The organism is Corynebacterium sp. HMSC074C04 (assembly GCF_001838295.1).
Lineage (GTDB): Bacteria > Actinomycetota > Actinomycetes > Mycobacteriales > Mycobacteriaceae > Corynebacterium > Corynebacterium amycolatum.
Map to the genome: position 1 here is coordinate 949,933 of NZ_KV836272.1, position 41,136 is coordinate 991,068.

Sequence of the window (41,136 nt, forward strand, 5' to 3'; positions counted from 1 at the left end):
GCAATGCGTGTCTGTGTCTCTCTCTTAAAAGGGTTGGGTCGAAATACCACAAAATTACGAAACATCGCCGAAATGTGAGGTGTCTGTGCAGGACACAGCGTTATCGGGTGTTTCGTATTTTTGTTCTTTTCGTTTGCGGAAATCACGAAACCGCAGGTAGAGCGTTTCGTAATTTTTTCGTATTTTGATCGGCAAATTACGAAACGACACCAAAACTACGAAACGAGCACACTACAGACGTGTCACAGGTCACAAAAAGGCGCGCCCCTTGCGTGTCACCGTGACGCCACGCAACAGCTGCCCCACCACAACACCTCAGCCGTGCCACGTGGCGTGTAGAAACGTGCTCGGTTCGATTCGTAAAGATTAGGTCGCAGGCTATTGTGCGCGACACATAAGTTCCGTACGATGGCCCCCAGACCGTATGTGGCGTTTTAATTCGTTTCTGGTCTAGCCAGCCGCATACGGGGGATAACCCCGAGGATAATTCATAAAGAGATAGCCTCTCGACCGTGATAGGCGCGGTTCCTCCGACGAGATAGACCGGTCGGCAACGGCATTGCCAACCACAAAAGCGGTCAGGTAGGGAGTAAGCGCTCCCATAAAGCGATGGGACGGCAGACCACCGTTCTAGCGAGTCGAGCACGGCACTCCAAGCCGCCTGAATAGCAAGCCGGTAAAGCACCCCGCTCCGGGACAGATCAATCTGCCCAGGAGCGTTTTTCTATGTCCGAAAAGGACACGACTACCGCCGTCGCGCCACGCTTTTACACGCTGCAGGAACTCGCCGATCTCGGCGTCGGCTCCGAGTCCACGTTGCGAAAAGCTATTAAAGAGGGCCGTCTTTCATTCCACCGTTTCGGCACCGCCTATCGGATTCGCCAAGACGATCTCGACGCCTACCTCGCGGCCGCACGCCGCCCTGCCCCGCAGCTATTCGGCGGCTTCGTCGATGCCGTCGTGGATGCAGCTCCCCAACTGACTGATGAGCAGCGCCAGCAGCTCGTCACGGTGCTGGGTGGTGCGAAGCACTAATGCGGACACACCCACCTACGACGAGATCCCGCCGCTTAGCTCAGCTAGTCAGGCTGGGTCTTGGACTGAGTGCGAGGGCTGATCGGTGATGACCTCGAAACTGCACACACGCGCTCCACCGTCGTACCCCGAGCTCAAACAGAAAATTCACTCAACCAAGGAGAACAAACCATGTCTTTCAGAGACGATTACGCAGCCGCGCTCCGCGATGAGCAGCGAGCAAAAGATTCCGTGAACGAGGCGCGCCGTGCGCACAAAGCAGCAAAGGAGCGTCTTGCGCAGTTGCGCAAGTACGCCAAAGAGTTCGAGGTGAAACTCGACGACGACAAGCCCGCCGGGACCGAAGATGACGGCGATACGCCTAAGAACGGTGACGGCAATAAGCCTGAGAGCACCGAGGACAGTAAGCCGAAGCGGCATCTAGAAGTTGTACCCGACTAACCCTTTAGCCGTACACGCAATCACCTCATGCGTGTACGGCCACGCGGCGTGACGACGTACAGCCGTCACGCTTGATGTCGCCACACACCCCGCTCGCAAGGGCGGGGTTTTCGCGTGTGTGCGGGTGTCTGCGGCACCGCTGCACGGGTGTCAGCGGCGAAGCGGCAAGTGCAACAAAAGCAACGCCGGGGTGGAGAAAACAAAGGGGTCGAAGACCACTTTTTCACCCCGTGAGCTGCAGCGATGCAGCGTTTGCAGAAAAAAGGGGCCGATTTCGGCCCTAAAGTGCAAAACCAGTATAAGGGGGTCCGACGCCTGGCATGCGGTCTTAAAGTGTGCATCCATGCAGGTCATGGTGCGAAAAAACGCCGCACTAAGACCGACGTCAAGGGCGTCGGGGCGAAAAAGTGCAAACCCAGTATAAGGGGGTGCGACGCCGCCCTTTTTCAGCGATTGGCGTTTGCGCTGCACAGCAGTGCAAATGACACACTCGGAGACCGGCATACAAAAGTGTGCCGGTGAGAGGCATGTTCGTGAGTGCAACGAACGAAATGTAGCAGTGGCGAAGCGGGGCGCCAGCGCCGCGAAGGCCACTGCCCTGCTGCGTGACCAAGGAGATCGCCACAGCGATCTTCGCAGGTCACGCAGCGTTTCTCGAAAAGGCGAAGCGGAAAAAGCCGACCGAATAGGGAGGGTTTTTCCGCGAGCCATTGCCCGCTGCAGGCGCCCCCTCAAGACCTCAGTTCTCCGAGCTTGCGAGGTGGCTAGACTGAGGTCTTTAGGGGGCTAAAGAACTTGAGTTTTTTGGGGTAGAATCGTTTGGGACGGCGTAGCTAAGGGACCCGAACGATTCTTAGGGGTCCCCAAGAAACTCAAGTTCGTCATGTGGGCGCGTACATGGAGGGGTCGAAGACAGAGGCTCCGTGTACGCGCGCACATCTACAGGAGGTACGCGATATGTCGAAGACATCGACTGCGAAAGTTGGACGCGCTGCGTTCAACCTGAAACACCTCCGCCGCGACCGCTGCGGCGGAGATACGACACGGGGAGACCGCAAGCGTCTCCTCCGCGAATGCATGAGGGAACTCGATCAGAGAGACCTCATGCACCAGGCCGCGATGAATTCAAACATTGTCGTGGCTGACGCTCATCTGAACGTACCGTTCGTGAACAACGGTGACGGTACATTCAGACGCGCAACGTCCGTGGAGGAAGTCCTGCAGTACCAGGACGCCCGGATGGACGGTGTGCGCGTGCAGAAGAACAGTTTTGAAACGTCATTGTTCGTCGTGCATCTGCCGAAGTCGATGTGTGTGGAGGTCCCCGACTTCTACGCCAGTGAGGTGGACGGCCGTGAGGTGAAGCGAGCACGGCTGGTAGCGCGCGACTACGACGAGGCGAAGCAGTACCTCGAAGAGTCAATGCGTTGGCTCGCCGAGAACTTCATCCCCGGCGGCATCGATGCAGTGGCCGGTGGGGATATGAACTTTGATGAGTCCACGCCTCACATCCAGTTCCAGGCTGACACCCTCTCCCCTGACCCGAAAGACCCTGACAAGCTCCGCTGCCGCCCCGGCATCGCGTACAACACTGACACCTCAGTGCGGTACAAGTCTGGCCCCAAGAAGGGCAAGCAGATTAGCGGAAACCAGAAGTTCATCGACGCGCAGCGCGGACTCCGCGAGCACATGTACGCGCTGGGTTATCCGGTAGAGCTAGATGTGTCTGAACGGCACGACGAGTCACTGAGTCCTGACCGTTACGCGGAGCAACAAGACCGCGAGCGCGACCTTGCCAACCGCGAGGGCGAGGTGGAGGTCAAGAAGCGCTCCGTACAGCGTGACATGGACCCGATTGACCGTGATCTCAAGCAGGCCGCAGAGGAACTTAAGCAGGCCAAGGCGGACCGTGAAGCAGCGCAAGGCGTGCTGGAGAACGCTGAACAGCAGGCGCGTGTCGTGGCCGAGCGTGTACTCAGCGAAGAACGTGAGAAGGCCGAGCAAGAGGCCGAAAAGATCCGCAGTGAAGCACGCAAGGAAGCGGAGCGAGACGCGGAGAGAGTTCGTAGTACGGCACGTGAAGAGGCCGAACGTGACGCAGAGGCCAAGCTCAAGCGTGCAGAGCAGGATGTAGAGAGCATCCGCAGTGAAGCACGCAAGGAAGCAGAGCGTGAGGCTGAGGGTATCCGTGAAACAGCACGCAGCGAGGCTACGCAGGACGCTGAAAACATCCGCAGCGCGGCACGAGATGATGCGAAACGTGAGCGTGAACAGCTGGCTAGTGAACGTGCAGCGCTGAACAGTGAGCGTGAAGCCCTTGACACGGAGAAACGTGCTTTCACCGAAAGTCTCGAAGCACGCCGCGCAGCTGCTGAAGAGGAGGCCGCCATCATCATCGAGGAGGCAACTGAGTCTCTGCAAGAGATTTCACACGTGGACCGCGATTTCTTGCACGTCGAGCTTGATAACAACCCTGAGATGAAGCAGCGGTATCTGATTGCTGTTGAACAGCGTATCCAGCAGGAGCGAGTGGCCGCCCGCCGCCGTGCGCAGGAGCGCGTCAACAAACGCCGACAACAGCAACAGCAGCGCGACCGTGATGGTGGCATGGAGCTGTAAGGCCACTGCCCTACTCCAGCGCCTCTGTATGGCCTTGTAGCGGTCCTGCAGGGTGTCGCCGGGGTTGGTGCCCAGAGGCGGCGCTAAAACCGCTCTAATTCAGCGAAAATCGAAGAATTAGAGCAGTGTTTTTTGTGTCGCGTTAATTCTGCAGTGCAGTGAAATGGCGTGTGTAGTTGTACGTCTGTTGCGCTGTTGATTGTGTAGTAAAAGTGCGTGGCTACAGTGCTGTTAAGCGGACAGTAGATAAGCACGTAGGAAGAGCAGTAAAAGTGTTTACATAATGCACTGCAGAGTTACAGCGTCATTTAACTGCGCAGTAAATGTGTCAATGAAATGACACGTCATTAAATGTGTCATTTAAGTGGTCGATGTAGTGACACACCACTTAACTGCGCATTAAACGTGCCAATTAAGTTACACACCACCACAGAGTGCAGCGAAGTGGGTGATCTGGTGGTGAGTAAATACGTCAGTGCAGTAGGCAGTGAAATGGCCTGTACGGGGTTCAATGAAAGAGCACGTGTAGTGGTGCGTGTATTGCACTGTGAAATGACGGTACTGTGTAGGCAGTGCTTGAGCCTCTCTGCCAGGGTGTTGCTGTCCGACACCCTCGACACCCTCGGCGTTTGAGGTGCTGCCACTCTCCCCTAGCGCGTCGCATGCACAGTGTGGTAGCGTGTCAGTGTTGGTAATTGTTATTCACGTCCGTATCTGTCATTACCGGCCTGAACAACCGGTAGGGCCGTGAACTCGAATACCAACCCTCCATGAGAAGAGGGAATATAACAGCAGATAAGCCCTGGTAGATGTTTCTATCAGGGCTTATTTGTATGTACGGGCGCAATAATTATTGTGAATTGTTATTTCCACGGGTAATGTAATTCTTGGCTGTGAATTGTTATTCACGATTTCAAGGTGAATGACGTTTTCCTGCACGCAGTGCCGGGACAGCTACGTTTTATCCACTTCTTTTCTTGGAGGTTTCGCCATGTCTATGGCACAAACACGTAATAAGTTCTCTCGTAAGACCATTGGAATCGCTATCGCTAGTGCTGTAGCAATGGGCGGCATTTCTATCCCGCAGGCTGGTGCTGTAACCGGTATTGACGGTATCGGTTACATCGCAACCGCACCCAAGGCGGATGAGCAAGGCAACCCAATTCTCGATGAAAACGGACTTCAAATCCCTGATATGGAATATCCCGGTATTGAGTACATGGGTGGGCCTACAACTGGATTCGCAATGCCCACATGGGGCGGCATTTACGGCGGTACCTACAACAACGTCAATGTAATTGATAACGGTAAATCCGCTAAGACTTCCGGCTTTGGTTACGAAAAGACTTTGACGTCCAAAGAAAGCCCCGGACATTTCGTATATGACACCACACGCACTTATGGCGACGCTATTGATCTCGCAGATCTTAAGCTCGGTGACATCGCAAATCACTTCGGTGAGGACGAACTTAAAGAAAAGCTGTCTACTCCAACACTGAAGACCATGGCAGTCATGGGCGCTATCGCTAAGGACGTTCATACCAACGGAACCATCTCCCCAGAGGTACGCACCAAATTCGCAGAATTTGGTTACACCGGTGACTTCTTCCATAATGCGCTAATTGCTATTAATGAGGCTGACGGTGACATTCACTATTATCAAACCGGTGCTGCCAACGAAGAAGAGATGGCAAAGCGATACATCAATGGCGGAGGAGGAACTCAGCGAACCTCCGCTGATTTTCTCCTTGATGTTATGGCGGGCTATCTCTCGCAAAATACCCTTGGCACCAGCAACGACGGAGATCTTACCTTTAATGATCTTATGAACAGGCTCGCCCAAGGAAACCCGTGGTCGGATAACGAATATCTCGGTGAAGAAACGAATGACGTTCTTGCTGCTATCTTGAACATGGCTGCTGCACTCCCTGAGTCTACATTCCGTAAACCAGGTAACTTCCTTGTTCACCCTGTGAAGTGGGATTCTCTTGACGATGATTTCAAAGATCATGGGTTCTTCTCACCACTGATCGACATCAACAACCCGAACATGCCAAAGGTTGAGGATCTGCACCGTACCAAGGACATTTACGTCGATAGTGTCAAGAGGCTGGACAATGGGAATATCGAAGTCACCCGTAACGACGGTGAAAAGTGGGTCATCGACCTGTCTGACCTCAGCAAGGCCAAGAAGGACATCGAGGGCCTTGCGGCTAAGGACGAGGCAACCCAGAAGGAACTCGACAAGATCAAGGAAGAGATCACCAAGCTGGAGAACTCCACTATCAAGGAGGTCGTCAAGAACGGCGACGGTACCTACACGCTCATCCGTGTTGATGGCACTAAGGTGCCAGGCAACATCGACACCACCGACGGTTCTGTCACTGACGTCAAGACCGATGGCAAGGGCAACCTGATCGTCACCATCGATGGTAAGGACAAGACCGTGCCGTTGAAGCAGGTCAAGGTTGTAGAGGAAAACGCAGGTACCCCGAACCACACGGTGACGATCACCACCCCGGACGGTAAGTCTGTGACCTTCAACGTCTTCGACACCTATGTCACCGACATTAAGTGGAACGAAGAGAAGGGTCTTTACGAGATCTACCGCTCGGACGTGGATGGCGGTAAGACCGTCTGGAAGACCATTGACCTTTCTGACCTGCGTAACCGCATCGACGCGCTCGAAAAGAAGGATTCGCCGTCTCGTGACGAGTACAACACGCTAGTTAAGGAAGTGCGTGAGAACCGCGAACTGATCGAGAAGCTCAAGGAGCAGATCAAGAACCAGAACGCTGCTGACCAGGAGAAGATCACCTCTATCCTGGAGAAGATCACTCAGATCGAGAAGCAGCTGACTGACATGCAGGCGGATCTTGATGACATCAAGGCGCGTCTGACCAAGGTCGAGGGCCGTACTGACGACATCACCAAGTGTGTCGCCGGAGCCGGCATGGCTGGTATTCCGGCTCTGCTTAGCATCCCGCTCATGGTGATGACTCAGCTCAACATCCCGGGTATTAAGGACCTCAACACCCAGATCCAGAAGCAGATCGGCATCTACAACCCTGAGCTGGCACGCCAGTGGGAGCGTAACGGTGGTGTGCTGCAGGCCGGTGCTGTCCTGGCAGGTCTGGCTGGCATGATCGGTGGTATTGCTTACCTCGCTAAGCAGTGTGATCCGATGATGCAGTCTGATGCAGCGAAGGAGACTGACCTTGGCAAGCTCAGCTCTAAGCTGGAGAAGAAGGATCTCGGCTCTTCCAAGAAGGACACGGGTGCAACTCGGCCGTCTGAGCAGCCCGGTGAGCAGGACGCCCCTGCTGCGGATGCTCCCGCAGACGCTGATGCTGAAGCTCCTGCTGAAGGTGCTGTAGAGGGCGCTGCAGAGGCTGCAGAGCAAGTCACAGCGCCGTCTGAGGACCTCGTGGCTGCGCAGTAGTCACTGATCTCGTCAGAGCATAAAACACCCTGTAGCAGGCTGCTACAGGGTGTTTTCGCGTTGTTGCAGTTCTTATCTCCGGTACTGCTCAAGGCTGTCCTGTACGACCTCAAGTTTCGGCCAGAGCTGTAATCCCAGCGCTATCTCACAGGCTGCTAGGTGCTCAGCGCGCGGCCACTGCTCACCGGTGACGATTTTGCGCAGTGTCACGTAGTTAACTCCGGTCAGCGAATCCAGCTGTCGCCAGGACAGGCCCCGGGCTTCACGCTCAGCGCTTAAGCGCGCAACAGCCAGCCTCACGCTCTCCACGTGGGGTGCTTGTGTGATACGCGCTGTATCCGCTGCCTTACGTTCAGGCCAGTGTGGGTAATACTCCAGCGGCAGCACGGTCACGGGACGTGCCATGTAACTATTTCCTTTATGTGTAGGTACTGCGTTCTCAGTCTAGTAGAGGCGAAAAAATAACCCCGTAGCGTACTGCTACGGGGTGTTGTTGTTAGAACGGAACTTCTTCAGTGTCGTTGGTAGCAGCGTTGTCACGGCGTGCTGCACGTGCTGCAGACTCCTTCTTGGAGTCAATCAGCTGCACCGTGTCGATCCGCGCCACCAACGGGTACTGCTTGTTCCCGTCCTTGTCGGTGTAAACGTCCGTCTTCAGCGAGTACGAGACTGCAACGCGATCACCAGCGTTGATGCAACCGAAGACACCGAGGTTCTTAGCATTCTGAACGTAGCCGGTGAGTTCTACGATCTCGCTTTCCACCTTGCCGGTGGACTTGTTCTTGAAGGTGTTACGGGCGTAGACGTTCAGTTTCACCGTTGCACCGCCGTTAGCGTGCTCGAATACCTTCGGCTCGCGTGCTGCGTTGCCAACGATGGTGCCGGAGTTGAAGGGGTTAGACATGATGATTTCTCCTTTTGAGTGAGTGTGAATTGTCTTTCAATTGTGTGTTTGAGCAGCGGCTTTGCTGCTGCTGAGAAAAGTGCTGTTACAGCACTGCCCAGGGCAGTACTCGCCCTTCTGCTTCCAAGTCGCGTAGCTCTTGGGTTGCACCAGGATCAGCGTCTTCGCCGTCGATGCCGTCGGACATGAGATAGAGCAGCTCCAGGTCTTCGTTGGTGTAGTGGTACATGAGTGCCTCCTTGTGGATCGGATATTCAATCCGTTCTTTGAGACAGCTCTGCTGTCTAGACACTGCTCCCCCTGCTCGGTGGTGATACATTTCTTTCCTGTTCACGGCACTGATAGAAAAAGAAACCCCGCTGCAGCGATGCTGCAACGGGGCGAAATTCTTTAAGCGTCGAACAAGAGGTAGTGTGCCTTCGACGCGCCTTGACGCACGCTCGTGATGAGCTTGCTGCCCAGGCCGAGGCTGATGGATCTGTCCACCAGGTTCGAAAAGTTTTCTGTCTCGTTCAGCTCAGTGGCCTTGTGTGCCGCCACTCCTGCCAGGCCAGTCTGCCCTGTGGCTTGTGCGAGAACAGCGACGGTCGCGGTTACTTGTGAGCGCATCTTGAGCCAGTTTTGCGGCACGGTTCGCATAAGACGTTCTGCGAACACCAGGCCCTGCTCCGGCTCGTCCAGCAGCGCGCCAAGCAGCGGATCACGCAGCATGGGTGTTGTAAAGCACCGCAGCGCAGCACGGATGGCCTGTGTGTCGGTGGGGTCAGAAACACCCTTTGCAGCCTTCTCGTATTCATGCTGCAGATCGTCACGGAGGAAATGAATCTCGTTCTCGTACCCCTCGACGTCGGCGATGATGTTTCGGTATACAGCGTCGTCGATACCGTGAGCTGTGCTGTCCAAACGCTCTTCTAGCTCTGCGCGAGACAGCGCTGGAAGCTGCCCAGTGTCCAACACCATCTGCTGCAGCGCAGCAGAGCCGGCGACCTCGCTGACAACCCCGGTGCGCGGTGCTGACAGGCTTAGCTGCTGGTACACCGTCCACCAGCCCGTCCCAGAAGTAAGCTCTGGGACCTGCACGATCGCAAGCACGGTCGGTAGTGGCGAGTCCTCGCTGAGCAGGAACCCAGCCAGGTCATCTGCTGCTGACGGATCACTGTTGACCACATATGCGATGACAGCGTCAGCGTTGACGCGGCCAGACCATGCAGCGAACTGCTGTTGGTTGGCGGTTAGCGTCTCAACAGCGTCATCGAGATCGAGCCGGGCAAGAGGGCCTAGGTGCAGACCAGGGGTGTCGTCATTGCGGTCGAAGAATGCGAGCACCAGCGAGTCCTGCGGATAAAAGCCCAGGATGCCAGGGATGTTGGCGAGGATCTCGCCGTGGGATGTAAGAGTTTGAGAGTAGGCGGACATGTGAGCACTCCTTATGCCAAATACGGATGTGTGAGTTCATATCCGTATTTGGCCCCGGCTGTGCCGGGCAGTGCTATTACCGCGCCCTGCAGCACCCCCACGTACTCAGTGCGTCGCTAGTGCTGCTAGGTGCTCGGCTTGCAGGGTGCGAGCGCTAGCGACGCAGGTAGTACTAGGTCTCGGCTGTTATGCGTCAGCCTCAAGGCGCTCGATGGCACGGTAGATCGTTGGCCGGGAGACGTTGAACGTGCGGGCCACGGCGCTCACTGATTTTCCGCCGTCGATGAGTTCCTTGGCTACCTCTGCTTGCTCGTTACTGAGCTTCGGCTTCGGTCCAGCGACACGGCCCTGTGCTCGGGCGTGTGCCACACCTTCACGGGTGCGCTGGATCAGTAGGTCGCGCTCCCACTCAGCGAGTGAGGCCATGACGTTGATGACCACTTTGTCAGCAGGCCGTGAGGTGTCGAGCGCTGGCTCTAGCACTTTGACGTTAATATCACGTTCCGCGAGGTCAGCAATGGTATTGACCGTCTCAGCGAGGCTGCGACCAAGACGGTCGAGCCTGGTCACAACCAACGTGTCGTCGGGACGCATGTACGCCAGCGCGTCATCAAGGCCGGGGCGCTGCCACTTCGTGCCCGAGATGGTGTCGGTGTAGATATGATCCGGGTCGCAGCCAGCGTCGATGAGCGCCTCACGCTGGGTGTCCAACGACTGCCCCTGTTTAGAGGTCGAAACGCGAGCGTAGCCGATGAGCATCTAGATCGCCTCCTACACCTCAGACTGCGGTAGCAGCTGTTCTAGAACATCAAGGTCAGAGGCCTTCTGTTTCAGCAATGCCTTCATGACGGATTCCATGTAAGCCCAGTCTGGGGCGCCGGTTGCGTCTACAGGAAGCTTGATCTTCGCAGCCTTCATGTCTGCAAGCTTCCATTTGTCTACGTAGGCGTAGTTCGACCCAACTTTTTCGATGATGGGGGCAAGGAACAAGAGAGTTTCCGGCGAGACCGTGTTTAAGGGATACAGCACGTTTACATCGTCGGTAGCCCAGAAATCATTGGGTTGATAAAAGGTCGTGCCAACAGGCCCGTTGTAACAGACGGTCAGCACGCCGCCCGGATGGAGATGTTCGTCATTACCGATGTAGTGGGTGATGCCGTTGTTGAACTGAGAAGCACCCACGTAGGGAGTGTTACCAGGTGTCCGGTCGGTAGACCTTAACCGTGACCCCTTAACGACATTGAACAATTGGTCGATACGGAAATCAGCCCACTTTTCAATATCAACCGCCCTCAACTGCAATGTGCTTAGTGAAATCACCCGTTCCAGCTGGGTTTCTTGGTGCTGAAGCAAGTCCTTTATATAGCGCTCCATGAAATCCCAATCAGGAGCACCTTGCGCTGTTGCCGGCAGTGGAATCGAAATCTCGTTCTGCATTTGCAAGACTTTGACCTTGTTTACATAGGTAAACTGTTTGACAATTTTCTCAATGACAGCAGCGATAAAAAGCCCACAGCCATCGGAAAGCGACACGGATTTGTCAAGCAGTTCCAATCCCATAACCGTCTCGCCAACGAAAACCTCATTCGGGTGATAGAAGGTCGCACCGACACTGCCAGAATAAGCGACAGTGAGAATATCCGAATGGGTTTCATAGTTCGACCCAGGAGGGAACGAAACATGGTCGGAGATACCATTGTTGAGAGCCGAAGTACTGACCAAAGGAATGTCGCCTGGCAAGCGATTCTTCATAACGTATTTCTTACCGTTAAACACGCGAAACAGGTGTCCTACACGGAAATTAACCCAATCAGAGGTGTCAATGTTTTTCACTTTTCTACCTCCAGGTGAAAAGCGTCCTCGGTTTCAGTGATTTCAGCACCGTAGGTCGCTCTGATACCGAGCAGGTCCCGGGTTTCGCGAGCATCGATCCCACGTTGAAACATAATGAAGTCCATTGTCGTTCGCGCGAGATCTTCATGATTCAAAACGAAAGGTTTTTCTGGTGCCTGCCAGCTGAGACAGTCATCTGTTGAGTGCCATTGCCCAGTACCAAATCGACTTTCGTTGTGTCGTTCGATCGCATCAAGCCAGTATTCCTCAAGGTCAGGCCATTTTCCATGAACGTCGTGGCGACCCATATTTTTGACAGTAACCAGACCGTCTTCTTCGATATTGACGGCGTAGAACTGCTTGCCGTCTTGAGGAACACCTGATTCAAAAATGAAGATCGAAGTAGTCACACCGATACCGAAGAAGAGATTCTCAGGCAGCTTCACAACCTTGAGCAGACGGTGATTACGGAGAATCCGGTTCATCTGCCCCTTCGAGGTCTTCTCTAGCTTCTTATCCGGGAGAATGAACCCACAAAGCACGCCACGATCGACACTGTTCAGCACGTTTTCGACGATCTTCATGCATCCGAACTTGTTCTCATACGGAGGGTTCATCAAGACCTTGGTAGCGCCAGTGGCCTTCATCCAATCGCTAGCGCTGTCGGTACGCGCATCCATGTGTGCGAGATTCGTCTTACCGTCCTTGTGGATGAGCATGTTTGCACAGGCCAGAGCGAAGATCTCACGGTCAAATTCCATACCGTAAAGCTGTTCCTGCTTAATCTTCCTCGCCTTGCGAGTCTTTACGCCACCAGCTTCGCGGATCATGTTACTCATGGACTTCACCAAGAACGAGCCGGAGCCTGCACACGCGTCGAGCACGCGATCATCCTTGTTTACGTTGAGCAGGCGGTACATAAAGCCAGTGACATGGTCCGGCGTGAACACCTGGCCTGATTCAGACTTCTTCTTGTAACGGTTGAACTCGTTGAAGAAGATAGCCATGACATCTTCGCCGTCCCACGCGGAAGAGTTAATGAGGCCGGAGATCTCAGTAACCCAGTCGATGAAGTCGCCGATCAGGTTTGTCAGACGCGCCACGGCTCGGGGGTCGTCGTCATCCGTGGATACATTCATCTTGATTTCCGAGTACACGTCGGAAAGCAGCTGAAGCTTGGCGTTCTGTTCACGATCAGAGCGAATGGCCTTGTTCAAGGCGTTCAGGATACCCGTGTGGAAGTCTGAGTAATCCATACCGCGCACGAGGATCGCGTCGTAACGACGTGCAACGAGTGCACAGGCAGTGAAGATCATGCGGTGGTAGAGGTTTTTGATACCGAAGTCACCGTGCAGTGAGTTATTAATCCGCATGGTCAGCGCATAGATTCGCTCCTTGTCAATGGGGCGTTCCATGAGCTTGTCGATGTAGTAGTCCTTGGACTGCAGTTCATCAGGTACATCCAACGGCTGCCCGTTAACGTAGGCACGGGTTCGTTCGCCGTCGTAGACAATTCCGATAACAAGGTCGTAGCGAGTACGTATGACATCGCAGTACCGCTCCACCTGTTCCTTGAGCGCCGGTGAATCAATCGGCATACTGTCGCGCGCCTTGGTTTCCAACGCAATGGCAACAAGTCCACGGTCATGAGGTAAGTACCAGCCATCGGGCTTAAGAGCCGAACCTTCACCGTTGAAGCCCAAGGACTTCAGCGTCGTGATTTGCCCTACACCGGAAGTGGCGTCTTTGGAGTGCGAGGACCCAAGTTCGAGAATCTTGCCCGCGTAGTCGCGAACCTCATCTTCTGTTGTGGGGAGATATGCCATGTCGTTGTTTCCCTGTCAGTAATAAATCGGTCGAACTTGTACAGCCCCTAAGTGACGCGCTGTTATGAACACATAAAAGCAGGACAGGGGTGTACGAGATCGTTGTACGTTATAGATAGTGTAACACAACTAACCAATTAACGATACCGTACAACAAAGTTTTTCTCCCCATCGCTCGACATGCGCAGTGATGAGAGCTGTGTCATAATTCACTCGGAACGTCACGGTTGAGCGGTATCCCCCCGATACAAAGGCAGGTTCCCCCCCGATTCTGCTAGCTCCCGTGGCGTTCCCTCGTAGGTGTGCCCCGCAGACAATCACTGCCGCCAAGTGATCTTCACACGGTGCGGATCGAACTTCTTCGCCCCAGCCTTACCGGGCAAGATACGTATTTCCATGAGCAGACGGGTTAGCCTGCGTTTGTCTTCAACGGACGCACCGCTCCACCACTCAGCGAAGTCTGGGCCGTCGGCAAGTTCTACAGCAAGGGGATCGGCGTCGCGGCTTGTGGTCAGCTCGCGCATCTTCTCGTCGATAGTGGAGATTTGATCTTCGATCTTCTTCGACACGCGCGCGAATGTGGACATATCAACATCTGCAGCGATGATCGCTTCTTCGATCTGTTCGCGGCGCGCTAGTAGTGCATTCCTCTCGCCTGCCAGCTCCTGCAACTGTTCGGTGAGACCGTCATCCTCAGGTGAGAGTGCTTGCTGCAGCGCTTCTATGGCATCAGGCTGCGCCATACGCTTGAGGATGACAGCTTCGATGAGGTCGTCCACCTCAGCGCCGATGGACACGTGTTTACCACCAGGTTCGGACCGTTTGCACGTGTAGTACCGGCGCGGCTCGCCCGCCTTATTCCTTCGGCTGCGCGCATACATCGGATCACCGCAAGTGCAGGTAAGCACCGATGCTAGGAAGTAGCGTGGTGCGTTGCCGCTATGCGAGCGTCGGCGCGACGGGTCACGCAGTACTGCGTCGAGCTTCTTGCCAGTGGCCTCGTCGATGATTGCAGGCCAATTGCCCTTGCCGATGATCTGACGGTTCTTTATAAGACGCTTCCTCGTTTTGGGATCGGTGGGGTTGAACGTACTTAAGCCACGCACACGAGGGTTGAGGAGAATGTCACGCAGCGTGGGTGCCGTCATGGGTCGCCCGGTTGTAGCAGTCAGGCCTCGTGCATCAAAGATCTCGCGCACGGTCTCGCGCAAGGTCTTGCCAGCAATGACCATGGCAGCGGCATCGAGGATGGCCTGGGCTTCTTCGTCGATGACAGTTACAGCATCAGCCTCGTAACCGAACATCCGCCGCCCGCCTGTCTTTGGCCGTCCTGTACGTGCACGGTCCTCGTAGGCGGCTCGGATGCGTGCAGCACGGTCGATGGACTCCTGCTCAGCAATGAGGCCGAGAATGACAATGGTAAGCCGTGATGCTGGATCTGAGGGATCAATGTTGTACCCCCGGTTCGCTTTGACGGAGACGTTGTGCTCCTCGCACAGCTCAAAGAGCGTGAGAGTGTCTTTGGTACGGCGCGTCAACCGATCGAGTGCATACACGTAGACAATGTCAATCTCGCGGCTCTCAATAGCGTGAATCAACTTGTCGTACTCAGGTCGGTACTCACCCGAGAAGGCAGAGACGTTGTTGTCCACGTAAGTAGCGATGATCTCAGCTTCGTCAGCCTCAGCCTGCTTGGTAGCGAGGTGGATCTGCCGCTTAACACCGGCTTCTTCCTGCTTATCGAGCGAAATGCGTGCGTAAATGGCCGCACGCTGCGTTGTGGTATCTGCCATGCGGTTATCGTACCCTAAACCCCCGTTCGGAATTACCCGATCCTGTGGCACCAACGCACAGACCGTGTGGGCCCATGCCGCCCTCGGCGCTCTCCTTAAAATCCAGATAGACCGGCGCGCCGCCGTCATCAGCCCCAACGGGAATACGCAGACGAGCACTGCCAGAGCGCGGTCGGTAGCGCAGAGTTGTCGGAGGCGGATACAACCCGAGCTCCTCCATAACCGGATCTCCCGAGGTCTTAACAGAATCATCTGCGCTTGTTGGCACTTCAAAACGCGCCAAGCTCCGCCCAAGAACCTCCGCTTCTGCTGGACTCAGCTGATCAGGTACACCAATCTCCTCCCTTCCGGACGCGGTTTCCGCATGCACAGCAGTAGTGGAAACGACCAGCGCGATGCCATGGTTAACCGCGGCCTCCCACAACGTTGACTGCGCTTCCACGACGGTCAGCAGCACTACCGAGGTCTCCGACCCCGCCGCGTCAAAAATCGGTGTCAGTTCAGTGACATCGAGCTGCCCGCTCGAATCCGCCAGCACAATCAACACTGCAGCTGGCAGTGTGTCGATAGCCGTGAGTAGCTCCGTCAGCTGCGCACACGTCGCTGCCCGCAACCGCGCTGAGCCACAGGCATCAGTAACTGCGGGGTGTCCGTGGTGTGGTGTCCATTTCAGCCATTCCCACCCATCTCCCACAACTGCAATCAGGCAATCCTCCGGATGATGCAGCGCAGCGGCTTGGGCGACCATCGCTCGAGCCAGCCCCTGCGCCGCGGTATCTCCAGTGAGGGCGATAATCTCAAAGGCCGACACATCTATGGCAAAGGGCACTCCCTCAACCTGACGAGCCGATCGAATAACTTCCCGCAGTGCTACGGCGGAAACCGGATCCAGTTTCTCGGGCGCCGGAATTGCCGGCGGTGTCACAGGCGTTGCGGGCTGCTGCGTTGCCACCCCGATGCGCAGCTGCAAGAAATCCGGGTCCCCCTTTCGGCGTTCGCACGCCCGCCCCATCGCCCCCAGCTGCCACAGAGTTCCAGGCCGAGGGTGGATAAACTGCGCCGATTCACGCTGCATCCTCGCTGCTTTCGCCACCGCCCGGCGAATACTGGACAAATGCCTCTGATAGTCCTTCCGCGCCGGTGCCATGTCCTTATTTCCCGCCCCTCCCGACACCATCATGCCCACAGTGGAAAACACCATCATCAGCGGAAACATAAACGACATCGGGTTACGTCCCATCCCAGAGACAAACATCAACACCACCATGCCAACCACCGCCACGACCATGATCAACGGCATGAGTGCACGCATCAGCGGCACCGGCTGTGGCTCCGGCGCTTCCGGTGGCGCATCCGGCGCGATTGTGCCCGTCATAGGCTGCGGCCCCGCTTTTCGGGTAGCCGAAATCCCCGCCCGTGCACTAGTCACAAAAATCCCCCCGCTATGTGTCGCCCCTTGTGTTCACTCGACGGCCAATCCCCCGACCAATCGGTGTGCACATAGCTTAAAACACACTCCGGATTCTCGCAGCGCATGGCCGAGACTGTTAGCGGGGGCACGCGCAGTTACTACCCCGAGTAGCGCTCTAACGAGTTGTACGCCACTCTAGAGGGACTAAAGCATGCAGAATTCATGGGGGAAATACATGCTGGGGGAACTCATTCGCGTGCGCATTGATGCCGCACACATGCCCGAAGACGCCAACCGAGCACACGCAGACCTTGCATTACCGACCAACGTCGCAATCGCCGCACTCGTACCGGATATCCTGCAAATTTTCGATATCGACATTGCGGACTTCCCGCTGGCACAGTGGCAGCTACGGACCGCCGCCGGCACGATATTGCTTGCCGACGACACCCTGAACGATGCCGGTATTGCGCCAGGCGAACGCCTGGTTGTTATCAACGACCCAGGGCCCGTGCCCAAACCTCGGCTCTTCGATGCCGCCGATGCTATTACCGACACCACCTATACCGACGGTATCGGTACGGCTGATTTAGTTGTTGGCTGTACCGCCGCCCTCGTAGCCACAGCTTCAATTGCAGCTGCCTCACTGAGCTTGAGCAGTACCGATTCCACACTGGCCGCGGCAATCAGCTTCATCGCACTGCTGGCAGTAGCCGGTGGACTGCGCCTGGCTCTGTTGTGTAGCGCAAAACCGGCGATTGTCATGTCCCTGGAGCTGCAAGTGCTCATTCTGGGCACCGCTTCGGGGCTCTGCTTCGTTGGCCTCGACCTACACCGCATACTCACCGACTGGCCGCCGACTGCTGCGATTAGCGTCGCGCTTGCCGTCACCGGTTTGGTTTTTCTCATTTCCAACACCGACGACGGCGACAACCGCATCACTGTTACCCTGGGCGCCGCGAGTCTCAGCGCTGCAGTTACCTTCGGTATTTACGCTGCGGCTGTCGCACTTTTCCAGAACTCGGTTCAATCAGGAGCACTCACCGCTGCTAGTGCAGTCATCCTGATACTGCTGGCACCTTCCCTGGCTATCAAGGCTGCCGGTATTCGCGTACCCAAAGTCCCTGCCGCCGGAGAGAGCTTCGATGACAGCGACACTCCCGAAATATCCCACAACGCACCTAAGCGAGCGGGTTGGATTCTCGACGGCATCGTCTGCAGTGGCACCGGAAGTCTCAGCATTTTCACCCTGGTGGTACTTTTCTCCGGAGCCTATGCGAACAGGTGGTGGCCTCTGGGCATGGCTGCTGCTGTCATAGTCTTTTGTGCAATTCACTCCCGTGGCCAAGCCCGGAAAGTAGCTTCCACCTGCACTGCTTTAGCTGGTCTTGCCGTCATTGTGGCTGTCGCCTTTCAACAGTGGTTCGAAGGCAATTGGCCAGTTTCCGCTGGCCTTGTCGTCCCAATGCTTGCAGCCACCGTCTTAGCCGCATTTCCAGCGTCACGCATCTCACCTACAACGCGCCGCATAGCTGAGCTAACCGAGGCCTGCAGCATCGCCGTCATTCTGCCCATTGCGGCCATCATTGCCGAATTCCCTGAGTTCGTAAGTGGGTTCTTCCAGTGAAAAACCCACTTTTCATGAATGCCATAAAAACCCGTCTCACCGCCACGACCGCACTTTCCACGGTGCTTATCTCCACGTTGACGGCGGCCACCGCAGTAGCACCGTCGGGCATCGCACCAATAGCGGCTGCCCAGAACAGCCAGGACTGCGTGGCCACGATGCTGTCGTCGGAAAGCGCACTGCGTGAACCGACAGTGATCGAAAAAACTCTTCGGTTTCGCCAAGCATGGCAACTGACGACGGGTGCGGGGATTACGGTGGCGGTGATCGATACCGGGGTCTCACCCAATGAGCGCCTGGGCGAGGTTCTCGACGGTGGCGATTTTGTCGACGGCGACAGCGGGTTCGTAGACTGCGACGGTCACGGAACTCTAGTAGCCGGCATTATTGCAGGCCGGCCCGGTGCCGATGGTTTTGCGGGACTGGCGCCCGACGCGCACGTGTTGTCGATAAGACAAACGGCCGATGGCGAAGGCAATTTGGAGTCGCTGGCACAAGCTATCGACAGGGCCGTCGCGGAGGGCGCGAGGGTTATCAATATCTCACTCACATCGTGTGCCCCGGCAGGTGTAATGCCCCAAGGTGCAACGGATGTTGCCGAGAGCGTCGCACGTGCGGAAGTCTCAGGCGCAGTAGTGGTCGCAGCGGCAGGAAATAAGGGCGATAGTTGTCAGGCCGGATCCGTAGCGTGGCCCGCAGTCCTGCCGGAGGTAATCGCAGTATCAGCAGTACAGTTCGACGATGCTGGCCAAGCACAACCCGCGGAGTATGCAATCACGGGACAATGGGTCAATGTCTCCGCTCCCGGCGGTCCCGTACTCGGTCCCGATCCGCGCACCCCTACCGGCCTCATAGACCGCCACGTGTTCGGGTCCGGGGATAACACCCGAGCTCAGCAAATCGCCGGCACCAGTTTTGCCACGCCAGCCGTGTCGGGAACGGCTGCCCTGCTGCTGGCACGAAACCCAGAGCTTTCCCCAGCACAGGTTCGCGACATCATCCTTAATTCCGCGAGCCCAATTAGTTCCGGGCTTGGCCTTGGCCGCGGCATCATTGCACCGTATGACGCTCTGATTTGGACCACTGCGGACACCGCCGCGCAGCACGCCGCCAATCCCGCTGCCGCGCCGGCTCCACCAGATCTGCTTTCTTCGCAGGAGCGCAATGCACCGCTCCGGGCGACTGGGCTGCTCCTGATATGCGCACTGGGCCTAGGTGCCTGGCTGCTCTCGCGCCCCAGACAGCGGCCCTAGCGCCGCCTGCTTACTCAGCTCAGGGCCTCCACGCAACGCGGCCAGAACTTCCCAGTCCACTGGCCGCGTACCACCGCTGTCGGCGTTGGATGATGCATTAAACCCGAGAGCAGCCAACGTCGTGCGATCGTGCACAGCAAAGCGCATTCCCTCTGGCGAAATGACGTGTACAGCCCCATTTACGCTTACTGCGATCGAGCTGCGCTCACGACTGCGGCCATCCACGAAACCGTCGACGGCCACACCCGCCCCGTCAGCATGCGGGTAATCCACGTGCCGCCCCTCCGGAGCATGCTGCGACCACTGCACGAGAGCTTGCAGCCGTCCTGCTATCCGGCCGGCACACAACCAGCCATCAGCATCGGCAAACGTCAACGACTTTTCAGGTAGTCCCGGGACTGCTGGTGCATTCGCAACGGGTACTGCCGCCAGCTGCCCTTCACTGGCCTGCAGAACTGGGCTATGTGCAGCTAATAGCTCTCCTAGCACCGGGGAGAGAATCGCGGCACCGTCGTCAAGCACGATAACGCGCCGCTGCCCGACCTCGACCACATTGCCGACTGTGTCGAATGGTGCGGCGAAGTGTGTGGGTGCACCGCGGTTTGGAATTGCTGGCGCGGCCAGAATCGGAACCTCCGGAATCGCTCTGAGCAACGCAGGGCTAACAGGCCGGACTGCGGCGCGCTCCAAACCCAGCGCTCGAGAAACAGCGGCGTGCTCCGGGTGGTTGACATCCAACCGTGAGCGGTAGCCCTGCGTAATCAGCCAGTGGTTTTGGCCATCGGCAACAACGGCACTGTCCGAGTGGGTCCGGGTAAGCTGCTGCGGTTCCCCACGTACTTCCTCAAGACGCGCAAGTGACTCTGCAACAATCCACGGTTGCCCGAGGTCTTGCACCGTCCGCTCGCATAAAGACAGTGCCAGCTCCGGCGCACCTACGCTGCCCGTCTTGGCAGCTCCCGAGGCCCCAGAGCCTGCCGGCGTGGCCGGAACTGCTGGTGCGCCCTCAATCCCGACAGCAAAACTGATGTCCTCTTTGTCCAACTCGCTACTGCGCACCCGTTTCGGCTCAGCAGGATTGCCCAAAATTAACCGCGCCGATGCGAGATTCGCGACTGGATGCAATCGACCATTGACACGTACATGTAGGCCCTCCGACCCTGACACGACAATCAGCTGCTCATTGGAGCTAGAACCGCCCTGCGGTCGCACCAACGACAGCACCGCAGTACCGGCGGCCAGTAAAACCACCAGCGCACAGCCGATAAACAGTGCTCGGGTTCGCGTGCGCAGAGGGTCGTGCAGCATTCGCGAATCCGCACGCACAAGCGCATGCTCAATCCGACGAATCAAGAATCGATGACCGCTGACCTGGCTAGGCGTGGTCGGTGTACGTGGCATGAGTTTCCCCCAAAACTATTCCCCCAAATAATCTCTACCCTGCAGAGTAAGCCAGGCCGCGCTACTGTGCGACCAGGGGAATTTTAGTGGGGAACATATTGGGGGGGATTTTCACATGCCATTGTCATTGTGGCTGCTCATTACAGCAATAATCATCACTGCAGGCGCGCATGTCCCTGTGCGCGGACGCAGCCTTCGCGACCGGCTGCGACGCACCGAACCAGGACAGTTCATCGGACTACGTCTCACACCAGGTCTGCGTAGCCAGCTAAGCGCTGCGGATATCGTCTCGCTTGCCGACGACAGCCCAGTGACCCTGGATGCGCTGTGTTTTTATCACATTGCGCCGGAAATCCGCGGAGAGCATGCGCACCGCTACTTCCGAGCGGCCGAACGCTCCGGCACAACCCCTGAGCCCTGGACACATCTGGTGGCAACTCTTCCGGTGGAAGCCTCCACTGACAAAGCCCTACGCTTCCTCATCCACAGGCTGGGGACCCTTGGCATTCGCGTACGGCGATTAACGGCACAGGAGTGTGCTCTGACTGAGAGCTCTGCGGAGGTAGTACAGCTGCGCCGCACTGGACGCTCTCATCATGTGGCGGCGTTGGGGCGCAAACCGCACCTGTGGTTAAGCCGACAACGTGACGTCGCTATCACTAATGGTCCAGCGCAGGTCATAGGGGTCGGGAGCAGTGGACAAACCATCACAATGTGTCCCGCGAACCTTCCCCGATTGGAGGTCGACTGCGGAAATCAGGACATTTGTGAGTTGCTCATCGGAATGCTCTCGCTCGGCTATCGAGTAGGAATTCGCACGTCCCGTCCACATTTCTTTACTGTGGCTCTTGATCTGGGCGCAGTACTTCTCGCGCGAGCTGGAGACGACACCGTCGATGTGGTTGTCGTCGAAGAGTATGAGCCCGACCTGCGTACGGGAATCGCGAGAATCATCGAGGTCAGTCGTGCAGGTTCGCCCACGGCAGCAGCATCGGAAATGCCAGCTTCATGCCCTCGACTGGTGATGGGCGAATTCACCTGGACGCTATCTACCTCCCGCACTACCGATGAACTGCAGCCACTGGCTATGCGGGCAACTAGCGGTTCAGTCCCGGAATCAACGCGCCCAAATCTGGCAGACCGCCCGGCGCCGGGGAGCCGTCAGGCTCACCCTGCTGCGCTGGGTCATTCGGAGCACCATTTTCTTGGCCACCCGGCTGACCGCCTGCTGCAGGAGGCACATCCTCCTTCGGCATCTGTGCACCGGTGACATTGCCATTGTCGATAGTGGCAGCGCCCGCTGGTCCCGAGCACTCCAGAGTCGACGGGCCATAGGCCGCGCAGCTGTATCCGAATGCGCTCAACTGAGAATTCGCTGGCAGCGTCTTCATCTCACCCGCCGGCGGGAAAGTAAGGACCTCGTAAGTAACTCCTCCCGGATTCCAGGACACAGCATTGGCGGGAACCTCGTTCCCCGTGCCGTCATCGACCATCGGAGGATTGGCAAGATTCACCTGACAGGCCAAGTAGGCGTCACCGCTCAAATCGTTGAGGAAACAACGTGTCGTGCCATCCTCCAACTGAAAGAGTCGAGTATTTGGGCCGTCCGCCGGAGTGTAATCCGCATCATTGACCTGGGTGATTGCAGGAGTCTCCGTCGGCGTCTCTGATTCTGTCGATTTCGTCGACTCCTCAGTCGGTTTCGGCGGAGTCGAGGATTTAGTCTTTGCGGAAGAACTGACGGAGCGATTCGAGACTTCCGGCTTAGCCGGCTCGTCGTCTCCACATCCGGCCAGCGCGAAAGTCATCATCACACCGGCTGCGATCGTTGCCATAAATTTATTCATCCGCATGGTGTCCTAACCTACCCGACCATCGCTCCATCCCCTAGTAGCCGAGGGAGGAATTACTTCCGGAGAACTAGCTCGCATCTCGTCGATGCGTTCTGGCGTGATCACATCATTGAAAGCGAAGATGGTTACTTCCCTATCTCGATAAACAGGGGTTACCCCTGGAGCTACCCAGAGCCCTTCACCAGGAAACTCTAAATCCTCCTTGGAATCCCAAATACCCGGGGGTGACAAATAGATGAATCCCACGTTCAGCTTTCGGGCTGAGCGGTCGACATCGTTCACCCCATCCGGCCGATCGGGGTCTGGAAAACCGAGGTAATCAGCGTGCCAATACAGCATTGAGGTGGCAGTCCACTTATTCGCAACTGGCCAGTCATAGTGCGGGAACACTACCGGCAGATCATTGCGAGCGTACATCCAGCTGGACCCCTCCGGCGGATTCGTAAACGTGCGGTACTTATGTGCCTCCGGCTGCTCGGCCAACCAATCAAATGCCTTCAGGTCAGCATTGGAAATGATTTGCCATTCTCGAGGGCTCTTGTAGGCGAAATCTGCAGCGCTAGCATTAGACGCCACTCCATAGACGACGAGTACAGCAGAGCTCACCGTCGCTAAGCTCAACCCCAGAACCCACCCCGTCGATGGCACCTTTGACTCACTAATTCGAGCCGCCCACGCGCAGCCCCACGCCACGGCGATACCCGCAAACGCGGAATACAGATACGCGGTGACCATCACCAACCGGTGAGGCGTGGAATAGTGAAGCTCCGTGTACAGCGCGAGAATATCGCCCGGCACACCACCAAAATGATTGAGCGCGTGGGTCGTCATCAACACCGAAACAAACCAGGCCGGTACTACCCACACCCGTCGGCGCGAAGTACCTGCGAAAACCAAAACCGCCATCCCGATGAAACCGAGGATAATAATTGGCCAGAACGGCCGGAATTCCTCAGTGTGGCGAGTCAGCATTGTGGCGCCTCGATACCACGCATCGAAACGATCGAGGTCGTCTACTTCAGCGCTAACCGCGCGCACATCCTCGGTCTGAGAAGTTCCCGTAAGCCACTGCGGCAGTAGAACTGCCACTGCTGGCACAAAGGCGGCTGCAATCACCGCGACGTCGTAAAGCTTGGCGCGAACCGCACCCAGTTCAGGATGCGCGGGACGCGGCAGGCGGTAGCACAACCACCAGATTGCACCGAGCATAACAACTGTAGGCACCGATGCCGGATGGAGCTCTCCGATACCGATTATTGCAAGAGCGGCGCTCAAGATGCGCTGAGGTGCGTGTGGGAGCGACGTAGCAAAGGCAAAAACGGTAATCGCTAGCGCAATCGAGACCTGGTACGGCCAAGCCCCCACGAAGACCCCGACGGGCATCAATACCGGAAGCGCTGCGGAAACAAGCGCCGCAACCCCCGCGGCAACGGCGGTGGACAGCTTTTGGCGATCAATAATTCGCCAGGTCAGCGCCGCAGCAGCCGTGGGTATGGTCACGGCCGGAATGATAATGCCGAGGTAATTGACCGCCTCGGTGATTGGTAGACGGACAATCAATACCCAAAGCGCACCGAACGCATGCCATGCGGCGGGATAGTAGGACACCGCCTGAGTTTCCACATTCTGGATCTCGCCCATCCTAGTGGCCGAGGCCATGCCATCTTCCGTAATCGAACGGAGCACACTTGCATGCCAGAGTGTGTCCCAGCCTTGCTGGATGGTCGCCATCCCCTCGGACATTGAAGCGATGCGGCCGATAGCGGTCCACGTGAGAACCGCCGCTGCGATGATGACCCCGATACTTGCGATTAGCCCATAACCCAACTCGCGCCATCGACTTGCGGCGAGCGGCTGCGCCTCGGCCGACACCGAGCGATCGACACTACCGCGCCGTCGCCGAATCAAAGCGCTGCCGCCACGCCAGCACAGCGCGAGAAGTAATGTCACGGCGCAGCAGATAGACGCACTGACCAAGGTGAAGCGCACATCGATAGCGCCGAGCACCCACCCTGCGGTGCCTGCGATACCAAACGTCACCGCAGGACCGAGGGCCAGCGCCCACGGTGTACGAACGCCGCTGGCTCGCACTACAACAGCGCCGGGGATTACGAGCAGCGCAACCAAGCTAACAATTGCCCACACCACTACCGAACACTCCTCCTACGGTCACTTTCTTCAGGGAATTTTACCGAGAGCTTGTACATTTAAGCCTCGTCCACATCTGTCCGGGCATCACGACGCTCACGGGTCTGCTCCGCCCTGGCCGCCAGATCAGCATCGGCGGGGTAATCAACACCTACCAGGCTGAGCCCACGCGCCTCTGCCACCGGGACCAACGGGGAACGCTTCTCTTCACTCAACAACTGTTCAGTGAATCCAACCTCACGCCGCCCTTCACCGACGCTAAGGCAGGCCCCTACCAGTGAGCGCACCATAGACCAGCAGAACGCGTCGGCAGTCACATGGGCCTCGTACAGCTCCGGTTCTTCCCGCGTAGATACGTCGAACCACTGGAACCGCTGTAAATCTCTAGTGGTTGTGGCATGTGGCTTGTGTCGACAAAAAGCGGCGAAGTCATTGAGCCCCAGTAGAGCATCAGCTGCCACCTGCATACGGTCGATATCCACTGACCGTCGCCAGTGGGCCGTATCGCGAGCACGGGTAGGAAGCGGGCCACTGACGCAACTAGTGACACGATAGACATAATGCCGACGTAACGCGGAAAAGCGGGCATCGAAACCCGGGGGCGCAAACGAGGCGCCCCGAAGCGTCACGTCCGCGGGCAATAGTCGCGCTACACGACGAACCAAATTACCCGGGTCCCCTGCGATAGAACGTGTGTCTAAACAAGAGACAGGAACATCTGCGTGAGCCACCTGACCGGAGGCATGAACGCCGGCATCTGTACGACCGGCCACAGTCAGTTGCACTGGAGTGCGCAACACCTTCTCCAGAGTGGATTCCAACGTCGCCTGCACAGTCCGCACCGGTTCTCCCGTAGGCTTATCGCGCTGAGCAGCCCAACCGTGGAAATCTGTCCCATCATAGGCAATGTCAAAACGCAACCGAACCAGGTCGGAGGCGGTACTCCCCGTAGCGGCACGATCGGGAGAATCGCACGGGGTATCCGGAGTCGTTGGCGTAAGTGATGTCACGGTTAACAGATTGTAGCCGCGACCCCGGATTAGAAAATCACCAGTTTCCACCGAAGGGCCTCCGTACAGCTCCCAATGTTGGTACGTAATCTTCGGTGTAACCGGAGACAGAACTGGGGTCGGGCGCTGTGCGCCGTCGTCAAGCACAAAGAACCCCCGGTAGAGAGTTCAGATATGAACTACTCGACGGGGGTTCAAAGCTGTGACGGCCAAAAGCCGTCGGCGAGGGGATTTACTCCTCCTCTGCAGCCTCAGCTTCAGCAGCCTCAGCCTCGGCCTCTTCGGCCTTTGCCTCTTCAGCCTGCTTGGAAGCAGCGGCGCGAGTTGCGCGAGTTGCCTCAGCAGTTGCGGTCTCTTCCTCAACCAGAGCGATCAGAGAAATCGGGGCGTTGTCGCCCTTGCGGTTACCCAGCTTAATGATGCGGGTGTAGCCGCCGTCGCGATCAGCGAACTGCGGACCGATCTCGTCGAACAGCTTCTTAACTGCGTAGTTGTCGTTGAGCAGCTTTGCAACGTTGCGGCGATCTGCGAGAGTGCCGCGCTTTGCCTTGGTAATCAGCTTCTCAACGTACGGACGCAGCAGCTTGGCCTTGGTGTCGGTGGTCTTAATCTTGCCGTGCTCGATGAGCTGCTTCGCGAGATTGGCCAGAATCTTCTTCTGGTGCGAAGCGGAGCCGCCGAGACGGGAACCCTGCTTAGGGGTAGGCATAGGTATCTCCTCGTTTTAATGAAGTCGCGTCGGTGAACTACTCGTCGTAGCCAGCGCTTGCGCCATCAGTCCAGTCAGCGTCATCGCCCGAGGCAGCGTCCAAATCAGCGACAGCAGCCGGGTCGAAGTTGTTCGGGGAATCCTTCAGAGCCAGGCCAAGCTCAGCGAGCTTTTCCTTGACCTCATTGATGGACTTGTCACCGAAGTTGCGGATATCCAGCAGATCCGACTCGGTACGAGCAGCGAGCTCACCGACAGTGTGGATCTCCTCACGCTTTAGGCAGTTGTAGGAGCGCATAGAGAAGTCCAGATCCTCAATCGGAGTCTGGTACGCAGCGACATCCTCAGCCTCGCGCGGGCTCGGGCCAATCTCGATGCCCTCAGCAGCCTCGTTCAGCTCGCGTGCCAGACCGAACAGCTCAACCAGAGTCTTGCCTGCCGACGCCATTGCGTCGCGGGCGGTGATCGAGTTCTTGGTCTCGACATCGATGATCAGCTTGTCAAAGTCGGTGCGCTGCTCAACACGAGTAGCCTCCACCTTGTAGCTGACCTTCAGAACTGGCGAGTAAATCTGGTCCATCGGAATGCGGCCAATTTCGCCACCGGAGTTCGGGGTCGCCGGCACGTAGCCACGACCACGTTCAACGATCATCTCAATATCCAAGCGACCGGATTCGTTGAGAGTAGCGATGTGGTGATCCGGGTTATGAATCTCCACACCTGCTGGGCACTCAATGTCTGCAGCGGTCACCGCGCCTGCACCTTCGCGACGCAGGTAAACGGTAGCCGGCTCGTCGAACTCGCTCGAGAGCACCAGACCCTTGATGTTCAGGATGATGTCGGAGACATCTTCCTTCACGCCCGGGATAGTGGTGAACTCGTGCAGCACACCGTCGATGCGGATGCTGGTGACTGCAGCGCCCGGAATGGACGACAGCAACGTACGACGAAGAGAGTTACCGAGGGTGTAACCGAAACCCGGCTCCAGCGGTTCGATAACGAACCGGGAGCGAGAGGAATCAATGTAGTCCTCAGTCAGCGTTGGGCGCTGGGAAATGAGCATTTTCGAAAATCCTCCAGGTGGCGACCGCTATATGACGCCATAGGGAATGAATGGATGCAAGCGAAGTTAGTTATTACTTCGAGTAGAACTCGACGATCAGCTGTTCCTGAAGCGGAATGTCGATCTGTGCGCGTTCCGGGGTCTGGTGCACGAGGATGCGCAGGGACTCAGGAACAACCTGAAGCCATGCCGGGACGACAGCGTCGACCAGGTTCTCCTGTGCCTCTTCGAACCACATCATCTTCTGCGACTTCGGGCGCACGTCGATGATGTCGTACTGGCTTACCTGGAAGGACGGCACGTTGATCTTCTTACCGTTAACGGTGAAGTGGCCGTGGGAAACCAGCTGACGAGCCTGGCGACGAGTACGAGCCAGACCAGCGCGGTAGACAACGTTGTCGAGACGCGACTCCAGCAGGACGACGAGGTTATCGCCAGTCTTGCCCGGACGACGGTGAGCCTCGGCGTAGTAGCGACGGAACTGCTTCTCCATCACGCCGTAGGTGAAACGTGCCTTCTGCTTCTCCTGGAGCTGGAGCAGGTACTCCGACTCCTTGATACGAGCGCGACCAGCCTGCCCCGGAGGGTAGGGACGACGCTCGAAGTTCATGTCGCCACCGACGAGGTCGACGCGGAGACGACGGGACTTACGGGTTGCGGGACCGGTATAACGGGCCATTTCTGTTCTCTCCTTACCCTATTCCTAGACGCGACGACGCTTCGGCGGACGGCAGCCGTTGTGCGGCTGAGGGGTCACATCCGAGATCGAGGACACCTCAAGGCCAGCAGCCTGGAGGGAACGGATGGCGGTTTCGCGGCCCGAACCCGGACCCTTAACGAAAACGTCAACCTTCTTCATACCGTGCTCCATGGCCTTACGAGCAGCGTTCTCGGCAGCCATCTGGGCAGCGAACGGAGTGGACTTACGGGAGCCCTTGAAACCGACGTGACCCGAGGAGGCCCACGAGATAACAGCGCCCTTCGGGTCCGTGATGGACACGATGGTGTTGTTGAAGGTGGACTTGATGTATGCGTGGCCCTGAGCCACGTTCTTCTTTACAACGCGACGGCCGGTACGACGGCCGCGTGCGGACTTCGGAGCTGCCATGTTTTACTTCTTCTTTCCGGCGATCGTCTTCTTCGGACCCTTACGCGTACGAGCGTTGGTCTTGGTGCGCTGACCACGGACCGGCAGGCCACGACGGTGGCGCAGACCCTGGTAGGAACCAATCTCAATCTTGCGGCGGATATCAGCCTGAACCTGACGGCGGAGGTCACCCTCGACCTTCCAGGTGGCCTCAATCACGTCACGCAGCGCGGCGACCTGCTCATCAGTGAGAGCATCGGTACGCAGGTCCGGAGAGATGCCAGTCTTCTCCAGCAGCTCATTGGCACGGGCAGGGCCGATGCCATAAATGTAGGTAAGAGCGACCTCCATACGCTTGTTGCGTGGCAGGTCAACTCCAGCAAGGCGTGCCATACGGCAATTTCCTTCCGGTTGATGCGGTGGTTTACTCCACTGCCACCCTTCCCAGGCCCGGCTTACTCGGTCGGACGCCGAGTCGCGCAGGTGTTATAGAAAGGCTCCAGCCACCGTTGCCGGAGGTAGTCTCGCTTACTTCTGTGGAAAAGCTTTCATAAAGAACCGCCGCGCCAATCTGCTGAGACGCCAGGCCTCAACATCACGCGGCCGTCACCAGAAGCAGCTAGGACGGTGGAGTTTCTGTCTAGTTAGTAAATAAGCCCATAACCACTACCAACAGTGGTCAGGTCGATTTACTTGTAGCGGTAGACGATTCGCCCACGCTCGAGATCGTAGGGAGAGAGCTCCACTACGACTCGGTCTTCCGGGAGAATACGGATGTAGTGCTGGCGCATCTTGCCACTGATATGGGCGAGCACCTTGTGCCCGTTGTCCAGCTCCACTCGGAACATCGCGTTCGGCAAGGGCTCGACGACGCGACCCTCAACCTCAATTGCGCCTTCCTTTTTAGCCATGTCCTCCACGTCTCTCTGGCGGATACCCGGGACAATCCCGGCACCAGTTGGGAAATCTCTACTCTGCCTGGTGTTTTAGCAGTTCCGTGCAGGGATAATCATCACTGCAGCGACACTGCGCCCACACCATCGCCCAACTTTACACGCGACCTGCGTTTTTACCAAATACGACCATTATGGGACCGGTTGCAAGCGACGGCAGGCTGGTTCGCTCCACCCGTTCAGAATTCATCGCAGCCTTTATGGCAACATTCTGACCTTTCGCTTGGCCCTCACGCACTAGTTATTCGTATCGAGGAGTCAAAATACGGGGGCCGTCCGCCGTGGCGGCAACTGTATGCTCCCAATGGGAGGCCGGCATTCTATCCGCGCTGACGACCGTCCAGCCGTCGTCAAGCTCATCACTACCCCACTCGCCGCCGAGAATGAGCATCGGCTCAATGGCCAATACGGAGCCTTCGACGATGCGGGGGCCCTTTCCAGCTTTGCCCTCGTTGGGCAGGAAGGGGTCCATGTGCATCTCCCGCCCAATGCCGTGCCCGCCATATCCATCTACGATGCCGAGCTCAATATCGTGGCGCAGTTCAGCCTCACGGGTGGCCATTTCAAGCGCATACGAAATATCGGTGAGGCGAGCGCCCGGAACCATGGCCTTAATACCTTCGGTGAGGACCTCTGATGTCGCAATGTTCAGTTTTTCGACATCTTCACTCAGCTTTCCGACGCCGAACGTAAGTGCCGAATCACCGTGCCAGCCATCCAGGATTGCGCCACAGTCAATTGAGACTAAATCACCATCGGCGAGAACCGTAGAGCTTGACGGAATGCCGTGGACAACAACTTCATTCACAGATGCGCAGACAGACGCCGGAAAACCTTCATAGCCAAGGAAGGACGGCGTTGCGCCAGCATCGATAATGACCTGGTGCGCGATCTCATTGAGATCTGCCGTGGTCACCCCCGGCTTAGCAGCGTTTCTGCAAGCCAGCAATGCACGACCGACAATCTCGCCGGCCGCTTGCATCGCATCCAATTCTCCCTCGGTGCGGGCAGGAACTACTTTGCGGCGGCGTCGAAAACTCATCACGCTGGTTGAGTCTACTCTGACTTAGAAGGGAACCACCGGCTAGCCGAATCCCGCCACCTACGAGGGCATCGCTCCCCCAGCCAGCGCTCTGCTTCATGTATTTCTACGAGGCGTTGCATGGGAATCTTTATGGATGTTCATTCGTGACGCTTAATCTGCAATCGGCTTGCTTCGTTTTTCGGGCGGTTTACACCCAAAGTTGAGCTGCCCTACGATAACTGGCATGCATTCACTGTTGAAGTCCGCGCAGACTGCGGGCGCTGTTATTGTCACCAGCTCACTTTTCCTGGTTGGCGCTTGCTCAAGCAATCCCGAACCGTCGCCAGCGCCGACTATCCCCTCCACTTCCCCTGCCGCGGAATCGCCGGAGACCCCTGGAAGCACCTCGGGTTTCATGGGCACCTCTGCACTGCCTGAGTCAATCCAAAACTTCACACCTGATGCAATTAAGGAGGCGATTGGCAGCTGCGTCGAGTCGGATGACTCTAAACCCGTCATTTTTGGCAGCGAGAGCGTACATGGCTTCACCTGCGTAATGGCAGTTGGAGACGGTGGCACCGCAATGCTCAGTACGGCCGAGGACCCGGCCACTGTCGAGCGCATTAACGAAAAGGCTGAGTCCGTCGAAAACTACGTACCATACGAGCTACCCGGCAAGCACGCATTTAGCGGCATCAACAAGGGGTCCCCTTTCGTTATGGTCATTGACGAGGCCAACCGCATCTACCAAGAGTTCGTTTTCGCGAATATCAGCGCTGAGGCCGCGCAGCCACTCATCGACCAGATTATTCAGGACTTCCAGTAGCCCTCACTATCGGCTGCCCCCCACCCCCCGCCCCAGACCCCAACAGCCACACACAAAAGCCGCCCTTCCAAACCTCAACGGTTCGAAAGGGCGGCTTCAACAACCATCTACAACCGGCAAACCCATCGGCTCCAGCCAGCAAAAAAGCTAGAGCGTCTAGTTATCCGGCGCGCCAGGAGCTTAGTTCAGCTTCTCCAGCTCAGCCATCGTGCGCTCGTTAATCTCCTCAACGGATCCCTCAGCGGCAATCTTGATGATCTTCTCCGAGTAGTAATCCAGCAAAGGAGCGGTCTCATTGGTGTACACATGCATGCGGTTGCGGATGACCTCTTCAGTGTCGTCTGCGCGACCACGGGCCAGCATGCGCTCGACTACGACATCCTCAGAAACGTCGAACTGTACGACCGCATCCAGCTCAGTGCCGAGGTTGGACAGCAGACGCTTCAGCTCTTCTGCTTGACCAACAGTGCGCGGGAAGCCATCCAACAGGAACCCCTTGGCAGCGTCGTCCTCGTTCAGACGGGACTCGACCATACGCACAGTCACGTCGTCCGGAACAAGGTTGCCGGCGTCGATGTAGGACTTCGCCTCAATGCCGAGCGGAGTACCTTCACCGATGTTTGCGCGAAACAGGTCACCGGTGGAGATGTGTGGGACACCGAGCTTCTCCGAGAGGATAGCTGCCTGAGTGCCCTTGCCTGCACCGGGAGGACCTACAAGTACGAGTCGCATTACTTCAAGAACCCTTCGTAGTTACGTTGCATCATTTGGCTTTCAACCTGCTTGACCGTCGTCAGCGCAACACTGACCAGAATCAGCAGGGCTGTACCTCCAAACATACCGCCTCGACCAGCGTTCGCGTCGCCAAGCCCCATATCAAGAGCGACATTTGGCAGAACAGCGATCAGTGCCAGGTACAGCGAGCCGACAGTCAGCAGGCGAATCAGGACGTAGGACAGGTATTCAGCAGTCGGACGCCCCGGGCGGAAGCCCGGAATGAATCCGCCGTACTTCTTCATGTTCTCCGCCTGCTCGTGCGGGTCATACTGCACGGAAGTGTAGAAGAAGGAGAAGAAGATGATCATCAGGAAGAACAGCAGAATGTACTGCCAACTGGACGGCGCCAGCAGGTACTGAATGACATTGCGCTGCCACCAGTTGTCCATGTTCGGATTCGACTGACCGGACTGAACAATCTGGGTAATCAGAACCGTCACGTAAATCAGAGAGGACGCGAAGATGACCGGGATAACACCGGCCTGGTTCACCTTCAGCGGCAGGTAGGTGGAAGATCCGCCGTACTGGCGACGACCAACCATGCGCTTTGCGTACTGCACCGGAATACGGCGCTGTCCCTGCTCAATGAAAATAACGCCGATGATGAGAATCAGCACGGCAACAATCACGGTGGCGAACACGACACCGGTAGTGGAGCGCAGAATGTTCGCTCCCTGCGCCGGCATACCAGCGGCGATACCGGAGAAAATCAGCAGTGACATACCGTTGCCGACGCCTCGGTCAGTGATGAGCTCACCCATCCACATGACCAGCACGGCACCGGAGGTCATCACAACGACCATCACCACGAGGTCAAAGACACCCGCATCCTTTACCAGCAGCGACTGCGAGCCGCCCAGCAGGGCGCCGCGGTCTGCCATGGCCACAATGCCCGCAGACTGCAGCAACGCCAACGCCACTGTGAGGTAGCGGGTGTACTGGGTCATCTTTGTCTGACCCGACTGCCCTTCCTTCTTCAACTGCTCGAAGTGTGGAATCACCACCGTGAGCAGCTGGACGATAATCGAGGCCGTAATGTACGGCATAATGCCGATGCCGAAAATCGCCATCTGCAGCAGAGCGCCACCTGAGAACAGGTTGATCAGCGAGTAAACGCTGGACTGATCTTTCGAAATCTGCTCGAGCTGCGCGTTGACCAACTGGTAGTCGATACCAGGGGTTGGAATCTGCGAGCCGATTCGGTACAGAATGATCATCGTCAGAGTGAAGAAGATCTTCTTACGCAAATCGGGATCGCGCAACGCCGCAATGAGACCGGAAGCCACGTGCATCCTCCCGAGGTCAAGAAATCCGCTTCTTCCACGCTTTTCCCGAAAGACTTACCCGCTTAGCCGCCAGTAGTCTCCCGCTTTAGTTAAGCCACGCGGATGACGTATTCCTCAAACCTTTAATTGACAGTATTTGACGTAGTGAGTCTACCAGCGTTTCTCCATATCGTCGCAATACGCCTCTATATCACCGTTAGTACAGCGCCCCGTCAATCACCCTCTTTTCGCTTGACGACGATTCCAGCGCTCATCCCCTCTGAGCCCCCGCCCTCTCATGTGCTCCACCCAACCTTCTCAAACAAAACTTGAACAGTGTTAAAGTTTTGCTCTGTGAGTACCTACAGCATCCGCATGCGCTCCAGCGCCGATGGCTGCCATATCTCTGGCGCTGAGCGTCTTGCACCGGCCACCGAACTACCTCAGTTGGCTTCTGCTATGACTAGCCGTGCACTTCACCACGACAAGGGGCGAGCCGACACAATTCACATCACTGCGGACAAGATTGATGAGTCGACCATCAGCACCGTGCCGGCGTTAGTCCCCTTTCTAGAGTCGAACTCCAGCCCTGGGGACGCCCGCAAGCTCATTACTCAACGCCTACGCGCTGCAGGTATACAGGCAGCTGATATCGCCGTCGAGATGGCCTATTCACTCACAGGTCTCCGCGGCGCCGCCCTCATCGACGCCTCCTCCGGTGAGCGGCTCGACCCAAACCCTGCCCGCGGTGTACGGGTTTCCACTTTTGATGCCATCTCGCACCCCAGCAAGGACTGCACCAAGGATCATTTTCACGAGGCACTCATCCTCGCATCCAAGGTTCACAGCGCCCCGGGCATCGTTGCAGAAATCTGCCTCTCCGACGATCCCTTTTACACGCGTGGCTATCTCGCACTGGACGGAGGCTTCCACCGTATCCCAAATATCAAGGACCACGGCAGCACTCTTGGAACTCGCATCTTCATCGTTGAACCCGGCACCGATATCCCCGAGCTAATCGATTACCTGGAGAACACGCCGGTCTATATCGAGCTCCCAGCTGACGCCAGTTTTTCGACGGACACTACCGGCCTCAGCAGCGACCTCTCAGCAATCGCCGCCCAAAGAAACACGGCCTGGGCCGGTGCAGGACTTGCCCGCACACTGCGCACTTTCGAAACCGCACAACTACCGCATAGCCGAATTGACGGAGCCGACTACCTATTGTTTTCTTCTTCGGACTACCTCGGCCTGTCCACGCACCCTGAACTCGTCTCAGCTGCCACCGAGGCAATTGGGCATTTCGGCACCGGGTCCGGCGGGTCTCGCCTGACCACCGGCACTAGCATCCACAGCGCACTTGAAAGCGAACTCGCGCAGTTCTTCGGTTTCGACGATGCCGTTCTCTTTGCGACTGGCTACCAGGCGAACCACTCAACCATCGCTGCCATCGCCACCGCCGACGTTGAAATCTTCTCCGACGCCGCCAACCATGCTTCCATCATTGACGGGTGCCGCAATGCCCGAGCTAGAGTCACGGTCTTTCCGCACACTGACTACCAGGCACTCGACCGTCTCCTCGCAACATCGAGCGCCCGCCACAAACTTGTCATCTCCGACTCCGTGTTCTCTATGTCAGGCGAGGTCATCGACGGCCCAGCACTCGAGCGCACCTGTCGCCGTCGCAACGCATGGCTGATGCTTGACGACGCTCACGGCGTCGGCGTTATCGGAGAACACGGTCGTGGCACTGCAGCACACCTGGACATTCGCCCGGACATTGTGGTCGGCACCGCGAGCAAGGCTCTCGGTGCCGAAGGAGGATACGTTCTCTGCTCGGCACCAGTTGGCGAACTGCTACGCAATCAAGCCCGTAGCTTCGTGTACTCAACGTCCATGAACCCCGGTTCCGTCGCAGCTATCCGCGCCGCGTTGAAGCATTTGGAGGCTGGGGACGTCGTCAAGCGATTGCAACGTAATATTGCGTGCGTCCGCTCCCTGGTTGGCGCGCAGTCAGACCCCGCATCTGCCATCATCCCGCTGCCCGTCGGGGACGAGACCGAAGCGATGGACGCCTCAGCACAGTTGGCGGAGCTAGGCGTGTTTATACCTGCAATTCGCTATCCGACGGTGCCCCGTGGTGAGGCAATGTTGCGATTGACCATCACCGCGCTGCACACCGACGCTGACATCGACCAACTGGAGTGGGCTCTGCGAACCACCGGCCTGCTGTAAGCCAGCGGTTTGCGCTGCCCTCCCCTCCAATTTCCTCCCTCTCAATACAAAAAAGCTCCTAACCACATGGGTTAGGAGCTTTTCTATTAAAGCTTAAATGCTTTAAGCCTCAGTGACAGAGCCGCCTGCAGCCTCGATCTTGGACTTTGCGGAGCCCGAGAACTTGGTTGCGGTGACGTTGACGGAGACGTTGATGTCGCCGTCGCCGAGGACCTTCACCGGCTGGTTAGCGCGGACGGCGCCCTTTGCAACCAGGTCGGCGATGGTGACGTCGCCACCGTTCGGGAACAGACGCTCCAAATCCGAAACGTTGACCACCTGGAAGGTGACCTTCGCCGGGTTCTTGAAGCCCTTCAACTTCGGCAGACGCATGTGAAGTGGCATCTGGCCACCCTCGAATGCTGCCGAAACCTGCTTGCGGGCCTTGGTGCCCTTGGTGCCGCGACCAGCGGTCTTACCCTTGGAAGCCTCACCACGGCCGACGCGAGTCTTCTTCTTCTTAGCACCCGGAGCCGGGGCCAAGTCGTGGAGCTTAATTGGTTCGCTCATGGTTTACCTACTCCCCCGCTACTTCTTCAACCTCGACCAGGTGACGCACAACGTTCACGAGACCGCGCACAGCCGGAGAATCCGGGCGGACGACGGAATCGTTGATGCGCTTCAGGCCGAGGGTGCGCAGCGAATCCTTCTGCTTCTGCTTGGTACCAGCGGTACCACGGACCTGGGTAATCTTCAGTGCCATGGAAATCACGCTCCCTGACCTGCGCGTGCGCGCAGCATACGTGCCGGGGTGACCTCTTCGAGGGACTTGCCACGACGTGCGGCGACCTCTTCAGGGCGAACCAGCTGCTTGAGAGCATCAACGGTTGCGTGAACAACGTTGATGGAGTTGTTGGTACCCAGCGACTTGGACAGAACATCCTGAACACCGGCGCACTCGAGAACCGGGCGGACAGCGCCGCCGGCAATCAGACCGGTACCCGGAGCAGCCGGGCGCAGCAGCACGATGCCAGCAGCGGTCTCACCCTGAACCGGGTGGGTGATGGTGCCAGCAATCATCGGGACGCGGAAGAAGTTCTTACGAGCCTCTTCAGCACCCTTCTGGATAGCTGCCGGTACTTCCTTGGCCTTGCCGTAGCCGACGCCGACCATGCCCTCGCCGTCACCGACGATGACCAGAGCGGTGAAGCTGAAGCGACGACCGCCCTTGACGACCTTGGAAACTCGGTTAATAGTTACTACGCGCTCGATGTACTGCGAACGCTCGTCCTGCTGGCGACGGTCGTTACCGCGGCCACCACGACGGTTGTTGTTCTTGTTGTCAGCGGAGTTACGTCCGCCTTCGCGCTTATCGCGTTCCGACATCACGCATTCCTTCCGTTGGACTTGTAAGTGCGCATTAGAACTTCAGACCACCTTCACGGGCAGCCTCGGCCAGAGCAGCAACGCGGCCGTGGTACTGGTAGCCACCGCGGTCGAAAACGACATTCTCGATGCCAGCATCCTTAGCGCGAGCAGCAATCAACTCGCCGACCTTGGCGCTCTTGGCCTTCTTGTCGCCCTCGAAGCCACGGAGATCTGCGTCCAGAGTGGAAGCAGCGGCCAGGGTACGACCGATAGAGTCGTCGATAACCTGAGCGGTGATGTGGCGGGAAGAGCGGTGCACGACGAGGCGCGGTGCCTCGGAGGTGCCGCGGACGTTCTTGCGCAAGCGTGCGTGACGGCGGGCGCGGGCGACACGACGACGAGTCGAGATGTCCTTGCCTACCGGGAGGCGCTTTTCGTTGGTGTTGCTCATTACTTACCCGTCTTTCCGATCTTGCGACGGATCTGCTCGCCATCGTAACGAATGCCCTTGCCCTTGTAAGGATCATCCTTACGCAGACGACGGATGTTAGCTGCGAGCTGTCCGACCTGCTGCTTATCAATACCTGTGATCGACAGCTTGGTGGTGCCGTCGACATCGAAGGTGATACCTTCCGGTGCTTCGATCAGGACTGGGTGCGAGTAGCCCAAGGAGAACTCGAGGTCCTTGCCCTTCTTGGCGACACGGTAACCAACACCGAAGATTTCCATCTTGATGGTGTAGCCCTCGGTCACACCGACAACCATATTGTTGATCAGCGAACGGGACAGGCCGTGCAGGGAGCGGCTCTTGCGGTGGTCATCCGGGCGGTTGACCACAATCTCATTGTCCTTCAGCTCAACGGTAATTGGAGCCGGGATAGAGACAGACAGCTCGCCCTTCGGGCCCTTGACGGAAACGTCCTGGCCGTTGACCTGTGCAGTAACATTTGCCGGGACAACGACAGGGTTCTTACCAATACGAGACATTGTGTAGTTCCCCCTTTACCAGACGTAAGCGAGGACTTCCCCGCCAACCTTCTTCTCGTAAGCCTGACGGTCAGTCAGCAGGCCCTGAGACGTGGAGATGATAGCCACGCCCAGGCCACCGAGGACCTTCGGCAGGTTAGTGGACTTTGCGTAAACACGCAGACCCGGCTTGGAGACGCGACGCACGCCAGCGATCGAACGCTCGCGGGATGGGCCGTACTTCAGGTTCAGGGTCAGGGTCTTGCCGACCTTGGCATCCTCGACTGCGTAGTCCGCAATGTAACCCTCAGACTTGAGGATCTCGGCGATGTTAGCCTTCAGCTTGGACGACGGCATCGAGACAGAGTCGTGGTACGCGTTGTTAGCGTTGCGCACGCGCGACAGCATGTCGGCGATTGGGTCAGTCATGGTCATGGTTAGTGACCGCTTCCTTTCTCGCTGCGGTTCCTTCTCACCTCGTGGCTAACTCCAATGACCGCGCAAACAGCAACTGTCACACGGCAAAAGCTTAAGATGGAGCGACTACCAATATCGTGATTCCGGCGATTTAAGGGCTACTGTTCGCCAACTCGGTTCAATAGCCGAGTCAGCTCGCCACCCAGGTGACGCCAGAGACGATGCGAGGCGAGGGGGCCTACAGCAAAGTTCTTACATTTTTACTGCCGCACCTCTTACAGAGGGCAGACCTGGTGATACTAACAAATACCGACCGAAATGCAAAAACGCCGCGGCTGGACGTTAGTCCGCTCGCGGCGTGAAGCCCCACCAATTAGCAGTGGAACTCAATTTCTAGCCGATATGGCGCCGGCTAGAGGAAATTAGTAGAGCTGGTCGGCGATGATGTTACCCATAGCCTTTTCGCCAGCCACCGTCGGGTGATTGGTCATCGGGCCCATCACCGGATCTGCGAAACCGGCGACGAAGCGCTCATCCGGGTTTGGGTTGCAGGTACCGTGGCCGAGGGTTGCCTCGTAGACGTCGATGAAGCCGGCACCTACGTGCTGAGACGCGGAGCGAATGCTGTCGCGGAATGCCCCCTGAATCTCGCTGGCACCCGGTGCCGGGATCGGGAAGGTCTGGTTCGGGGCGTTCACCAGGCACAGCTGGTCATTGGTAGCGTACTCAGGGTACGAAGCCAGGACGACCTGAGCACCCGGAGCAACCTGGTGGACGCGGTCAGTGAACTGACGCAGCGTCTGCTTGAACAGCGACGGAGCCTTGGGGTCCGGCTTTGCGACCAGCTCGCCTGCCACGTCAACCCACTGGACCCAGTCCATGCCGCCGTACATCAGGACAACCTTCTCAGTGCCCTCTCCGATGTCGCCGTACTGGATGGAAGCTTCCAGGTATGCGAGGAGCTGACCCGGGAAGCCACCAAGACCGTTACAGGACCAGTCACCCAGGGACTTGTTCAGCTTCGACGCTGCAATCTTCGGCCAGTTTTCCATGTCGGTGGCACAGTTAGCGACCAGCACGTTCTGCCCCGGCGCCAGGCCACGCGGGCCACCCTTACCGGCATTAGCGGTGAAGGAGTCACCGAAGGTGACGATCTGCTTGACGCCCTTCGGGCCGGTGTCGCCGATACCCGGAATCGGAATGTTCGGCATTTCCGGCAGTGCCGGCTGTGCGTTGGCAGCACCTGCGCCCAAGCTCAGACCCAGAGCCGCAACAGTTGCAACAGCAGCCGAGCGGACGGCCACGGAGAAGTTCTTCATGTAGTTAATCCCTTTGCGTTTTAACTTAAGGACCGCTCTGTGTAGAACCACTGGCTCAACCACACAGAAGCTGAAGTCACTTAAATCTTGCCCAAATTGATAACGACCACAATGCATTTTGGCGGCCGTCACTATGACGAATGGCAGTTTACAACGAAATCATCACGAACGCCTAACTTTCATTTAAGAAAGCTTGTGACTTTACTAATTTTCAACCCCCAAAAAGGGTCAACTTTCACACCGGCAACACTGGTAACTTTTGCGCAGGCCCCGCACAGCGACATCCCCCCATGAACATAAGGGTTAACGGAGCAGCAAAAAGCCCCGGAGGCCAAGCGGCATCCGAGGCTTCAGACAGAAGCTACCGAAGAGGCAAAACTACTTCTTGAACGGGAAGCCCAGCTCGCGCAGCAGCGCGCGGCCTTCCTCATTGTTGGTAGCGGTGGTCACGACGGTGATGTCCATACCGCGCGGGCGGTCGATCTTGTCAACGTCGATCTCGTAGAACATGGTCTGCTCAGACAGTCCGAAGGTGTAGTTACCGTGACCATCGAACTGCTGATCAGACAGACCGCGGAAGTCGCGGATTCGCGGCAGAGCCACGGTCAGCAGACGATCCAGGAACTCCCACATACGGTCGCCACGCAGGGTGACGCGAGCGCCGATGGCGTCGCCTTCACGAAGCTTGAAGTTAGCGATCGACTTGCGAGCGCGACGGGTCTCCGGCTTCTGACCGGTGATCAGAGTCAGGTCGTTGATAGCACCGTTGATCTGCTTCTTGTCCTGAGCAGCAGCGCCGACGCCCATGTTAACGACGACCTTGGTAACGCCCGGAATCTGCATGACGTTCTCGTAGGAGAACTCTTCCTGCATCTTGCCGCGAATCTCATCGCGGTAACGGGCCTTCAGACGAGGGGTGTAATTTTCGCTCATGCTTAGATGTCCTTCCCGGTACGGCGGGAGATGCGAACCTTCTTGCCGTCCTCATCGAAGCGGTAACCAACGCGAGTCGGGGTACCATCTTCGTCGACCAGCATGACGTTCGACACGTGAATCGGAGCTTCCTGAGTGACAATGCCACCCGAGGATGCACCGCGCTCCGCAGCGGAGTTTGCAACGTGCTTCTTGATACGGTT

39 protein-coding genes and 1 pseudogene are annotated in these 41,136 nt (G+C 57.3%); 9 read left to right on the forward strand and 31 right to left on the reverse strand.

Features of this window, described 5'->3' with window-relative positions:
- The first annotated feature begins 726 nt into the window (after positions 1-726).
- The 4 genes from HMPREF3011_RS08560 to HMPREF3011_RS08580 all read left to right on the forward strand — a co-directional run bounded on the left by HMPREF3011_RS08560 (position 727) and on the right by HMPREF3011_RS08580 (position 7,537).
- Positions 727-1,035, forward strand: coding sequence for a helix-turn-helix domain-containing protein (locus HMPREF3011_RS08560; protein WP_070841382.1), 309 nt, complete (start codon positions 727-729; stop codon positions 1,033-1,035).
- A gap of 171 nt (positions 1,036-1,206) precedes the next feature.
- Positions 1,207-1,476: a hypothetical protein gene (locus HMPREF3011_RS08565; RefSeq protein WP_070841383.1), complete on the forward strand. Its 270-nt coding sequence runs from the start codon at positions 1,207-1,209 to the stop codon at positions 1,474-1,476.
- Positions 1,477-2,433: 957 nt separating this feature from the next.
- A complete protein-coding gene (locus HMPREF3011_RS08575; RefSeq protein ID WP_210401648.1) occupies positions 2,434-4,095 on the forward strand; it encodes a hypothetical protein in 1,662 nt (553 codons plus the stop codon).
- A 997-nt stretch (positions 4,096-5,092) separates the two neighbouring features.
- Complete coding sequence (locus HMPREF3011_RS08580) at positions 5,093-7,537, forward strand: hypothetical protein (RefSeq protein ID WP_070841385.1); 2,445 nt, start codon at positions 5,093-5,095, stop codon at positions 7,535-7,537.
- A 72-nt stretch (positions 7,538-7,609) separates the two neighbouring features.
- On the opposite strand, the gene HMPREF3011_RS08585 is transcribed toward HMPREF3011_RS08580, so the two are convergent.
- The 9 genes from HMPREF3011_RS08585 to HMPREF3011_RS08620 all read right to left on the reverse strand — a co-directional run bounded on the left by HMPREF3011_RS08585 (position 7,610) and on the right by HMPREF3011_RS08620 (position 16,684).
- Positions 7,610-7,942, reverse strand: coding sequence for a helix-turn-helix domain-containing protein (locus tag HMPREF3011_RS08585; protein WP_070841386.1), 333 nt, complete (start codon positions 7,940-7,942; stop codon positions 7,610-7,612).
- A 91-nt stretch (positions 7,943-8,033) separates the two neighbouring features.
- Entirely contained in the window at positions 8,034-8,441 is a 408-nt protein-coding gene (locus HMPREF3011_RS08590; protein WP_070841387.1) for a single-stranded DNA-binding protein, read from the reverse strand.
- A gap of 85 nt (positions 8,442-8,526) precedes the next feature.
- The gene (locus HMPREF3011_RS11115; protein ID WP_141764753.1) at positions 8,527-8,733 is read right to left on the reverse strand and encodes a hypothetical protein; all 207 of its coding nucleotides are present in this window, start codon (positions 8,731-8,733) and stop codon (positions 8,527-8,529) included.
- Between the two features lie 98 nt (positions 8,734-8,831).
- On the reverse strand, positions 8,832-9,857 hold the full coding sequence (locus tag HMPREF3011_RS08595; RefSeq protein ID WP_070841388.1) for a DUF4192 domain-containing protein: 1,026 nt from the start codon (positions 9,855-9,857) through the stop codon (positions 8,832-8,834).
- A 186-nt stretch (positions 9,858-10,043) separates the two neighbouring features.
- Entirely contained in the window at positions 10,044-10,616 is a 573-nt protein-coding gene (locus HMPREF3011_RS08600; RefSeq protein ID WP_070841389.1) for a recombinase family protein, read from the reverse strand.
- 12 nt (positions 10,617-10,628) lie between these two features.
- Positions 10,629-11,690 (reverse strand): restriction endonuclease subunit S, encoded by a 1,062-nt coding sequence (locus HMPREF3011_RS08605; RefSeq protein ID WP_070841390.1) that lies wholly within the window; start codon positions 11,688-11,690, stop codon positions 10,629-10,631.
- A complete protein-coding gene (locus HMPREF3011_RS08610) occupies positions 11,687-13,516 on the reverse strand; it encodes an HsdM family class I SAM-dependent methyltransferase (RefSeq protein WP_070841391.1) in 1,830 nt (609 codons plus the stop codon). Before HMPREF3011_RS08610 ends, HMPREF3011_RS08605 begins: the two co-directional genes overlap by 4 nt.
- A 317-nt stretch (positions 13,517-13,833) precedes the next feature.
- Positions 13,834-15,309, reverse strand: coding sequence for a recombinase family protein (locus HMPREF3011_RS08615; RefSeq protein WP_070841392.1), 1,476 nt, complete (start codon positions 15,307-15,309; stop codon positions 13,834-13,836).
- Positions 15,310-15,313: 4 nt separating this feature from the next.
- Positions 15,314-16,684: a hypothetical protein gene (locus HMPREF3011_RS08620; protein ID WP_070841393.1), complete on the reverse strand. Its 1,371-nt coding sequence runs from the start codon at positions 16,682-16,684 to the stop codon at positions 15,314-15,316.
- Between the two features lie 247 nt (positions 16,685-16,931).
- Here HMPREF3011_RS08620 and eccD point away from each other — a divergent pair, with 247 nt between their 5' ends.
- Both eccD and mycP read left to right on the forward strand, forming a co-directional pair.
- Entirely contained in the window at positions 16,932-18,347 is a 1,416-nt protein-coding gene (gene eccD / locus HMPREF3011_RS08625; protein ID WP_236658472.1) for a type VII secretion integral membrane protein EccD, read from the forward strand.
- A gap of 14 nt (positions 18,348-18,361) precedes the next feature.
- A complete protein-coding gene (gene mycP / locus HMPREF3011_RS08630; RefSeq protein WP_222867342.1) occupies positions 18,362-19,600 on the forward strand; it encodes a type VII secretion-associated serine protease mycosin in 1,239 nt (412 codons plus the stop codon).
- On the opposite strand, the gene eccB is transcribed toward mycP, so the two are convergent.
- The 11 genes from eccB to map form a co-directional block, all read right to left on the reverse strand.
- Entirely contained in the window at positions 19,559-21,001 is a 1,443-nt protein-coding gene (eccB, locus tag HMPREF3011_RS08635) for a type VII secretion protein EccB (RefSeq protein WP_070841394.1), read from the reverse strand. The two genes, mycP and eccB, sit on opposite strands and share 42 nt — an antisense overlap.
- Positions 21,002-22,098: 1,097 nt before the next feature.
- Positions 22,099-22,836, reverse strand: a complete 738-nt coding sequence (locus tag HMPREF3011_RS11220) for a hypothetical protein (RefSeq protein WP_049180783.1) — start codon at positions 22,834-22,836, stop codon at positions 22,099-22,101.
- Positions 22,837-22,860: 24 nt separating this feature from the next.
- A complete protein-coding gene (locus HMPREF3011_RS08645; protein WP_070560809.1) occupies positions 22,861-25,002 on the reverse strand; it encodes a DUF6541 family protein in 2,142 nt (713 codons plus the stop codon).
- A gap of 59 nt (positions 25,003-25,061) precedes the next feature.
- Positions 25,062-25,931, reverse strand: coding sequence for a tRNA pseudouridine synthase A (locus HMPREF3011_RS08650; protein ID WP_049180801.1), 870 nt, complete (start codon positions 25,929-25,931; stop codon positions 25,062-25,064).
- Between the two features lie 313 nt (positions 25,932-26,244).
- The gene (rplQ, locus tag HMPREF3011_RS08655; protein WP_038627680.1) at positions 26,245-26,721 is read right to left on the reverse strand and encodes a 50S ribosomal protein L17; all 477 of its coding nucleotides are present in this window, start codon (positions 26,719-26,721) and stop codon (positions 26,245-26,247) included.
- Between the two features lie 37 nt (positions 26,722-26,758).
- Complete coding sequence (locus tag HMPREF3011_RS08660; RefSeq protein WP_038627678.1) at positions 26,759-27,784, reverse strand: DNA-directed RNA polymerase subunit alpha; 1,026 nt, start codon at positions 27,782-27,784, stop codon at positions 26,759-26,761.
- A gap of 73 nt (positions 27,785-27,857) precedes the next feature.
- Positions 27,858-28,463 (reverse strand): 30S ribosomal protein S4, encoded by a 606-nt coding sequence (rpsD, locus tag HMPREF3011_RS08665; protein ID WP_038627676.1) that lies wholly within the window; start codon positions 28,461-28,463, stop codon positions 27,858-27,860.
- 24 nt (positions 28,464-28,487) lie between these two features.
- A complete protein-coding gene (gene rpsK / locus HMPREF3011_RS08670) occupies positions 28,488-28,892 on the reverse strand; it encodes a 30S ribosomal protein S11 (RefSeq protein WP_016422078.1) in 405 nt (134 codons plus the stop codon).
- Between the two features lie 3 nt (positions 28,893-28,895).
- A complete protein-coding gene (gene rpsM, locus HMPREF3011_RS08675) occupies positions 28,896-29,264 on the reverse strand; it encodes a 30S ribosomal protein S13 (RefSeq protein ID WP_005509836.1) in 369 nt (122 codons plus the stop codon).
- 296 nt (positions 29,265-29,560) lie between these two features.
- Positions 29,561-29,782: a translation initiation factor IF-1 gene (infA, locus tag HMPREF3011_RS08680; RefSeq protein WP_016422077.1), complete on the reverse strand. Its 222-nt coding sequence runs from the start codon at positions 29,780-29,782 to the stop codon at positions 29,561-29,563.
- 283 nt (positions 29,783-30,065) lie between these two features.
- The gene (map, locus tag HMPREF3011_RS08685) at positions 30,066-30,866 is read right to left on the reverse strand and encodes a type I methionyl aminopeptidase (RefSeq protein ID WP_038627674.1); all 801 of its coding nucleotides are present in this window, start codon (positions 30,864-30,866) and stop codon (positions 30,066-30,068) included.
- A gap of 226 nt (positions 30,867-31,092) precedes the next feature.
- Between map and HMPREF3011_RS08690 the strand changes: the two genes are divergently transcribed.
- Positions 31,093-31,674 carry a hypothetical protein gene (locus tag HMPREF3011_RS08690; RefSeq protein WP_049180781.1) on the forward strand — a complete coding sequence of 194 codons (582 nt, stop codon included), beginning with the start codon at positions 31,093-31,095 and terminating at the stop codon, positions 31,672-31,674.
- Positions 31,675-31,854: 180 nt separating this feature from the next.
- On the opposite strand, the gene HMPREF3011_RS08695 is transcribed toward HMPREF3011_RS08690, so the two are convergent.
- Together HMPREF3011_RS08695 and secY are read right to left on the reverse strand one after the other, a co-directional pair.
- Positions 31,855-32,406 carry an adenylate kinase gene (locus HMPREF3011_RS08695; RefSeq protein ID WP_005509947.1) on the reverse strand — a complete coding sequence of 184 codons (552 nt, stop codon included), beginning with the start codon at positions 32,404-32,406 and terminating at the stop codon, positions 31,855-31,857.
- Positions 32,406-33,737 carry a preprotein translocase subunit SecY gene (gene secY, locus HMPREF3011_RS08700; protein WP_141764754.1) on the reverse strand — a complete coding sequence of 444 codons (1,332 nt, stop codon included), beginning with the start codon at positions 33,735-33,737 and terminating at the stop codon, positions 32,406-32,408. The genes HMPREF3011_RS08695 and secY overlap by 1 nt, the downstream gene beginning before the upstream one ends.
- Before the next feature lie 354 nt (positions 33,738-34,091).
- Between secY and HMPREF3011_RS11665 the strand changes: the two are divergent.
- A pseudogene (locus HMPREF3011_RS11665) lies at positions 34,092-34,754 on the forward strand (6-carboxyhexanoate--CoA ligase); the annotation flags it as partial.
- A gap of 9 nt (positions 34,755-34,763) precedes the next feature.
- Positions 34,764-35,951 carry an aminotransferase class I/II-fold pyridoxal phosphate-dependent enzyme gene (locus HMPREF3011_RS11670; RefSeq protein WP_371440770.1) on the forward strand — a complete coding sequence of 396 codons (1,188 nt, stop codon included), beginning with the start codon at positions 34,764-34,766 and terminating at the stop codon, positions 35,949-35,951.
- Between the two features lie 102 nt (positions 35,952-36,053).
- Here the strand turns inward: HMPREF3011_RS11670 and rplO are convergent, their stop codons facing one another.
- The 9 genes from rplO to rplX form a co-directional block, all read right to left on the reverse strand.
- Positions 36,054-36,500 carry a 50S ribosomal protein L15 gene (gene rplO, locus HMPREF3011_RS08710; RefSeq protein ID WP_016422071.1) on the reverse strand — a complete coding sequence of 149 codons (447 nt, stop codon included), beginning with the start codon at positions 36,498-36,500 and terminating at the stop codon, positions 36,054-36,056.
- A gap of 7 nt (positions 36,501-36,507) precedes the next feature.
- Positions 36,508-36,693, reverse strand: a complete 186-nt coding sequence (gene rpmD, locus HMPREF3011_RS08715; protein ID WP_038629359.1) for a 50S ribosomal protein L30 — start codon at positions 36,691-36,693, stop codon at positions 36,508-36,510.
- Positions 36,694-36,698: 5 nt separating this feature from the next.
- Positions 36,699-37,316, reverse strand: a complete 618-nt coding sequence (rpsE, locus tag HMPREF3011_RS08720; protein ID WP_005510059.1) for a 30S ribosomal protein S5 — start codon at positions 37,314-37,316, stop codon at positions 36,699-36,701.
- 34 nt (positions 37,317-37,350) lie between these two features.
- Complete coding sequence (gene rplR / locus HMPREF3011_RS08725) at positions 37,351-37,749, reverse strand: 50S ribosomal protein L18 (RefSeq protein ID WP_038627668.1); 399 nt, start codon at positions 37,747-37,749, stop codon at positions 37,351-37,353.
- Positions 37,749-38,285, reverse strand: coding sequence for a 50S ribosomal protein L6 (gene rplF / locus HMPREF3011_RS08730; RefSeq protein WP_005509895.1), 537 nt, complete (start codon positions 38,283-38,285; stop codon positions 37,749-37,751). Before rplF ends, rplR begins: the two co-directional genes overlap by 1 nt.
- A gap of 15 nt (positions 38,286-38,300) precedes the next feature.
- Positions 38,301-38,699, reverse strand: coding sequence for a 30S ribosomal protein S8 (gene rpsH / locus HMPREF3011_RS08735; protein WP_005509822.1), 399 nt, complete (start codon positions 38,697-38,699; stop codon positions 38,301-38,303).
- A 404-nt stretch (positions 38,700-39,103) separates the two neighbouring features.
- Entirely contained in the window at positions 39,104-40,000 is an 897-nt protein-coding gene (locus HMPREF3011_RS08740) for a GDSL-type esterase/lipase family protein (RefSeq protein ID WP_038627665.1), read from the reverse strand.
- A 378-nt stretch (positions 40,001-40,378) separates the two neighbouring features.
- Positions 40,379-40,933, reverse strand: a complete 555-nt coding sequence (gene rplE, locus HMPREF3011_RS08745; RefSeq protein ID WP_005509901.1) for a 50S ribosomal protein L5 — start codon at positions 40,931-40,933, stop codon at positions 40,379-40,381.
- A gap of 2 nt (positions 40,934-40,935) precedes the next feature.
- Positions 40,936-41,136: 50S ribosomal protein L24 (rplX, locus tag HMPREF3011_RS08750; protein ID WP_070841397.1), on the reverse strand; the 201-nt coding region annotated here is incomplete at its 5' end.

Coding starts and splice junctions, on each gene's coding strand:
- HMPREF3011_RS08560 (WP_070841382.1), top strand. CDS start 727: ATGTCCGAAAAGGACACGACTACCGCCGTCGCGCCACGCTTTTACACG.
- HMPREF3011_RS08565 (WP_070841383.1), top strand. CDS start 1,207: ATGTCTTTCAGAGACGATTACGCAGCCGCGCTCCGCGATGAGCAGCGA.
- HMPREF3011_RS08575 (WP_210401648.1), top strand. CDS start 2,434: ATGTCGAAGACATCGACTGCGAAAGTTGGACGCGCTGCGTTCAACCTG.
- HMPREF3011_RS08580 (WP_070841385.1), top strand. CDS start 5,093: ATGGCACAAACACGTAATAAGTTCTCTCGTAAGACCATTGGAATCGCT.
- HMPREF3011_RS08585 (WP_070841386.1), bottom strand. CDS start 7,942: ATGGCACGTCCCGTGACCGTGCTGCCGCTGGAGTATTACCCACACTGG.
- HMPREF3011_RS08590 (WP_070841387.1), bottom strand. CDS start 8,441: ATGTCTAACCCCTTCAACTCCGGCACCATCGTTGGCAACGCAGCACGC.
- HMPREF3011_RS08595 (WP_070841388.1), bottom strand. CDS start 9,857: ATGTCCGCCTACTCTCAAACTCTTACATCCCACGGCGAGATCCTCGCC.
- HMPREF3011_RS08600 (WP_070841389.1), bottom strand. CDS start 10,616: ATGCTCATCGGCTACGCTCGCGTTTCGACCTCTAAACAGGGGCAGTCG.
- HMPREF3011_RS08610 (WP_070841391.1), bottom strand. CDS start 13,516: ATGGCATATCTCCCCACAACAGAAGATGAGGTTCGCGACTACGCGGGC.
- HMPREF3011_RS08615 (WP_070841392.1), bottom strand. CDS start 15,309: ATGGCAGATACCACAACGCAGCGTGCGGCCATTTACGCACGCATTTCG.
- HMPREF3011_RS08620 (WP_070841393.1), bottom strand. CDS start 16,684: ATGACGGGCACAATCGCGCCGGATGCGCCACCGGAAGCGCCGGAGCCA.
- eccD (WP_236658472.1), top strand. CDS start 16,932: ATGCAGAATTCATGGGGGAAATACATGCTGGGGGAACTCATTCGCGTG.
- mycP (WP_222867342.1), top strand. CDS start 18,362: ATGAATGCCATAAAAACCCGTCTCACCGCCACGACCGCACTTTCCACG.
- eccB (WP_070841394.1), bottom strand. CDS start 21,001: ATGCCACGTACACCGACCACGCCTAGCCAGGTCAGCGGTCATCGATTC.
- HMPREF3011_RS11220 (WP_049180783.1), bottom strand. CDS start 22,836: ATGGCAACGATCGCAGCCGGTGTGATGATGACTTTCGCGCTGGCCGGA.
- rplQ (WP_038627680.1), bottom strand. CDS start 26,721: ATGCCTACCCCTAAGCAGGGTTCCCGTCTCGGCGGCTCCGCTTCGCAC.
- HMPREF3011_RS08660 (WP_038627678.1), bottom strand. CDS start 27,784: ATGCTCATTTCCCAGCGCCCAACGCTGACTGAGGACTACATTGATTCC.
- rpsD (WP_038627676.1), bottom strand. CDS start 28,463: ATGGCCCGTTATACCGGTCCCGCAACCCGTAAGTCCCGTCGTCTCCGC.
- rpsK (WP_016422078.1), bottom strand. CDS start 28,892: ATGGCAGCTCCGAAGTCCGCACGCGGCCGTCGTACCGGCCGTCGCGTT.
- rpsM (WP_005509836.1), bottom strand. CDS start 29,264: ATGGCACGCCTTGCTGGAGTTGACCTGCCACGCAACAAGCGTATGGAG.
- infA (WP_016422077.1), bottom strand. CDS start 29,782: ATGGCTAAAAAGGAAGGCGCAATTGAGGTTGAGGGTCGCGTCGTCGAG.
- map (WP_038627674.1), bottom strand. CDS start 30,866: ATGAGTTTTCGACGCCGCCGCAAAGTAGTTCCTGCCCGCACCGAGGGA.
- HMPREF3011_RS08690 (WP_049180781.1), top strand. CDS start 31,093: ATGCATTCACTGTTGAAGTCCGCGCAGACTGCGGGCGCTGTTATTGTC.
- HMPREF3011_RS08695 (WP_005509947.1), bottom strand. CDS start 32,406: ATGCGACTCGTACTTGTAGGTCCTCCCGGTGCAGGCAAGGGCACTCAG.
- rplO (WP_016422071.1), bottom strand. CDS start 36,500: ATGAGCGAACCAATTAAGCTCCACGACTTGGCCCCGGCTCCGGGTGCT.
- rpmD (WP_038629359.1), bottom strand. CDS start 36,693: ATGGCACTGAAGATTACCCAGGTCCGTGGTACCGCTGGTACCAAGCAG.
- rpsE (WP_005510059.1), bottom strand. CDS start 37,316: ATGTCGGAACGCGATAAGCGCGAAGGCGGACGTAACTCCGCTGACAAC.
- rplR (WP_038627668.1), bottom strand. CDS start 37,749: ATGAGCAACACCAACGAAAAGCGCCTCCCGGTAGGCAAGGACATCTCG.
- rplF (WP_005509895.1), bottom strand. CDS start 38,285: ATGTCTCGTATTGGTAAGAACCCTGTCGTTGTCCCGGCAAATGTTACT.
- rpsH (WP_005509822.1), bottom strand. CDS start 38,699: ATGACCATGACTGACCCAATCGCCGACATGCTGTCGCGCGTGCGCAAC.
- HMPREF3011_RS08740 (WP_038627665.1), bottom strand. CDS start 40,000: ATGAAGAACTTCTCCGTGGCCGTCCGCTCGGCTGCTGTTGCAACTGTT.
- rplE (WP_005509901.1), bottom strand. CDS start 40,933: ATGAGCGAAAATTACACCCCTCGTCTGAAGGCCCGTTACCGCGATGAG.